Origin of the sequence: Caulobacter sp. D5 (assembly GCF_003185805.1) — a bacterium.
In the GTDB taxonomy this organism is placed as follows: Bacteria; Pseudomonadota; Alphaproteobacteria; order Caulobacterales; family Caulobacteraceae; genus Caulobacter.
Map to the genome: position 1 here is coordinate 1 of NZ_QHJY01000033.1, position 57,671 is coordinate 57,671.

Here is a 57,671-nt window from a genome sequence, read left to right on the forward strand (position 1 = left end):
ACCGGCCAGGTCCGCAACATCGCCGACGTCGTCACCGCCGTGGCCCAGGGCAACCTCAAGCGCAAGCTGACCCTAGACGCCAAGGGCGAGATCGCCTCGCTGGCCGACACCATCAACGGCATGATCGAGACCCTGGCCACCTTCGCCGACCAGGTGACCAACGTGGCCCGCGAGGTGGGTTCGGAAGGCAAGCTGGGCGGCCAGGCCAAGGTGCCGGGCGCGGCCGGCCTGTGGCGCGACCTGACCGACAACGTCAACGAACTGGCCGCCAACCTGACTACCCAGGTGCGCGCCATCGCCGAGGTGTCGACCGCCGTGACCAAGGGCGACCTGACCCGCTCGATCACGGTCGAGGCCTCGGGCGAGGTAGCGGCGCTGAAGGACAACATCAACGAGATGATCCGGAACCTGAAGGATCAGACGTTGAAGAACACCGAGCAGGACTGGCTGAAGACCAACCTGGCCAGGTTCAGCCGCATGCTGCAGGGCGAGCGCGACCTGTCGACGGTGTCGAACCTGGTGCTGTCGGAACTGGCGGCCCTGATCAACGCCCAGCACGGGGTGTTCTATGTCTCGGACGCCGACGAGGCCGGCGACACGGTGCTGACCCTGGCGGCCAGCTACGCCGGCGCCCAGCGCCGCTCGCCCGCCACCCAGCTGCGGCTGCGCGAGGGCCTGGTCGGCCAGTGCGCGGCCGAGAAGAAGCGCATCCTGCTGACCGACCTGCCCACCGACTATGTCAAGATCAGCTCGGGCCTGGGCGAGGCTGCGCCGCGCAGCATCATCGTGCTGCCGGCCCTGTTCGAGGGCGAGCTGAAGGCGGTGATCGAGCTGGCCAGCTTCGGCGCCTTCAACGAGACCCAGCAGGCCTTCCTCGACCAACTGATGGAGTCGATCGGCATCGTGCTGTCGACCATCGCCGCCAACATGCGCACCGAGGGCCTGCTGGCCCAGTCGCAATTGCTGACCTCGGAACTCCAGGCCCAGCAGGGCGAGCTGAAGAAGACCAACGACCGCCTCGAACTGCAGGCCGCGTCGCTGCGTCAGTCCGAGGAGCTGCTCCGCTCCAAGCAGGAGGAACTGCAGCAGACCAACGCCGAGCTGGAAGACAAGGCCCTGCTGCTGTCGGCCCAGAACAAGCAGGTCGAAGCCAAGAACACCGAGGTCGAGCAGGCCAAGGCGGCGCTGGAGGAGAAGGCCGAGCAGCTGGCTCTGACCTCGAAGTACAAGTCCGAGTTCCTGGCCAATATGAGCCACGAGCTGCGCACGCCGCTCAACAGCCTGCTGATCCTGTCGAAGATGCTCAGCGAGAACGCCCAGGGCAACCTTTCCGGCAAGCAGGTGGAGTTCGCCAAGAACATCCACAGCGCCGGCGCCGACCTGCTGGGCCTGATCAACGACATCCTCGACCTGTCGAAGATCGAGAGCGGCACGGTCACCCTCGACATCGGTGAGATGTCGTTCGCCAGCCTGCGCGACCAGACCGAGCGCACCTTCGCCCAGATCGCCCAGGACAAGAAACTGGACTTCCTGATCGATCTGGACCCGGCCCTGCCGCGCGCCATGTACACCGACGACAAGCGCCTGCAGCAGGTGATCAAGAACCTGCTGTCCAACGCCTTCAAGTTCACCGAGGCCGGCTCGGTCAGCCTGTCGGTCAGCCGGGCCGAGCGCGGCTGGGCCGAGGGCAACGACCACCTCAACAAAGCCGGCCAGGTGCTGGCCTTCTCGGTCGAGGACACCGGCATCGGCATCCCCGAGGAAAAGCAGCGGATCATCTTCGAGGCCTTCCAGCAGGCCGACGGCACCACCAGCCGCAAGTACGGCGGCACGGGGCTGGGGCTGTCGATCAGCCGCGAGATCACACGCCTGCTGGGCGGCGAACTGAGGGTGGTCTCCACCCCCGGCCAGGGCAGCACCTTCACCCTTTACCTGCCGCTGAACTTCAGCCCGACGGCGGCCTCGCCCCTGTCCGGCCCGACGCCGCGTCCGGCCGGCGCGCCGCCGGCGACCTTCGTCATCTCCACGGCCGACGCTCCCGCCTACGAGCCGGTCGAGACCGTGCAGGACGACCGCGACGGCATCGAGCCCGGGGATTCCGTGGTGCTGATCGTCGAGGACGATCCGCGCTTCGCCTCGATCCTGCTGACGCTGGCGCGCGACGCCGGCTATCGCGGGGTGGTCACCGGCGAAGGCTCGGCCGTGCCGTCCCTGGCGCGCCGGTTCTCGCCCGAGGCCATACTGCTCGACGTCGGCCTGCCCGACATGGACGGCCTGGCCCTGCTCGATCTCCTCAAGCGCACCGCCGACACCCGCCACATCCCGGTGCAGGTGATCTCGGCCGACGATCGCGGCGGCCTGGCCCCGTCGATGGGGGCGCTGGGCTTCACCAGCAAGCCGGTCGAGCAGGAAGCGGTGATCTCGACCCTCGACCGCGTGCGCCGCCTGGCCCACGGCGGCGCGCGGGCGCCGACCCTGGTCGGGGGCGGCAGCGATACGATCCGCCTGCTGCGCGAGGCCTTCGGCGAAGCGCATGTGGCGCGGGACCTGTCCGCCCTCCCCGCCTTGACCTTCTCTGGCGACGGCGGCGGGCTGGTGATCGAGGTCGAGCCGGGCGCGGCCGGATCGGTTCTCGACGCCCTGAAGGCCCGCAACCCGGCTCCGGGCGCGGTGGTGCTGTACGCCCCCGGCGAACGCGACGCCGAGGAGGCCCGGCGCCTGCGGCTGGCGGTGTTCACGGGTCTCGCCCGCATCGCGCGCACCCCGGAACAGCTGATCGACCAGGCGGCCCTTCTGCTGCACGAACGGGTGGACGGCCTGCCCGAGGCCGCCCGCGCCATGCTGGCCCAGAACCGCCACGCCGACGCCGTGCTGGCCGGCCGCACCGCCGTCGTCATCGACGACGACATCCGCAACATCTTCTCCCTGGCCAGCGCCCTGGAGGAATACGGCATCGCGCTGCGCTACGCCGAAAGCGGCCGCGCGGGCCTGGAGCTGATGGACGGTCTGGATCAGGTCGACCTGGTGCTGGTCGACATCATGATGCCCGACATGGACGGCTACGAGACCATGCGCGAGATCCGGTCGCGCCGGCGCTTCGCCGACCTGCCGGTGATCGCCGTCACCGCCAAGGCCATGAAGGGCGACCGCCAGAAGTGCATCCAGGCCGGAGCGTCCGACTATGTCTCCAAGCCGGTGGACCTGGACCAGCTGATCTCGGTGCTGAGGGTCTCGGTGCAGCGGGCCGACGCGGCGCGGGCGGCCGGCGACAACGTGGTGGTGCTGGCGACGGCGGCGTCCTGATCATGGTCCCCGCCGTCCAGTTCCCGCCGGTCGAGCCCGAGCCGCAGCCGGTCACCAAGATCCTCATCGTCGACGACGACGAGCGCAACGCCTTCGCCGCCGTCCAGGCGCTGGAGAGCCTGGGCCAGGAACTGGTCATCGCCCGCTCCGGCGAGGAGGCCCTGCGGCGACTGCTGACCGACGACTTCGCCGTGATCCTGCTCGACCTGCACATGCCGGGCATGGACGGCTACGAGACCGCCGCCCTGATCCGCCAGCGCCGGCGCACGCGCAGCGTGCCGATCGTCTTCCTGACCGCCGTGTTCCGCGACGAGACCCACATCTTCAAGGCCTATTCGGCCGGGGCCGTGGACGTGGTGTTCAAGCCGGTCGATCCGTTCATCCTGCGCTCCAAGGTGCAGGTGCTGGTCGACCTGCACGTCAAGACGCTGGAGCTGGCCCGCCAGGCCGAACACCAGAAGGCCTTGCTGGAGGAATACGCCCGCGTTCAGGTCGAGAAGGCCGCGGCCGAGCGCTCGCTGCGCAGCAACGAGGAGCGCCAGCAGGCGATCCTTAGGGTGCTGCCGATCGTCTTCCATTCCCGCCTGGCCGAACCGCCCTACACCCCGCTGTCGCTGAGCGACAACGCCGAGCGCCTGACGGGCTTTCCGGCCGAACAGCTGCTGGGCGAGGTCGCGCTGGGCATCGACCGGGTGCATCCCGAGGACCGCGCCGTGGTGGCCCGGGCCCAGGCCGAGGCCATGCGGATGGGCTCCTACACCTGCGAGTACCGCTGGCTGCGGGCCGACGGCGAATATCGCTCGTTCATCGACCAGGGCGTCCTGGCCTTCGACGACGACACCGGCCGCGCCCTGGTCTTCGGCGCCCTGTTCGACAACACCGACCGCCGCGGCCTGGAAGAGGCCCTGTCCCACGCCCGCAAGATGGAGGCCGTCGGCCAGCTGACCGGCGGCGTGGCCCACGACTTCAACAACCTGCTGACCGTGGTGCTGGGCAACATCGACCTCGTCCAGCGGCGCTGCGGCGACGCCTTTCCCTACGTCCGGCAGATCACGGCGGCCCGCCAGGCGGCCGAGCGCGGCGCGGCCCTAACCCGCCAGCTCCTGGCCTTCTCGCGCCGGCAACGGCTGGACCCGGCGACGGTCGAGCTGAACGACCTTGTCCGCGAGTTCTCGTCCCTTCTGCGCCAGGCGGTGGGCGACGCCGTGACCGTCGAGGTCGAGCATTCGACCGAACAGGGCTGGGTGCATGTCGACGTCGCCCAACTGGAGAGCGTGCTGCTGAACCTGGCGGTCAACGCCCGCGACGCCATGGACGGCGCGGGCCTGCTGAAGATCCTCGTCCGCACCGGCGCGGCCGGCCACCAACTGGTGGTCAGCGACAGCGGCCCCGGCATGTCGCCCGAGGTGGCCTCGCGCATCTTCGAGCCGTTCTTCACCACCAAGGAGGTGGGCAAGGGCTCGGGCCTGGGTCTCTCGCAGGTCTATGGCTTCGTGCGGCAGTCGGGCGGCGAGATCGAGGTGACGACCAGCCCCGGCGCCGGCGCATCCTTCCGCATCGACTTGCCGGCCTGCGCGCCGTCGAACGTGGAAATCCCGGTCGAGGGCCCCGCCGCCAGCGTGCCGGTCGGCACCGAGCGGATCCTGGTGGTCGAGGACGATCCGGCCGTGCTGGCCCTGGCGGTCGATACGCTGCGGCCGCTGGGCTACCACGTCGCCGCGGCGCGCAACGCCGCCAGCGCCCTGCGCCGCTTGCGAAACGGCGACGGCTTCGACCTGCTGTTCTCCGACGTGGTCATGCCCGGCGGGATCACGGGCCTGGACCTGGCCCGCAAGGCCCGCGTCAAGCGGCCCAGCCTGAAGGTGCTGCTGACCTCGGGTTTCATCGGCCAGGAGGCCGAGGACTGGGCCAACGAATACCCGATGATCGACAAGCCCTATGCGCCCTCGGCCCTGGCCGCGCGGGTGCGGGCGATCCTCGACGCGGTGAGTTGAAGGGCGGCTAGCCCATCCGGGCGCTGATCAGGAACCGGCTGCGGCTTTCGGCCGACTTGCGTTCAAGCGCCTGGCGCTCCTGCTGCTCGGTGGCGTCGAGCATGGCTTCCAGCAGGCGCGAGAAGTGCAGGCGCATGGCCTGGCGGGCCGCCTTGGCGTCGCGGCGGCGCAGGGCCTCGACCACGGCGGCGTGCTCGTTCTGGCGGGCGTCGCCGTCGTGATGGCAGATCGACTCGTGGGTGCGGCGCACCTCCGGATCTTCCATGCGGAACTTCCAGAGGGTCTTGATCGTGTGGATGATGACGCGATTGCCCGAGGCCGAGGCGATGGTCATGTGGAACTCGCGATCCACCGCGGTCGACCGGGCGTCGTCGTCGCCGGCCTCGACCATCTCGATCAGCAGGGCGTCGAGCTTGGCGAGATCCGCGTCCGAGATGATCGGCGCGGCCAGGGCGGCGGCCTCGGACTCGAACAGCGAGCGCGCCTCGGTCAGTTCGAAGGCGCTGACCGTCGGCAGGTTGTCGCCGCCGGCGCTGTCGGGTGCGACCGGACCGCAGACATAGACCCCCGAGCCGGCGCGGATGCGCAAGGTGCCCCGAGCCTGGAGCGCGATCTCGGCCTCGCGCACGGTCACCCGGCTGACGCCCAGCCGTTCGGACATCTCCCGCTCGCCCGGCAGCCTGGAGCCGGGCGGAAACTCTCCCGCCCGGACCATGCCGGCGATCTTGTCGGCGATTTCCTCGAACAGCCGGCGGTCGGCCATGGCGCCCCTCTAAGACGTTGTTGCGTCGCCAGATTTGCCCCAATCGGATTAAAATTGGAATAGCAAATTGGTTTGCACCACGGCCGCCAATCGGCCCTAGAAGCGCGCGCGTATCGAAGCGAAGAACTGCGGCCCGAAGTACTGGTAGTTGCGGGTGCTGCCCTGGATCGGCATCGAGTCGACCTTGACCTCGTTGAACAGGTTGAGGCCCTGCAGGCGGATGTCGACCTTCTTGTTCAGCTTGTACTGGGCGGTGAAGTCGAAGGCGTCGCCGCCCGAGATGTAGCGCAGCTGAGCGTTGCCGCCGACGAAGTCCTGATAGTAGCGCGAGCGGTAGCGATAGATGCCCTGCAGGGTCAGCGGGCCAGCCTCGTAATAGAGCTGGGCCGACAGCACGTGCTTGGAATAGCCGTTCAGGCCCGCGGCCGGGATCATGCCCTCGGTCACCACGCCGGTGTCGGGGTCGATGACGTCGCCCAGCCGGATGTCGTGGTTCTTGAAGTTGGTGATCGCGTAGTTGTAGCTCAGCTTGCCCCCGAAGCCGTCCAGAGGCTTGGGCAACCAGCTGAACTTGTTCGAGAGCGTGAACTCAGCGCCGTAGACGTGGCTCTTGTCGTCGCTGTTCTGGGTCTGGGTGACCGGCACCGTGACGTTCTGGCCGTCGATGACGAACTCTTCGTCGATGGTCACCGGGATGAAGCCGCCGGTGAACTGCTTGTAGTACAGCGTCGTCGCCAGGATGGTGTCGCGGTTGTAGTAGTATTCCAGCGCCACGTCGGCGTTCCACGACATGATCGGCTTCAGGCGCGGGCTGCCGCTGGCGACGATTTCGCCGATGGCCTCCTGGATCGAGGTGAAGTCCGTGCCGTCCTGCAGGGTGATGGTCCGCCCCGCCGCCAGACTGCTGGGGGCCGGCCGCGACATGGCGCGGTAGAGCGCGATGCGGCCGATCGTCTTGGGGTTCAAGTCGAAATTGGCGTTGACGCTGGGCAGCACGCGGAAGCTGGAGGCCTTGATCCGGGTCGGGTCGAACTCGCCGGTCTCGACCAGGCGGATCGAGCCGTCGCTGTTGTTGACCACTTCCAGGCCGGCCCGCAGCCCCTTGGAAACGACGCTGGTGTCGACGACGCGGACGCCGAAGTTGCCGCGCACCGGCATGCCCGCCGCCTCACCCTTGTAGGAGGCCATGACATAGCCTGACCACACCGTCTCGGTGACGTCGGCGTTGGCCACCGAGCGGGTGTCGCCCGTGCCGCCGGGATCTTCCGTGCCCAGATAGTTGCGGAACTGGCAGAGGGTGTCGAAGGTCGCCCAGCTGTGGATCGTGTTGTTGGGCGCGTCGGCCAGGTAGTCCGACTGCGGGAAATTGGTGCGGCAGGCCAGGTTCACCGCCCGGTCCACGGCCAGGCTGGCCTGGTCGATGGTCACCAGGTCGTCATAGGTGGTGTAGCGGCGGCGCGAATAGCGCAGGCCCGCGTCGACCTTGTTGATGAAGCCGTCGAGCGCGTAGCTGGCGTCGAAGCGGGTCGCGAAGATGCGGTCCTTCTTCTCCTCCTCCTCGCGGGTCAGGCGGGCGTCGTCGCTGAACAGCGACCAGTCGTCGAGGTTGAAGCGCGGGTCGATGGTGATGGTAGGCGCAAAGCCGTTGCGGGCGTCGTAGACGTAGGGCACGCGCTGATTGTTGATCGCCGTGCGCACGCCGTAGATGTCGAGCGGATCCGAGCGCAGGCGAACCGAGCGGGTAAGGTCGGTGCGGGTGGTCTGGCTGTAGGAGATGTCGGCCTTCAGGGTCAGGCGATCGGTGGCCTCGAACTCGAAATTGCCGCCGCCGCCGATATATTCCTCTTCCCGCTGGAACAGGGTCGAGACCGACTGCAGCGTGCTCGAGCCCTCGGCGTAGAGCAGCCGGCCGTCATCGTCGTACTGCACGTTGTGCAGGTTGTAGCGGGTCTCGGCCAGGCCCAGGTCGTGGCGGTCTTCCTGGTAGTTCCGCTTGGAATATTCGACGTCGAAATTGGCGTCGAAGCGGTCGTTGGGCTGCCATTGCAGAGCGCCGAAGAAGGCGTCGCGCTTTTCCTTGGCGGTCAGTTGGCGATAGGTCATCGAGTTGGGCGTCAGGTAGAACGGCGTGCCGGCGGCGGCCTGGGCGCGGCTCACCTCGGTGCAGTTGCCGGTGCTGACGATGCTCGGGTTGCAGGCCACCCAGGTGTTCGACGCCACATAGGACTCGGCCGGGTCGTCGACCTGGTTGCGCTGGATCCCCAGTGAAATGCCGACATCGCCCAGCTTGCCCAGCTCGTACTGGTCGACATAGCTGGCCGTGCCGCGCCAGCCCCAGGGGTCGGAGCCGGTGATCCGCTTCTGGTAGGGATTGTAGTTGCCCTTGAGCTCCACCTGGGCCAGCCGCTTGCCGTAGTCGAGCGGCTTCTTGGTCTCCATCTCGATCGTGCCGGCGACGCCGCCCTCGATCAGGTCGGCCTGCTGCGACTTGTAGATCTTGATGCCGTTGAACAGTTCGGACGGGAACTGGCCGAAGTTGACGGCGCGGTCGCCGCTGCCGTTCGAGGCCTCGCGGCCGTTGAAGGTGGTGGCCGACAGGAACGAGCCCAGGCCCCGCAGCGAGACTTCCGTCGGGCCGTAGTTGCCGCGGTCGGCGGTGGCGCCGGTGATGGTCATGATCGCTTCGCCGATCGACTGGCCCGGCAGGTCGCCGATCTCGTTGGCCGACAGGGCGTCGACGATGGCCGTCGTGTCGCGCTTCACCGCGATCGAATTCTGCATGGTCTGACGGACGGCGCTGACCACCACCTCGTCGACCGAATTGTCGGTGATCGGCTGATCGGCGGGCGCGGTGGCGACCGCTTCCTGAGCCGAAGCGCTGGCGGCCAGCGCGATGGCCGAGGCGGCGACGCCGCAGCTCAGAACCGACCGCAGGACCGCGAACCGCGCCTGGATGCCCAGAGTAGACTGGACGCGCGGAGTATTGGCGACGTGCATGTTTGCTCCCTCCCCTTCTTTTCTTATGCCGGAACCGTGCGACCTGACCGCAGGCGCGTCAAGGCGGATTCTCAGACCAATTTTGGAAATATTTAGGCCAATTTGAACCGGCCGATATGCATACCAATTTTCAACAGGCAGGCGCGCGGAAGCGACCCCGGCCAGGGCCGTGGCGCGAGGCCGCTCCCGCGTCCTCCTCGCTTAAGGAACCAGTTGGCTGCGCAGCGCCGGCACGGCGGCGGCCAGGTCGTTGGCGACGAGCCGGGCGAACACCCGCGCGCCGGTCTCGCCGACGTGGGTGTAGTCGAACTTGCGCACCAGCTGGCCGCGCGGCCCGGTCTCGGTCGTCGGCACGTCGGGCTGGCGCGCTTCCTCCGCCGCGCGCGGCGGCAGGGTCGTGCCGGCCTTGGCGGCGGCCACCTCGTTCTCGAGCGGCTCGGCCTGGGCCAGCTTCATGGAGTCGACGGCGCCCAGCTTGCGCACGACGGCGGCGCTGGACTTGTTGAGATCCACCAGCGGCGCCTTGGTCTCGGCGGCGACCTTGCGCACCTCCTCCGACCAGGGCTCCAGCGTGTTCTTCAACTGGCCGCTGGCGAACTCGCGGCGGGTCAGGGGCGTCAGCAGCACCGGCTCGGCGCCGGCCGCCCTCACCTCCTCGACGAACCGCTTCAGGTTGGCCGGGAACTCTGTGGTCATGTCGGTCCAGCGCTCGCCCTTGGACGACTGGTCGTTGTGGGCGAACTGGATCAGCACGTAGGTGGCGGCGTAGCCCTTCACCCGCGCCTCGTTCAGCGCGATGTCCCACGAGCCCTCGGCGCGATAGCTGCGGGTCGAGCGCCCGCCCCGGCCGAGGTTCAGGCAGTTCAGCGACGACTTGACGTGATAGTCGCAGAAGGCAGAGGCCCAGCCGCTGCCCGGAGCCATGGTGGAGTCGCCGACCAGGATGATCTTGTAGGGCTTGATCGGGGCGGCGTCGGTGCGCGGCTCGCGGTCCTTCTGCGGGCCGGGCGGCTGGGCCAGGACGGCGGCCGGAGCCGCCGCCAGGACCAAGGCCGCGAGCATCGCGGTTCTGATTTTCATTGGATCCTCCCTCTCTTGTCGTTGTGCTCGCGGCCGGCCTTACGAGAAGGCCAGCCCGCCGTTGATGTCGAGATTGACCCCAGCCAGGAACGAGGCGTCCTGCGAGGCCAGAAAGGCCACCGCGGCGGCCACCTCTTCAGGCGCGCCCTCGCGGCGCAGCGGGGTGTTGCCGGCGACGGCGGCGCGGCCTTCGGGCTTGGAGAAGATGTCGTGGAAGCTGGTGCCGATCAGGCCCGGGCACAGGGCGTTGACGCGGATCCCCCGCGGTCCCAGCTCCTTGGCCCAGCCGCGGGTCAGGGTCATCAGCGCGCCCTTGGAGGCGGCGTAGACGCTGGCCCCGGGGCCGCCGCCGTCGCGGCCGGCCAGCGAGGCGATATTGATGATCGCCGCCCCGTCCGGAATGTGCGGCAGGGCCGCCTTGGTCACCAGGAAGGCTGACTTCAGGTTCAGGGTCATGACCTGGTCGAAGAAGGCCTCGTCCATCTCGGCGAGGCTCTTGCGGGCGACCATGCCGCCGGCGAGGTTGACGAGAATGTCGATCTTGCCGGTGACGCCCGCCGCGGCGGCAACAAGGGCGGCGACCTCGGCCGCATCGGTGACGTCGGCGCGGTGCAGCACCGCCTTGCCGCCGGCCGCCTCGATGCGGGCCGCCGTCTGCTGGGCCGAGGCTTCGTCGCCGCGATAGTTCACCACCACGGTCGCGCCCTCGGCGGCCAGTCGCAGCGAGACCTCGCGGCCGATGTCGCGGCCGCCGCCGGTGACCAGCGCGACCTTGTCCTTGAACCTCATGGGGTCCCCTCTTTTACTGAATGTCGGAAGCCGGCGCGGAGACGGGGCTTTCGCGCCCGCCCAGCAGCCAGAGAGCGATGACGCCCAGCGGCACGATGGCCGCCGCCAGGACGAAGATCGGGGCGTAGCCGTGCCGGGTCATGACCGGCACCAGCCAGGTGGTGACCAGGGTGCCGGCCACCGCGGCGGTGCCGCCGACGCCGGCGATCGTGCCCACGGCCCCGCCGCCGTAATAGTCGCTGGGCAGGGTCTGGATGTTGTTGATGGCCACCTGGAAGCCGAACAGGATCACGGCGATCAGCAGCACCGCGCTCAGCGGATCGGCCGCCCGGGCCGTCAGCAGCAGGGCCGGCAGCATGATCACGCCGCCCAGGGTCACCGCGAAGCGCCGGGCGCTCAGGGTCTTCCAGCCGCGCCGGATCAGCGCCCCGGACAGCCAGCCGCCGCCGAGGCTGCCCAGCATGGCGCCGACGAACGGCACCCAGGCGAACAGGCCGATCTTGCGCACGTCGAAGCCGAAGCTTTCCGCCAGGTAGATCGGCAGCCAGGAGACGAACAGCCACCAGACGGGGTCGAGGAAGAAGCGCGAGACGATGATCGCCCAGCTTTGCTTCTGGCGCAGGAGTTGACGCAGGGTCGGCGACCAGCCGGCCTTCGCACTGGCCTCGCCGCGATCGGCGATGTGGGCGCGCTCGGCTTCGCTGAGCCACGGGTGAGCGCCCGGGTCGGCGCGGTAGATGAACAGCCAGGGCAGCAGCCACAGGAAGCCCAGAACCCCGACCACCAGGAAGGTCGCCCGCCAGCCCAGGAGCTCGAACAGCAGGGCCACCAGCGGCGCGGAGATGATCGCCCCGATCGCCGCCCCGGAATTGAAGATGCCTTGGGCCAGGGCGCGTTCGCGCGGCGGGAACCACAGGGCGTTGGCCTTGACCGCGCCGGGCCAGTTGCCGGCCTCGCTGATCCCCAGGGTCACGCGCAGCAGGGCCAGCAGGCCGAACGACCGCACGAGGCTGTGGGCGGCGATCGACAGCGACCAGACCAGGATCGAGACGGCGAAGCCCATGCGGGTGCCGATGACGTCGAACACCTTACCGAACAGCGACTGGCCGAAGGCGTAGGCGACCATGAAGATGGTCACCAGCAGGGCGTAGTCAGCCTTGTCGGCGCCGATGTCCTTCGACACCGCCGGCCACATCACGGCCAGGGCGTTGCGGTCGATGTAGTTGATGACGGTCGCCAGCCCGACGAGGCTGACGATCAGCCAGCGAAGCCCGCTCCTCATTGGCCGATGTCCTCGCCGTCGAAGCGGCCGAAGTGGCCCTTCCAGCTGAAGGGCGCGCCATCGACGTCGGCCTTGTGGGCGGCGCCAGGCTCGGCGCTGTCGGCGATCGCCAGGACGATCGTGCGGCCGCCGGCCAGGACGATGGTGACGACGTCGGCGTCGGCCGTCCGCACGTGGCGCAGGGCCTCGATGCGGCTGGTGCTGCCTTCGGTGGTCTCGGCCGACGGGTCGTAGGCGCCGTGCGGCTCGAGCACGCCGACGAAGGTCGTGTCGGTCGCCTCCTTCACCCGCTGGATCAGCACCGGCTCGCGGCGCAGGTTGAACTTCGGATCATTGGCGCCGCTCTCGCCCAGGATCACCTCGGCCCCGGCCGGCGGCAGCATGCGCCAGGTGTAGAAGCGCTCGCCGTTGATCCAAGTCAGGCGGGCGTTGGAGGCGTCGGGCGCGCCAGTCGCGTCGACCCACAGGTGCTGGTAGCCGTCGTCCTTGCCCAGCACCGGCCGCTCGGCGAGGTTCTGCTTCAGCGGGAAGCCGGCGTCGATGATATGGCCGGAAAAGTGCAGCGGCAGGTCGTATTGGGCCGGCTTGTCGCCGTGCACCTTCAAGAGGTCGAGCACCAGCGGCGGGCCCTTGCCGCCAACGTCGATCTGCACGATCGACCGGCGGAAGGTCACGCCCGGCCAGGCGCCGGCCATCTCGGCCGTGCTGACCTTCGCCTTGCCTTCGGCGGAGAAGAAGATCTGCCTGGGCGCCAGAGTGTTGGCGACCTTGACCTTGCCGTCGAACTGGCTGGTCTCGTTCACCACCAGGGTGTTGTGGGCCACGGTCTGCTTGGCCCAGGTCTCGTTTTCCTTGAGGTAGCGACCGCCGTCCTTGGCCTCGATGTTGAGGAAGCGGGCCGCGCCGTAGTCGGTGACGATCGCGCGGCCGGCGTCGTAGAGGATCCAGTTCAGCTTGTCGTAGTGGCCGTGCCCCATGCCCTGGGCCGAGTTCTTGACCGCCACGACCTCGTCGTCATCGCCCGGACCGGCGCGCATCACGGCGATCGCGCCCTGGTCGCCGTCGGGACCGTCGCGGAACAGCATCGAAGCGTAGGGGAACGGCTTTTCCTTGCCGGCCGCCAGGTCGCGGGCCACGGCCAGGCCGTCCGGCGTCAGGGTGGTGCGGCCCTGCCAGCGGGCGATCGACAGCAGCGACGGATCCCTGGTCGCGCCATAGGCGATGGCCACCGACTGGTAGAGCTCGTCGGTCTTGAGGCTCTTTTCCAGCAGGGCGTCGTTGAACGGGAAGAAGTAGCCGTCATAGGTCAGTTGCACCGCCGCCTGGACCGCCTTGGTCAGCACGCCGCCGCGATATTCGAAGATCTTCCGCTGCGGCTCGTTCTCGTCGATGGCGTGGGCGAACAGCACGAAGGGCTGCAGGGCGTAGCGCTGGTAGTATGGCCCCTCGGCGTAGTAGCCGTCCGGCGAGAACAGCTGGTCGATCTGCTTGAGGAAGCCGACCTTGCCCGAGCGGTCCGTGCCCTTCAGGGCCTTTTCCACCATCACCTGGTCGCGCAGCACGTAGCCGGTCATGCCGACGGCGGCGCAGGCCCAGGTGGCGTGGTTGTGGATGATGTCGAAGACCTGCGGCTGGTCGTCGGCGATGAACTTGGCCATCGGCCGGAAGACGCCTTCGTCGATGGTCTTGCGGTCGGCGTCGCTGAGGGTGTCGCGGATCGCGTCGTAGCCCTGGATCGAATAGACCACCCAGACCGCGTCGTTCAGGCTCTGCCAGAACAGCTTGCCGGCGGAATTGTTCTTGGCGGCCGGGTGCAGGCCCAGGGTCGGATAGAGCTTGGCGTATTCCAGCAGCATCCGCCGGGCGTAGTCGGCATAGGCCTTGTCGCCCGTGGCGCGGTACAGCATGCCCGCGCCGTAGATGGCCATGTAGTTGCGCTTGTGCTGCTCGTGGGTGCGGCCGCCGCCCGGATCCTTCGGCACGGGCACGTCGATGCCGGCCTTCATGGCCGCGTCGACCTCCTTGCGCACGCGCTTCAGTTCGGCGGCGAACATCGGATAGCGCTCGCCTTCGCTGCGCATGGCCGCCAGATCCGCGCCCCCGACCAGAACAGGCCCCTGCCCGCTCGGTTGAGCCATGACGCCGACGGGCAGAGCCGCCGAGACCAGCAGGGCCAGAACCAGGCCGCCCGCGCGTCGCCGAATGTGTCGCACTCGTCTTACTCCCTCGATGCCGCCAGCTCTGTGGCTGGTCCGCAGGTTCGAGAAAACGGCATACGGTAGAGCGGACCATTTGTCCTAACAAATTTTCAGATCTCAGCCCATTTTTGGTCCGCGATATTGCCTATACCAATTTAGACCAATTTGGTTTGACGCTCGTTCGACGGCTTACGGCCATGGCGCAGCGAGCCCGGCGCCCCTGCGGGCGTCGGGATCGGGATGAGCATCAGGGATGAGAACGGCGCGAAGCCGTCAGTTGATCCGGCGCTTTTCCAGCTTCCGGGCCAGGGTGCGGCGGTGCATGCCCAGGCGCCGGGCGGTCTCGGAGATGTTGAAGTCGGTCTCGACCAGGGTCTGGTGGATCCGCTCCCATTCCAGATTCTTCAGCGAAGTGGCCCGCTCGCCGATGGCCGCGCCGGCGTCGCCTTCGCGCTTGTCGAAGGCAGCCTCGATGTCGTCGGTGTTGGAGGGCTTGGCCAGGTAGTGGCAAGCGCCCAGCTTGATGGCCTCGACCGCCGTGGCGATGCTGGCGAAGCCGGTCAGGACCACGATCAGCATGTCCGGATCACGGGCGATCAGCGCCTGGACGCAGGACAGGCCCGACTCCCCGGCCAGCTTCAGATCCACGACGGCGTAGCGCGGCTCGAAGGTCTCCAGCGCCGCCAGGGCCTCGTCCAGGCCATGGACATGCACCACCTCGTAGCCCCGGCGCTCGAAAGAGCGCTTGAGGGTGGCGGCGAACTTCTCGTCGTCCTCGACGATGATCAGCTTGCGCTCAGCGGGCATGACGCCTCCGGATCTGCAGCGAGGCCAGCGGCAGGGTCAGAACGACGCTGGCGCCGCCCTCGGGGCGGTTCTCGGCGCCGACCGCGCCGCCCAGCTTGCGCAGGACGTTGACCACCAGAAACAGGCCAAGGCCGCCCCCTGCCCGTCCCTTGGTCGAGTTGTAGGGCTTGCCGAAGTTCTCCAGGGTCTCGGGCGCGAAGCCCGGACCGTCGTCGTCCACCTCGATGACGATCAGCCCGCCGCTCACGCTCGCATGCAGCCGCACCGCCTCGGGCGAGGCGTCCAGCGCGTTGTCGAGCACGTTGTGGATCACCTGCTTGAGGGTCGATTCCGCGACGATGGAGGTCGGCGCGACCAGATCCGTCTCGTAGGCCAGGACGTCGCTGTTGCGGGTGGCGCGCCACTCGGCCACCACCTCGTCCATGAAGGCCCGCAGGGTGCTGACCCGGACCTCGCCGCTGCGCGCCTCGCCGGCCGACAGCAGGACGCCGGTGACGATCTGCTTGCAGCGCTGGACCTCGCCGCGCATGTCCTCCAGCTCCTGAGCCAGCTCGGGGTGCTTGGCGAACACCTTCATCCGCCGCCAGTCGCTCAGGATGACGTCCAGCGTCGCCAGCGGCGTGCCCAGTTCATGCGCGGCGCCGGAGGCCAGCAGGCCCATGCGGACGATGTGGGTCTCTTCCGCCGCCCGCTGGCGCAGCTCGGCCAGGTGGGCGTCGTGGCGGCGAAGATTGGTGTTGATGCGCGAGACGAAGGTCACCAGCAGCACCGCGTCCAGCACCACCCCCATCAGCATGCCCATGATGAACAGGCCGAAGAACGCCTGGTCGCTGAGGCCCGTGGCGATGACCGGACGGTTGAAGGCCACCAGCATCAGGAAGCAGAAGCTGGGCAGGAAGACGATCGCCCAGGTGGCCCAGACCTCGAGCAGGACGACGCCCAGGATCACGTGCATCAGGTAGAGGGTCGTGAAGGGGTTGGTCGCCCCGCCGCTGAAATAGAGCTGGGCGGTCAGGGCCAGGGCGTCCAGCGCCAGGGCCGAGAAGAGGTCGTAGGGGCCGAGCGGCTTGGCGCTCTTCAGGCGCAGCAGGCTGGCCAGGTTCAGCACCACCAGGGCCGCCAGCACAAGCATCATCGCCGCCAGGGGCAGCTGGAAGCCGAGGCTGAAATGCACCGCCAGTATGGTGACGACCTGACCGACCACGGCGATCCAGCGCAGGTGGATCAGCTGCAGCATGTTCTGCCGGGCGATGGCGTCGGCGGGGTTCGCCGCGTTGTCCGCGGCCCGCGCCCCTGAAAGCCAGCCCGACATGCCGGCGATCAGGATGCGGGCGGTCGGCGTCATGGGGCCTCTTTAACCCGGTTCCGGCGCGCGTCGAACAGAACATAGGCGGCCGCCCCGCCGGTCAGCAGCGCAAGGCCGAACCAGGTCAGGGCGTAGACCAGGTGGCTGTTGGGAAAATTGACGACGGTCAAGCCGCCGATCGGCCAGCCGCCCGGATTGGCCGTCGCATCGGCGTCGACGAAATACGGCGCCGTGGGGCCAAGCCCCTTGGCCTTGGCGATGGCCTGGACGTCGCGGGAGTACCAGCGGCCGCCCGCCGGATCGTTCTTGCGCAGGAAGCCGCCGTGCGGCTCGGTCAGGCGCAGCAGGCCCACGACGCTGACCGGACCGGCGGTCTGGGCGGCCAGGCGCGTTCCGGACGCGCGGTGATCGGCGGAAACGAAGCCGCGATTGACGAGGACGTCGAAGCCCTGGTCGGTGGAAAGCGGGGTCATGACCCAGAAGCCGGGCCCTTCGCGGGTCACGGCCTGAACCAGGGTCTCGCGGTCGTGCAGGAAGCGACCGGTCAGGCGCACCCGACGATAGCCGTCGGAGGCCTGGCTGATCCCCGCCCATCGGTCGGGACCGGGGGGCGGGGTCGGCTCTGCGTGGATGCGCTGCTCGACCCGGGCGATCAGGTCGAGCTTCCAGGCCCTGCGCTGGACCTGCCAGCCGCAGAGCGCCAGGAAGATCGCGGTGAAAGCCAGGCAGAGCCCGGCCAGGGCGATCGTCCGGGCGCCGCCGCGGCGGGCCGTCATCAGGGGACTTCCCGCATGTCGTGGGGCATCGGGGCCATCATGTGGGTGTCGAGGTTGTGCATGACCCACAGCGAACCCGACAGCGTGATCACCACCACGACGAGGGTGAACACCAGGGCCAGCATGGTCCAGCCGCCTTCCGAACGCGAGTTCATGTGCAGGAAGTAGATCATGTGGACCAGCACCTGGATGATCGCCAGGCCCATGACGGCGATGGCGGTCATCTGGTTGGTCGGCAGGACGTGGCCCATCACCAGCCAGAACGGGATGGCGGTGAGGATCACCGCCAGCACGAAGCCGATGACGTAGTCCTTCAGCGAGCCATGGGCGCCGCCGTCGTGGTCGTGCCCATGGTCATGAGCGTCATGCGCGTGGTGCGCATCGTGGCTGGCCGCGCTCATTTCAGGACTCCGAGCAGATAGACGAACGAGAAGACGCCGATCCAGATGACGTCGAGGAAGTGCCAGAACATCGACAGGCACATCAGGCGACGCTTCATCTCGACGCCGAGGCCGCGCTTGGCGACCTGGGTCATCAGGGTGACGAGCCAGATGATGCCGAAGGTCACGTGCAGGCCGTGGGTGCCGACGAGCACGAAGAACGACGACAGGAAGGCGCTGCGCTGCGGGCCGGCGCCCTCGTGGATCAGGTGATGGAACTCATAGAGTTCAAGCGACAGGAAGCCGAGGCCGAAGAGGCCCGTGATCGCCAGCCAGATCAGCGTCGCCGGAACCTTCTTGGCCTGGGCCGAGAGCATGGCGAAGCCATAGGTGATCGACGAGAACAGCAGCAGCGCGGTGTTCACCGCCACGATGGGCAGGTCGAACAGATCCGCCCCCGAGGGGCCGGCCGCATAGTTGCGGCCGAGCACGGCGTAGCACGCGAAGAGGACCGCGAAGATCAGGCAGTCGCTCATCAGGTAGATCCAGAACCCCAGCAGGGTTCCGTTCTCCGGATGGTGGTCCTCGGTCAGGTGGAAGCGGGTTTCGCCCGCTTCGGTCAGGGTCTGGGCGTGGGCCATGGTTACGCGAGGCTCCGCAGGGCTTCGGTGCGGGCGTCCTCAACGCGGACGACCTCCTCGGCCGGAATGTAGTAGTCACGCTTGAAGTTGAAGGTGTGGGCGATGGCCCCGCCGACCAGGGCGACGAACGACGCCACGGCCAGCCACCAGATGTGCCAGATCATCGCGAAGCCGACGACGATGCTGATGCCGGCCAGGATGATCCCCGCGCCGGTGTTCTTCGGCATGTGGATCGGGATGAACCCGGTGGTCGGACGCACGTAGCCGCGCTGCTTCATGTCATGCCAGGCGTCGACCTCGTGGATCACCGGCGTGAAGGCGAAGTTGTAGGCCGGCGGCGGCGACGAGGTCGACCACTCCAGCGTACGGCCGCCCCAGGGGTCGCCGGTCGGATCAGCCAGTTGCTCGCGCTTCAGATAGCCGACGACCATCTGCAGAACGAAGGCGATGATGCCGATCAGGATCAGAACCGCGCCGAAGGCCGAGATCACGAACCAGATCTGCAGGCTGTGGTCCTCGAAGTGGCTCATGCGGCGGGTCACGCCCATCAGGCCGAGCACATAGAGCGGCATGAAGGCGAAGAAGAAGCCGATCTGCCAGAACCAGAACGAGACCTTGCCCCAGAACGGGTCGAGCTTGAAGCCGAAGGCTTTGGGGAACCAGTAGACGATGCCGGCGAACATGCCGAACACCACGCCGCCGATGATCACGTTGTGGAAGTGGGCGATCAGGAACAGCGAGTTGTGCAGCACGAAGTCGGCAGGCGGGACGGCCAGCAGAACGCCGGTCATGCCGCCGATGACGAAGGTGACCATGAAGCCCACGGTCCACAGCATCGGCACCTCGAAGCGGATGCGGCCGCGGTACATCGTGAACAGCCAGTTGAAGATCTTCGCCCCTGTCGGGATCGAGATGATCATGGTCGTGATCCCGAAGAACGAGTTCACGCTGGCGCCCGAGCCCATGGTGAAGAAGTGGTGCAGCCACACGATGTAGGACAGGATCGTGATGACGACCGTGGCGTAGACCATCGAGCTGTAGCCGAACAGGCGCTTGCCGCAGAAGGTCGAGACGACTTCGGAGAACACGCCGAAGGCCGGCAGCACCAGGATGTAGACTTCTGGGTGACCCCAGATCCAGATCAGGTTCACGTACATCATCGGGTTGCCGCCGAAGTCGTTCGTGAAGAAGTTGGTGTGCAGGTAGCGGTCGGCGGTCAGCAGGGCCAGGACGGCCGTGAGGATCGGGAAGCTGGCGACGATCAGGACGTTGCTGCACAGCGAGGTCCAGGTGAACACCGGCATCTTCATCAGGCTCATGCCCGGCGCGCGCATCTTCACGATGGTCACGATCAGGTTGATGCCCGACAGGGTGGTGCCGACGCCGGCGATCTGCAGCGACCAGATGTAGTAGTCTACCCCGACATCTGGACTGTACGCCAAATTGGAGAGCGGCGGATAGGCCAGCCAGCCGGTGCGGGCGAACTCGCCGACGAACAGCGACAGCATCACCGTCACCGCGCCGCCGACCGTCATCCAGAAGCTGAAGTTGTTCAGGAACGGGAAGGCCACGTCGCGGGCGCCGATCTGCAGCGGCACGACGAGGTTCATCAGACCGGTGATCAGCGGCATCGCCACGAAGAAGATCATGATCACGCCGTGGGCGGTGAAGACCTGGTCGTAGTGGTGCGGCGGCAGGTAGCCGGCGGCGTCGCCGAAAGCGATAGCCTGTTGCGCGCGCATCATCAGGGCGTCGGCGAAGCCGCGCAGCAGCATGATGATGGCCAGGATGATGTACATCACCCCGATCTTCTTGTGGTCGACGCTGGTCAGCCACTCACGCCACAGATAGCCCCAGACCTTGAAATAGGTCAGGGCGGCCAGGACGGTGATACCGCCCAGCGCGACCATGGCGAACGTGCCGAGCAGGATCGGCTCGTGGAAGGGAATGGCGTCCCATGTGAGACGGCCGAAGATCGTTTTTACGAGGTCCGGGGACATGATGATCTCTAGGCTTTGATCAGCGCGCTTCGGCGGGCGCGGACTTGGGGGCGCAGAGCGCGGCGACGAACGAGCGGATGCCGCCCTCCCCGCGCCGAACCCGCTTGTCGTATTCGAGGGTAGTGACGTTGGTGGTCCCGGCCATGCCGAGGCCGCCGGCCTTGTCGATGGCCATCATGTCGTGCTGGCACATCTTGCCCGGCTCGACGCAGCGGTTGACCGCCTTGTCGAACAGGCCGGCCTCGACCGAGGCGAAGCGTTGCGGCGGCACCTTCTCGCTCGGCTTTTCCAGCACGAGGTAGCGCGTGCCGTCGAGGCGACCGTCGCTCTTGCGGACGTCGGCGGCCCACTTGTCGAAGTCGGCGCGGCTCATGCCGTGGAACTTGAAGCGCATGTGCGAGAAGCCCTCGCCGCTGTAGTTGGCCGAGAAGCCGTCGAACACGCCCGGCTTGTTGATCACGGCGTGCAGCTTCGTGCGCATGCCAGGCATAGCGTAGATCTGGCCGGCCAGGGCCGGCACGTAGAACGAGTTCATCACCGACGAGGCCGTCAGGTCGAAGTCGATCGGGGTGTCGACCGGAGCCGCCAGTTCGTTGACCGTGGCGACGCCCAGTTCGGGATAGATGAACAGCCACTTCCAATCGAGGGCGACGACCTGGACCTTCAGCGGCTTGACGCCTTCGGCGGTGCGGCCCGGCGCCAGGCGGTCGAGCGGACGGTAAGGGTCGAGCAGGTGGGTGCTGGTCCAGGTGACGGCGCCCAGGATCATGATGATCACCAGCGGCGCGGCCCAGATCACGATCTCGAGCTTGGTCGAGTGGTGCCAGTCGGGGTCGTACTTGGCGGTCTGGTTCGACTGCCGATACTTCCACGCGAAGAACAGGGTCAGGAAGATGACCGGCACGATGATGACCAGCATCAGCACGGTCGACAGGATGATCAGGTCGCGCTGCTGAACGGCGATATCGCCCGACGGGTTCATCACGACCCAGTCGCAGCCGCTCAGGGCGAGCAGCAGGGGCAGCAGGGCGAGCTTCTTCAATGGACTCGGAATCATGGGGAACCTGGACTTCGGACGCATTGGCCGGCGCGATAGTCTAACGCAGGAGGGGGCGACATTGGACCATTTGTCCTAGGGCGCCGCAGTGCAGCACGAAAATGAGGAGCCGAAGGCGCATCAAGGCGTTTGCCAGAACGGGGCAGTTGGTCTCATGCTCTCGTTCAGACCGTCGGAAAGGCGGCTGAAAAGAGTTTGGGACGGAACAACAGGAACAAGGCGCGTAGCTGCATGAATCAGGATTTCGCACTGCCGACGTCATCGGGCCTCGAGCGCGACGCGCGGCGATTGCACGCCGACCACAAGGGCGTCCGGCCTGGCGAGATCGCCATCGGCGTGATCATCGGGCGAACCTCGGAGTTCTTTGACTTCTTCGTCTACGCCATCGCTTCGGTGCTGGTATTCCCTCACCTCTTCTTTCCGTTCGTGGACCGGCTGACGGGCGTCCTGTGCTCGTTCGCGATCTTCTCGCTGGCCTTCGTGGCCCGCCCGATCGGCTCTGCGATCTTCGGCGTCATCGACCGCAACTATGGCCGCGGCGTGAAGCTGACCATCGCCCTCTTCCTGCTGGGCGGCTCGACGGCCGCGATGAGCTTCCTGCCGGGCTACGCCACGGCCGGCGCCGCGGCGATCTGGGCCCTGGCGGCCTTCCGCATCGGCCAGGGTCTGGCCCTTGCGGGCGCCTGGGACGGCATGGCCTCGCTGCTGGCGCTGAACGCCCCTGAGAAGAAGCGCGGCTGGTACGCGATGATCCCGCAGCTGGGCGCGCCGTTCGGCTTCATGCTGGCCAGCGGCCTGTTCGCCTATTTCGTCGCCAGCCTGGGCTCGGCCGACTTCCTCGACTGGGGCTGGCGCTATCCGTTCTTCGCGGCCTTCGCGATCAACGTCGTGGCCCTGTTCGCCCGCCTGCGCATCGTCGCCACCGAGGAGTTCGGCCAGCTGTTCGAAAAGGGCCAGCTGAGCCCCGTTCCGCTGACCAGCCTGATGAAGGCGCAAGGATCCAACGTGATCATCGGCGCCTTCGCCCCGCTGGCCACCTTCGCCATGTTCCACCTGGTGACGGTGTTCCCGCTGTCGTGGGTCAGCCTGCACGACGACGGCGGCGAGGCGCTGAACTTCCTGCGCATCGAACTGGCCGGCGCCCTGGTCGGCGTGGTCGGGATCATGGCCTCCGGCTGGATCGCCGACCGCATCAGCCGCCAGAACCAGCTGGCGCTGTCGGCCGTGCTGATCGGCATCTTCAGCCTGGCGGCCCCGTGGCTGCTGGACGCCGGCAGCCTGGGCCAGACCGTCTATGTGGTGGTGGGCTTCGCGATCCTGGGCCTGTCGTTCGGTCAGGCCTCGGGCGCGGTCAGCTCGGGTTTCCTGCGCAAGTTCCGCTACAGCGGCGCGGCCCTGACCTCGGACCTTTCGTGGCTGATCGGCGCGGGCTTCGCGCCCCTGGCCGCCCTGGCCCTGGCCAGCTTCTGGGGCCTGCCGGCCATCGGGCTTTATCTGGCCTCCGGCGCGGTGGCGACCCTGATCGCCCTGACCATCGACCGTCGCCGCCGACTGCGCAAGGCCGCCCCCAAGGCCTAACCGCGGACGACAGCCTGAACCAAAGAGGACGCCGCGGGCCAGGCCCGCGGCGTTTTCTACATCAGAAGTCGGCCGACAGCGTGACCTGGAAGGTCCGGTGCGAGCCCGGCCGGAAGGTCGCGGCCGTGTTCACCGTGGTGCTGATCGTGCCCAGGTAGTCCTCGTCGAAGATGTTATCGACGTTGATGCGGGCCTTGACCTGCTTCAGCGGCCCGACGCCGAAGCCGTCGCCGAGATCCACATAGGCGTTCCAGATGGTGTAGCCGTCGGTCTTTTCGGTATTGGTCATGTTGGTGTAGCGGTCGCTGAGATGGCGAGCCGAGACGTTGACCACGGCCCAGTCGACCGGCTCCCAGGTCACCCCGCCCTGGAACAGCCAGGTCGGGAAGTCGGGCAGCGTGTTGCCCGCGATGGCGTTGGTGCCGAAGTTGTTCTCGAACTCGGCGCGATTGTACGACAGGTTGGTGTTGAAATAGATCTTGCCGCCCAGAAGCTCCGGCTTCCACTGGCCGCTGAACTCGGCCCCGTGCGCCTCCACGGCCCCGACGTTCTGGTAGAAGGTCTCGGTGGTCGTGCTGCCCGGCACCACCGAGGCGTAGGACTGCAGCCGGTTGTCGAAGGCGGTGTAGTAGACCACGACCGAGGCGTTGAACGTCGCGCGGTTGGCGCGGTAGCCCAGTTCCAGGTTCTGCGAGGTCTCCGGCTCGGGTCCGGGCACGCTCGGGCTGGCCGCGGAGAAGATGTCGTCGGCGCCGCGCGGCAGGGCCAGGTTCTCCGAATAGGAGGCGAATACCTGGTCGCGGCTGTTGATCGAGTAGACCAGACCCACCTGCGGCAGGAAGCCGTCCTTCCAGTTGTCGGTGATCGTCGGCTTGCGCTGGGCGATGTAGTCGGCCGGGTTGCGATAGCCGCTGATCTTGTAGTCGATGTCGGTCGACTTGAAGCCGACCTCGACCTTAAGGCGGTCGTCGAGCAGCTTGATGGTGTCCTTGAGGAAGAACTGGGTGGTCTCGCGGGTCGAGACGTAGTTGCGCTGCAGGTGCACCGGCTCGTTCAGCAGCGGCGTGCCGTCCGGATCGCCGTTGACGGTGTTATAGCGCGCCTGGGTCCGGTGGTAGTCGTCCTTCTCCAGCCAGACGCCCGCCTGCACGGTGTGAACGCCCGTCCGCCAGGTCCCGCCGACCGTGACACCCTTGCGGATGCCGTCGACGCCCGACAGGCCGTATTGCAGGCCCTTGGGCGCGGTCAGGCCCGAGACATAGTTCTTCTCGGCGTTGTAGCTGGCCAGCGAGGTGGCGTAGGCCTCCGGCGAGACGCCGTAGCCGCCCTTGTCCTCGTAATAGGCGGTCGAGCGGATCTCGAAATTCTCGCCGATCGGCTTGTTCAGCGACAGGCCGTAGAGGTGATCCTGCCGGGCGTTGACCGCGAACTTGTAGTACTGGTTGTAGAGCGAATTCGAATACTTAACCCCGGTCGTGGTCTCCGGCAGGCTAGGCACGAAGCCGAGATAGGCGAAGTCGCGACCCGAACGGCCGAAGGCGTCGCCCGCCGTGCCCAGGTACTGGGCCTTGGTGATCGACGGGGAGTCATAGTCGTAATAGTCGTTGTGCACGGTCTGGAACGTCAGGTTCCCGCCGCTCTCGAAGGCGTAGTCGACCTTGCCCTCGTAGTGCTCGCGCTTGATCGTGCCGGGCCCGCGCCACAGGTCGCCCTTCACCCACGAGCCGGCCACATAGCCCGAGAAGTTGCCCACCTTGCCGCTCTCCAGGCGCAGGAAGCTGCGACGCAGGTTGTCTTCGCCCCAGGTCTGGCTGGCCGAGCCGCCGGCTTCGGCGTCAGGCGTCTTGGTGAAGTAGTCGACGATCGGACCCAGCGAGGCGTAGCTGGGCAGGGCGACGTCGCCGGCGCCGGCCGAGGCCTGCACGCGGGCCAGGTTCTCGTTGTCGACATAGCGATAGATCGGGCTGCCGCCGAACTGGTCGCTACGGCCCATCGGGATGCCGTCGAGCAGGAAGCCGATCTGCTGGAAGTTGAAGGCCCGCACCGACACCGAGTTGCCGAACTCGTACATGCCCAGGGCGTCGTTGGCCTGGACGTTGAAGCCCGGCAGGCTCTCCAGCATCTTCAGGCCGGTGACGCCGGCCGGGGCCGACAGCAGCGCCTCGCGGGTGATCGAGACCGTGGCCGTGGCCTGGTCGGTGCCGATGGCGACGCTGGCCTCCGACACGCGACGACCGGTGACCACGACGGCGTCGACCTCTTCGGGCGCGCTCTCCTGAGCCAGGGCCGGCGATGCGCCGCAGAGCACGCTGGCGGCCATCAGGGCCAGCTTCCAGCGCGGCGCGACGTCGGGTTTCGAGTGGGCTTTGGTCATGGCTATCCCCTGCTGTTGACCCGGCGAGCCTGACTCCCGACCCCAGGTCAAAAAACAGAAATCGCCATTTACTCAGCCCACTTTTCTCCGTGTTCCCGAGCCACACAAACGAGATGATTTAATATGCAACCTGACCAGTTCTTGACTGATCGCGCACCACGACTTCGCCAACCGGCTTCTTTCTGAAAAGCCAGACGCGGTTGGAGATCGAAATCTGCGATGACGCACCACTCGCCTTGGGCGCGACGAGGCTAGTCCATCGCCCCACGCTCCGCAGGTCAAGGACGAGAAAAGGCGACACGCCACTTGGCCGCCGAACGCTCACGCGAGGGGCGCCCGGCGGGCGACAACGATCAAGCGATCCGCAACCGGACGATCCGTCCGGACCGGCTCAGCCGAATAGCGGCCCGTGATCCAGGCGCGGCAGCACGTGCCTGGCGAAGAGATCGGCTTCGGCGATGTGCGGGTAGCCCGACAGGATGAAGGCCTCGAGCCCGATCTCGCGATAGGCGTTGATCTTGGCCAGCACCTGGTCGGGATCGCCGACGATGGCCGCGCCGCAGCCCGACCGCGCCCGGCCGATGCCGGTCCACAGATTGTCCTCGACATAGCCGTCGCCGGCCGAGGCCTCGCGCAGCTCGGCCTGGCGGCGCACCCCGAACGAGGCCGCGTCCAGCGACCTGGCGCGGATGGCCTCGCCTTCCTTGGCGTCCAGCTTGGACAGCAGCCGGTCGGCGGCCGCCCTCGCCTCTTCCTCCGTCTCGCGCACCACCACGTGCACCCGGTAGCCGAAGCGAAGGGTGCGGCCATGGGCGGCGGCGCGGGCGCGCAGGTCCTCGATGGTCTCCTTCACCACCTCCATGCGGTCGGGCCACATCAGGTAGACGTCGGCGCCCTTGGCCGCGACCTCGCGGGCCTCGTGCGACAGGCCGCCGAAATAGAACGGCGGACACTTGCCCGAGACCGTGCGCAGGCGCGGCGGATCGAGCTTCAGCTGGTAGAACTCGCCCTGGAAATCGATGCTCTCGCCGTTCAGCAAGCTGCGCAGGATCGTCATGGCCTCCAGCGTGCGGGCGTAGCGCGGCCCGGACGCCAGGGTCTCGCCCGGCAGGTCGCTGGAGATGATGTTGAGGGTCAGGCGGCCCTCCAGCATCTGGTCCAGGGTGGCGATCTGGCGGGCCAGCTGCGGCGGCCACATCTCGCCGCAGCGAATGGCCAGCAGCAGCTTCAAGCGGCGTAGGATCGGCGCCAGGCCGCCGGCGAAAGCCACGCCCTCGATGCCGAGGTTGTAGCCCGACGGCAGCAGCAGGTTGTCGAACCCGCCGCTCTCGGCCGCCAGCGCGATGTCGCGGCAGTGGGCGTAGGACGCCTTCAGCGCCGGATCGGGAACGCCGAGGAACTCGTAGTCGTCGTCGCACAGCGCCGAAAACCACGAGACTTCGCAGGGAGGCAGGGTGCTCACGGCAGGGGAACTCCGCGGCTGGCGGTGAGGATCGCGTACCACTGGGTGCGGCTCAGCTTCACCCGCAGGGCGTCGGCCGAGGCCTTGATGCGTTCGGGCGTCTGGGAGCCGACGATCGGGATCGGCCGCGACGGGTGGGCCATGATCCAGGCCAGGGCGACGGCGGCGCGGTCGACGAGCTGCTCGCGGGCGATGACGTCGAGGGCCTCGATCACGGCGCGGCCGCGATCGTCGGTCCCCTGCCCCACCAGACGACCACCGCCCAGCGGCGACCAGGCCAGCACGGCCAGGTCACGTTCAAGCGCCTGGTCGAGCACGCCGTCCGACAGCGGCTCGATGGCCAGGGGCGAGAACTCCGGCTGGATGCTGGCCAGGGCGAACGGCAGGTGGGCCTGCAGGGCCGCCACCTGGCTGGGCAGATAGTTCGACACGCCGACGGCGTCGATCTTGCCCTGCTCGCGCAGCTTGGTCAGGGCCGCGGCGATCTCGGCAGGATGGGCCAGAACGTCGGGTCGGTGGATCTGGTAGAGGTCGATCTTCTCGACGCCCAGCCGCTGCAGCGAGGCCTCACAGGCGGCGACCAGATAGTCGGCGCTGGAGTCGTAGGGCACGCCCAGGATGATGCCGCCCTTGGAGGCCAGCACGAACTTCTCGCGCAGGTGCGGGGCGTCGCGCAGCACCTTGCCGAGCAGGACTTCCGACGAGCCGAAGCCATAGGGCGTGTCGGCGCCGTAGACGTCGGCGGTGTCCAGAAGGGTGATCCCGCTTTCCAGCGCGGTCTCGACCAGCAGGCGGGCGTCGGCGACCGATTCACCCTTGAAGCGCCACATTCCCCAGGCCAGCGGAGAAACGGAAATCCCGCTCTTGCCGAGCGGACGGGGTTCGTGTGACTGGCGGCTCTCACTCATGGGTACGTGCTTTCAGTTCGGGGGATTTGAAGATGGTTGAGAAGCTCAAGGTCGGTCTGATCGGGGTCGGCATGATGGGCAACGAGCATCTGCGCAACCTCGAACTGATGCCGGACGCCCACGTGGCGGCCATCGCCGATCCGACGCCGGGCTCGCTGGACTGGGCGCGGGCGACGCTGGGCGACAAGGCCGACGGCGTCGAGACCTTCGCCGGCGGCGCCGAGATGCTGGCCAAGGTCGAACTCGACGCGGTGATCATCGTCTCGCCCAACTTTACCCACCGCACGGTGCTGGAGGCGGCGCTGGCGACCAACGTGGCGATCCTCTGCGAGAAGCCGCTGTGCAGCGACCTGGCCGACGCCCGCTGGGCGGCCGAGACGGCCGAAGCCCGCACGGCCAAGACCGGCGCCCTCTTCTGGACGGCCATGGAGTACCGCTTCATGCCGCCGGCCGCCGAGTTCATCCGGCGCGTGCACGCCGGCGACGTCGGCAAGCTGGCCATGCTGTCGATCCGCGAGCACCGCTTTCCGTTCCTGGTCAAGGTGGGCGACTGGAACCGGTTCGCCGCCAACACGGGCGGCACCATGGTCGAGAAGTGCTGCCACTTCTTCGACCTGATGCGCCTGATCACGCGGGCCGAGCCGGTCTCGGTGTTCTGTTCGGGGGCCATGGACGTCAACCACCTGGACGAACGCTATGACGGCAGGACGCCGGACATCATCGACAACAGCTACACCGTCGTCGAATTCGACAACGGCGTGCGGGCCATGCTCGACCTCTGCATGTTCGCCGAAGGCGTCGAGGAGCAGGAGACCCTGACCGCCACGGGCTCGGAAGCCCGTCTGGAAGCCCTGATCCCGCCCGGCGACCTGGTTTTCGCCCCGCGCGTGCCGCTGGGATCGCCCAAGAAGATGGTCCGCGAGCACGTGCCGGTCGACGAGGCGGCGATGAAGGCGGGCACCCACCATGGTTCGACCTTCTACCAGCTGCGGGCCTTCCTCGACGCGGTCCGCGACGGCGGAGCGCCCGCCGTCACCGCCCGCGACGGCCTGATGGCCGTGGCCATCGGAACCGCCGCCGAGATCAGCGCCCGCGAGAAGCGGGTGGTGACGCTGGCTGAACTGGGGTTCTGAAACATCCTTCCGGTCGTCATCCCGGCCGTAGCGTAGCGAAGAGCCGGGACCCAGGGGCGGCCGCAGTGCAGCGGCCCCTGGGTCCCGGATAGCTTCTACGAGGCTTCCGGGATGACAAAAGAGGAACTGATCAGAACTCCTTGCGCACCGACAGGCCCCAATAGCGGGCGTTGTCGCGCGGCACGTAGCGGACCACGCCGGCCAGGCCGCCGTAGACCAGGTACGGCGAGTACGACTTGTCGGCGATGTTCTTGACCACCGCGCGCACCTGCCAGCCGTTCTCGACACCGACCAGGCCGACGCCGGCGTTCCAGATGCCATAGGCCTTCTGGATGGTGTCGGGCGTCTCGGCCAGCGAGTACTGGGTGTCGTCCTTCCAGCTGTAGTCGGTCGACAGCACCACGTCGAAGGCGCTGTTCAGGCGAGTGCGGTACTCGACGTCAGTATAGGTCTTCCACTTCGGGGCGAAGGGCAGCGGCTGGCCGTCGATGTTGCAGCTGCTGGCTGCGCCGGTCGGGCAGTTGAAGTGCTCGACCGTGGCGTCGGTATAGGCGAACGAGAAGCCCAGCTTCAGGCCCTGGGCCGGACGCAGGGTGAAGTCGCCTTCGACGCCCTGGCTCGACACCGAACCGGCATTGATCAGACGACTGACGATCGCCGCCGGCGTGCCGGCGACGTCGGTGAAGTTGGCCTGGTAGTTCTCGTAGTCGGTCTTGAAGATCGCCAGGGCGCCGACGAACCGGCCGCCCAGGGCCGTGCCCTTGATGCCGGCTTCGTAGCTGTCGGAGGTCTCGGGCTTCAGCGAGATCTCGTCGATCGCCTGCATGTTGAAATAGGTGTTGTAGGCGGGACCCTTGTAGCCGCGCGAGTAGGTCGCATAGACGTTGACCGTCTGCGCCACGTCGTATTGCAGGCCCGCGCGGCCGCTCCAGCCGTCCTTCTCCAGTGAACCCGAGCTCGTGTGGTTCGGACGGATGCCGGTCAGGGCCACGGTCGTGGTGGCCTGGCGGTCGTGGTAGTAGCTCAGCTCGTCGCGGATCGCGCGGGCGCCGAGGATGGCGCGGAACTTCGGCGTGAAGTTGATGTTGCCCTCGCCGAAGATCGCGTAGTTCGTGCCGCTCGTGCCGTAGCGGGCGATACCGTAGTCGCTGACCGCGCTGCCCGAGACGATGCGGGTCAGGTCGCGGCGATAGACCTCGTCGGTGTCGGCCTTCAGGTAGTAGAGCCCGGCCACGTAGTCGATCAGCCCGCCCTTGGGCGAGGTGATGCGCAGTTCCTGCGACAACTGGCTGAAGTCCACACGGCCGTCATCGAAGGCGGTCGGGATGGCCGCGGTGGCCACGGCCAGTTGGTCGAAGTCCTGGCGCTGGTGGTTCTTCCACTCGCGATAGCCGGTGATCGAGGTCACGGTGAATTCGCCGAGCTTCCAATCGACATGGGCCGAGACGCCGCCGTTGCGGTCCTCGACGAAGCTGCGGACGTCGGCGTTGGTCTTGGTGTTGTTGGCGCCCGCGGTGATGCCCGAGGCGGCCAGGGCCGCGACCAGGGTCGGGTTCGCCGTCACGACGTTGGTCGGATAGGCCACGCGGTCGCTCGAGGCGAAGACGCCGGTCGGCGGATCCTCGTCCGAGCGGCTGAAGTCGGCGCTGAAGGTCAGGGTCAGGTCGTCGCTCGGCGTGGCGACGATCTTGGCGCGGCCGCCGAAGCGGTCGTAGCCGTTCACCGTCTGGCCGGTGGTGACGTTCTTGACGTTGCCGTCCCAGCCGCTCTTGAGGATCGACAGGCTGGCGCCCAGCTTGCCGTCGATCAGCGGGCCCGAGACGCCGGCTTTCAGGCGGTACTCGTCGCCCTCGTACCAGGCGGCTTCGGCGAAGGCGTGGGCGTCGGGACCCGGATTCTTGCTGACGATGTTGACCACGCCGGCCGAGGCGTTCTTGCCGAACAGCGTGCCCTGCGGACCGCGCAGCACCTCGATGCGCTCCAGCTCGACCAGATCGAGCGTCGTCTGGCCCGGACGCGACAGCACGACGCCGTCGATCACGGTCGAGACCGAGGGCTCGACGCCCGGCGAGGTGGTGATCGTGCCGACGCCGCGGATGAAGACGGTGCGGTCCTTGTTCGAGGCCCCGGTGCGGAAGTCGACCGTCGGGATCGTCGAGGCGATGTCCTGCAGGTTGTTGAGGTTCTTGGCGGCGGCCGCGTCGCCGGACACGACGCTGATGGCCACCGGCACCTTGGTCACCGACTCCTCGCGATAGCGGGCGGTGACCTTGACCTCTTCGACGGTGTTGGAGTCGGCGCTGGCGTCGGCGGCGAGCGCGGCCGAACCGGTGGCGAGAACGGCGGCGCCGGCCAGCAGGGCCAGTCGCAGGGTGTGGGCGCGGCCCCGGCGGGCGGCGGTACGAACAGTCATGGCATATCCCCAAGGGCCGGCGTTCGGCGTCGGCTTCCAGGGGGAGGTTCGTATTCCTACTAATCCGATGGGAGTAGAAAGATATTCTTGGCCGATCCTCGGATTTCCTAAGGGCGGCAAGGCTTCCCTAGCGTCACACCAACCGCCTGACTTCGCCTACTCCCGCGCCTTCAGCAGCACCGTCGGGAAGTCGGCCGGAACCGCCCCGTCGGCGTCACGCAGCAGGTGGCGGCCGCCCACCGGTAGGGGCAACGGTATCGACAGGCCGTCCTGCTCCTCCAGCCGCTGGAACAATCGCTCCGTCAGGCGCGCGACCACCGTCTCGTGGCCGGGACTATGGATCAGGTTCACCGTCTCGTTCGGATCGGCCTGCAGGTCGTAGAGTTCGTCGATGTCCCAGACGCCGTGATAGTGGATGTACTTGTAGCGGTCCTGGCGGATGGCGTGAACCGTCGGCGTCTGCGGAAAGTTGCGCTCCCAGTAGTATTCGTAGAGCAGTTCGGTGCGCCACGGCGGGTTCTCGCCGCGCGTCAGGGGCAGCATGTCCTCGCCTTGCAGGCCCTCGGGGGCCTCCAGGCCGGCGACCGCCAGCAGGGTCGGCGCGATGTCGAGATTGGCCACCACCTGCTCGACCACCGTCCCGCCCGGGAACAGCTCGGGGCAGCGGGCCAGCATCGGGATGCGCATCGACTCCTCGTAGGCCGTGCGCTTGTCGATCAGCCCGTGCTCGCCGAACGCGAAGCCGTTGTCGCCCATGTAGAGCACCAGCGTGCTGTCGAGATCGCCCCTGGCCTCCAGGTGGTCGAGGACGCGGCCGATGCCCTCGTCGACCGACAGCATCGTCTCGGCGTAGCGCTTGTAGTAGTGCGCAAGGTCCAGGTTGGTGTGGTACGGGAAATCGGCCCCGTGCCAGCTGTTGCGCTGGTTCTTGACCCAGACGGGCTGGCCTTGCGCCTGCTCGGGGGGCAGGTTCAGGCTCTCCGGATAGCGGAACTCGGCGTCGTCGTAGCGGCCCAGGTGGCGCGGCGCGGGAATGAACTCGGCGTGCACCGCCTTGTGGGCCAGGAACAGCAGCCAGGGCTTGTCGCCCTCGCGGCTCTCCAGCCAGTCCATGGCGTAGTCGGTCAGCTCATCGGTCAGGTAGCCCTTCTGGGGCACACGCTCGCCGTTGACGTTCAGACCGTCGCCGTTGGGCCAGTAGTCGCCCTGGCCCTTGAAGCTGATCCAGTGGTCGAAGCCGCGCTGCGGGTCGTCGCCCTCCACGCCCATGTGCCACTTGCCGATGAAGGCGGTCTCGTAGCCGGCCGCTTGCAGGTACTCCGGGAAGAAGGTCACGTCCGGCCGGATCGGGTGGTTGTTGTCCACCACCCGGTGTTGGTGCGCGTAGAGGCCGGTGAAGATGGTCGCCCGCGACGGCGAGCACAGGGCCGTGGTCACGAAGGCGTTCTTGAAATGCGCGCCCTCGGCGGCCAGCCGGTCGAGCACCGGGGTCTCGACGAAGGGCTGGGCGCCGGTGAAGCCCATGGCGTCGAACCGATGGTCGTCGGTCAGCACCACGACGATGTTGCGCGGCTTGACGCCGGGCTTGGCCTTCAGGACGAGGTCCTTGGGCCGCGGCGACGCGTCCTCTTCGCTCGACGCGTCCCAGGAGACGGCATGGAACGGCTTGTCCAGGCCCTGGGCGGCCAGCAGCACGCCGCGGGTGGTGGTGTCTTGCGTCATCGGCTTGCTCCCGCTCAGGCCTGGGCCGTCTCGAGACGCGGCACGAAGACCTGCAGCCAGGCCACGGCGATCAGGTAGGAGACGGCGGCGATGGCCAGCAGCGGCAGGTAGCCGGCGCCGCGCTGGAGCAGTTCCCCCGCCAGCAGCACGATGCCCATGCCGGCGAGGTTGCCGCAGAAGGCGCCGAAGCTGGTCACCGAGCCGACCCGGTCCTTGGGCGTGATGTCGGCGATGGTGGCGAACATGTTGGTCGAGAAGCCCTGATGCGCGGCGAGCGTCAGGCCCAGCAGCAGCACCGCCAGCCAGTAGTTGTCGACCAGCACCGCCAGCGGCACGGGCGTCACCAGCAGGGCGCAGACCAGCATCGAGCCCTTGCGGACGGTGTTGATCGAAAGGCCCCGGGCCAGCAGCCGCGAGGCGATCCAGCCGGAGAACACCGAGCCGACGGCCGCGAAGCCGTAGACCACGGCCAGGGGCTTGCCGATGTCGTGCATGCCGACGTGGAAGACCCGATGGAAGAAGTCCGGGGCCCAGAACAGCAGCAGCCACCAGACCTGGTCCGACAGCGCCTTGGCGCCGGCCACGCCCCAGGTGCGGCGGTCCGACAGCAGCACCTTCAGGCCGATCTTGCCCGTCGGCCGCCCTGCGACCTCGACCGGCTTGTCGGGCGCGAGCTGCAAGCCGCGCGTCGAGACGAACCACAGGGCCACCCACAGGAAGCCCAGCGCGCCGACCACCACGAACGAGGCCCGCCAACCAACGACCGCCGACAGCAGCGGCAGCAGCAGCGGCGTGACGATGGCTCCGACGTTGGAGGCGCCGTTGGAGATGCCGAACGCCACCGACCGCATCCGCGCCGAGAACAGCGCCCCGATGGTCTTCACATAGGACGGCGTGCCCATCGACTCCGTCGCGCCCAGGGCCACGCGGGCGGCCGAGAACTGCAGCATGGTGTTGGCGCCGCCATGGGCCATGGCCGCCAGGCTCCAGGTCGCCACCCCCACGGGCGCGGCCCATTTGACGCCGAGCTTGTCGACGATGCCGCCGGTGAACAGGAAGGCGATCGCCGCCGAGAACTGGAAGAGCGAGGCGAGGCGCCCGTAGTCGGCGTCGCTCCAGCCCATGTCCTGCTCGATGATCGGCTTGAGCACGGCGATCACCTGCCGGTCCACGTAGTTGAGGATGCCGGCGAAGATGATCAGGCCCAGCAGCAGCCAGCGACGGCGCTCGGCCGCGGTCTGGGCGGGCGTCTGACCCGCGGTCTGGGACACGGCTGCGGCATCGGTCATCGAACGGTCTCCAAAGCAAAGCCAAACCCGATGGCGACGCTAGGAATTACGCCTTAGACGAGGCCGCGCCGGGCAGGTTGGCAGAATTTCTGGACGCCCTGCCAGCACCGCCGCCGCGCCCAGCTTTACCGGCGGCAATATCCGACATGAGAACACCGCATTGGTCGCCGCCGCAAAGCCCGGTCTAGCGTCGCAGAAGGCCGCGCCCCCTCGGGGTCTCTGGCCGCTCCCCTCCCCCGATCGCAAACCAGAGCCGACCACAGAAAGCTCGACGTCATGTTCCGTCCCCTCCTCCTCGCCACCGTGGGCCTGCTGGCCCTGGCGACCGCCGGCGCAACCCGCGCCGCCGATCTCGACGCCAAGGCCGTCCATGCCCGCGTCCTGGTGCTCGACAGCCACGTGGACGTGCCCCAGGACCTGGGCGTCGGCGCGCACGAGGCGGCCGTTGACGGCGACGGCCAGGTCGACCTGCCCAAACTCGAGCACGGCGGCGTCGATGCAGCGGTGCTGGCGGTCTTCGTCTCGCAAGGCCCGCGTACGCCGGAGGGCTACGCCAAGGCCCGCAAGGACGCCGACGCCAAGCTGGCCGCCATTCGGGGGATCGCCGAGCGCCATCCCGACCGCGCCGTACTGGCCCTGAAGGCCGCCGACGTCGAGGCCGCCGCCAAGGCCGGCAAGCGGGCGATCATCGTCGGCTTCCTCAACGCCTACCCGTTCGGCGAAGACCTGGCGCCGATCGACGCATATTACACCTTGGGCGTGCGCAGCTTCGGCTTCGTCCACGCCGGCAACAACGCCTTCGCCGACTCCTCGCGTCCCAGCGGCGGGACCAAGGTCGAGTGGGGCGGGCTGTCGCCGCTGGGCAAGCAGGCGGTGGCCAGGCTCAACGACCTGGGCGTGATCATCGACGTCTCGCAGCTGACGCCGGACGGTGTGAAGCAGGTTCTGGCGCTCAGCCGCGCGCCGGTCGTGGCCAGCCACTCGGGCGTGCAGGGCGTGGTCGACAGCCCGCGCAACCTGTCAGACGCCGAACTCGACGCCATCGCCGCCAAGAGCGGGGTCGTGCAGATCGTCGCCTTCGGCCCCTACCTCGTGCGGCCCGGCGTCGATTTCCCGCCCAAGGTCGCTGCCCTGCGCGCGCAATACGCCCTGCCGGTCGCCTATGTCCGCCCTGCCGACGGGACCGAGGCGCTGACGCCCGAGAAGCGGCTGGACTACAGCCACGCCGTCAACGCCCTGCTGCCCAAGGCGACGGTGAAGGACCTGGCCGACTCCGTCGACTACGCCGTCAAGCGCGTCGGGATCGACCATGTGGGCCTGTCGTCCGACTTCAACCACGGCGGCGGCGTCGTCGGCTGGAGCAACGAGGGCGAAGCCGCCAACGTCACCGCCGAGCTGGTGCGGCGCGGCTATTCCGAGGCCGATATCGGCAAGCTGTGGGGCGGCAACTACCTGCGCGTCTTCCGCGCCGTCGAGAAGGCCGCCAAGCACTAGACGTCGAACGCCGCCGGTTCAGTTGCCGCGATCCGCAACCAACTTTTCCGGCGGCGTCATTTCTCGAAGCGTCGCGTGCTGGTCTTGGTGATCTCAAGAGACACCAGGGAATCCAGCCTTGACCTACACCCCCGACAACGCCCGGCCGATGATCGTCGGTCAGCCCGTCCTCGTCGTCATCGACGTCCAGAAGGGCTCGTTCATGGACTGGGCGCCGTCGGAGCGCCTGCCCCTGCTGCCCGACCGGGTGGAGCGCATGCACCGCGTGCGCACCCTGGTCGACGCCGCCCGCGCGGCCGACATCCCCGTGGTGTTCTTCAAGGAAGTGCACCGCCCCAACATGATCGACTTCGGCCGCGAGCTGGACGGCCGCGAGGACGTGCACTGCATAGAGACCTCGCCGGGCACCGAGTTCGCCATCGAGGAGCTGGGCATCGTCGAGGGCGACTACCTGCTCGCCAAGCGCCGCTACTCCTGCTTCTACGGCACCGAGCTGGAGATCCTGCTCAAGGGCCTGAAGGCCGAAACGCTGATCCTCTGCGGCGGCTTCACCGACGTTTGCGTGCACTACACCTTCGTCGACGGCCACCAGGGCGACTACTACTGCCGCGTGGTCGAGGACTGCGTGACGGCCTCGTCGACGCCGGCCCACGACGCGGCGCTGAACGCCATGGAGTACATGCAGACCGGCGCCCGCCGGATGTCGGACGAGATCATCGACGGCTTCGAGGCCTTCGCCGCCAAGAAGGAGAGCGCCGCGTGAGCACGGCCGATCCCTACGGCGCCCAGGCCCATGCCCGCGCCCAGGGCGGCGCGGTGGTCGAGGCCATGCCCACCCTGCCCGCCTCGGCCGCGGCTGATCTGCCCGAAGGCGTCTCGCCGGACGACATGGTCTGGGCCGAGACGATCGCGGCCGGCGGCTACGCCTCAAAGCAGATCGCCCGCGGGACCCGCCTGCGCCTGACCGACCTGGCCGGCGACGGTTGCGTCTCAATGCTGCTGTTCAACGCCGAGCGACCGGTCGAGCGGCTGAACGTGGCCGACACCCTGAAGATCCAGTGGAACGGCTATCTCGGCGCCGGGCGCTTCCTGCTGTCGGACATGGGCCGGGCGCTGATGAGCATCCTGGAAGACGACGCCGGCACGCACGACGCCTTCTGCGGTCCGTCCACGCCCTGTAGCATCGCCGCCAAGTACGGCCAGGCCGGAAACTACGGCCCGCATCCGTCGAGCCGCGAGCGGTTCGGCCTAGCGGTCGGCAAGTACGGCCTTGGCCGCAAGGACATCCATCCCTGCGTCACCTGGTTCAAGGGCGCCAAGGTCGAGGCCGACGGGGCGATCACGCCCCAGGTCGGCCCGTTCGCGCCTGGGCGCAGCCTGCTGTTGCGGGCCGAGATGGACCTGATCGTGGTGCTGGCCAACACCCCGCACGTGATGGACCCGCGCCCGGATTACACGGTCACGCCCGTGCGGGCCCAGGCCTGGCGCGGCCCGGCGGCGCCGGCCGACGATCCGATCCGCACCAGCACGCCGGAAGGCCTGCGCGCCTTCCTGAACGTCGAAGACTACTACGCCCGCTAGGAGGGTCCGATGCGCGAAGACCTCAACACGACGGTGCTGCACGACGAGGTGGTGCCCGCGCGCGCCCCGTGGATGCACGACCTCAAGGCCGGCGAGACGCTGGAGATCATCGACCTGGAGGGCAATCAGGCGGTCGACTTCCTGATGTACGCCACCGCCGACGACGCCGAACGCTACAGCGCCCAGGACACCATCGCCGCTCAGGGCAACCTCTTCCTGCGCGACGGGGCGGTGCTGCTGTCGAACGAGGGCCGGCCGATGATGCGGATCGTGGCCACCAACGTCGCCTATCACGACACCATCGGCGGGGCCTGCTCATGCGAGAGCAACACCCTGCGCTACGGCCATCACACCAAGAACCAGCACGCCTGCGTCGACAACTTCCTCGACGCCAACGGCCGGGCCGGCCGCAACAAGCGCGACATGGTCAGCAACATCAACTGGTTCATGAACGTGCCCGTCGAGGCCGACGGCGCGCTGGGCATCGTCGACGGCATCTCGGCCCCGGGCCTGTCGGTGACCCTGCTGGCCGAGATGGACGTCACGGTGGTGGTCTCCAACTGCCCGCAGATCAACAACCCCTGCAACGGCTTCAACCCGACGCCGGTGCGGATGGTGGTGCGGGCGTGACCGCGCGGGCCATCGCGGCCGCCGTCGCCGCCGGCGTGACGAGCGCGCTGGAGGCGGCCGACGCCGCCCTGGCCCGCATCGCCGCCTATGACGCCGTCCAGCCCCAGGTCTGGATCGAGCGGCTGGATCCCGAGGTCGTCCACGCCTACGCCCGCGCCGTCGACGCCCGGATCGCCGCGGGTGAAGTCCTGCCGCTGGCCGGCGCGACCTTCGCCATCAAGGACAACATCGACTTGGCCGGCCTGCCCACGACGGCCGGCTGTCCGGATTTCGCCTATGCGCCGGAGGCCTCGGCCGTTGTAGTCCAGCGGTTGATCGCGGCCGGAGCGATCCCGGTCGGCAAGACCAATCTCGACCAGTTCGCCACCGGCCTGAACGGCACGCGCAGCCCGCACGGCGCGCCGCACTGCGTGTTCAACCGCGCCTTCGTCAGCGGCGGATCGAGCTCGGGCTCGGCCGTCGCCGTGGGCGCGGGCTTGGTCGACTTCGCCCTGGGCACCGACACCGCCGGCTCGGGCCGAGTGCCGGCCGCCTTCAACAACCTCGTCGGCTTCAAGCCCACCAAGGGCCGCTGGAGCACCAGCGGCCTCATGCCGGCCTGCCGGTCGCTGGACTGCATCAGCGTCTTCACCCACGACCTCGACGACGCCGAACTCGTGGACGCCGTCGCCGCCGGCTTCGACGCCGCCGATCCGTTCTCGCGTCCGCTGGAAGACCGCCCGCGCGGCGCCAAGCGGCTGGGCGTTCCCCTGCCCCAGCAGCGCAACTTCCTCGGCGATGCAACCGCCGCCTATCTCTACGAGCAGGCGCTGGAGCGCTTCGCCGCCGACGGTGCGGAGATCGTGCCGATCGACATCGACTTCCTCAGCGAGGCCGCCCAGCTGCTGTACGGCGGCCCGTGGGTGGCCGAGCGGACGACGGCGCTGAAAACGATGCTGGCGGAGAAACCGGACGCCATCGATCCCACCGTGCGCACCATCGTCGAGGCCGGCCTGGGCGTCACCGCCGTCGAGCTGTTCGAGGGCGAATACCGGCTGAAGGCCCTGGCCCGCCGAGCCGAAGCTATGTGGGACGAGATCGACCTGCTGGTCCTGCCCACCGCGCCGACCGCCTTCCGCATCGCCGAGATGAAGGCCGAGCCGATCCGGCTGAACGCGGCGCTGGGCCTCTACACCAATTTCGTCAACCTGCTCGACATGAGCGCCCTGGCCGTGCCGGCGGGCTTCCGCGGCGGCGATGTCGGCTTCGGCGTCACCCTGATCGGCCCGGCCCACGCCGACCGCGCCCTGATCGCCGCCGCTCGCCCCTATCTGGCGCGGCCAGATGCGCCTGCTCCCGTCCTCGACCTTGGAGACAAGATGGAAACCGTCACCCTCGCCGTCGTCGGCGCCCACCTGGAAGGCATGCCGCTGCACTGGCAGCTGACCTCGCGCAACGCCCGCTTCCTGGGCGCGGCGAAGACCGCCGACAGCTACCGCCTCTACGCCATCGCCAACTCGACCCCGCCGAAGCCGGCGCTGGTGTTTTCGGAAGGGGGCGCGCCGATCGCCGTCGAGCTCTACGAGCTGGACCTGGCCGCCTTCGGCAGCTTCACCGCCGAGGTGCCCGCCCCTCTGGCCATCGGCTCGGTGACGCTGGACGACGGCCGCACGGTGAAGGGCTTCGTGGCCGAACCCCGCGCACTGGATGGCGCAACCGAGATCACCGGCTTCGGCGGGTGGCGGGCCTATATCGCCAGTCTTTGAGCCGCCACTTCACCCGTAAAATCCCCGCGAAAGCGGGGACCCAGGCGTTTTATCCTCGGGCGCCATGCGCTTCAGAAAGGCCTAGGCCCCCGCTTTCGCGGGGATTTTACGGGTTTGGGGGAACGCCTCAGCCCTCAGGATCCTGCAACGGCCCCGGCGGAACCAGGCTGGAGCACAGGTTCGCCACCGGCTTGTCGTGCAGCACCTTCTCGACGAAGGCCGGCGAGTCCGCGCGCGAGCGCATCACCGCGCTGCCGTGGGTGGCGTGCGGATAGTAGCGCCATTCGACGGTGTTCCCCGCCGCGCACATGGCCGAGACGAAGTTGTACTGGCTGACGGTCTGGGCGTCGGAGTCGGCCAGGCCCGTGCCGACGAAGACCGGGGTCGGGATCTTCACATCCGGAAAGTCGCTCAGGGCGTCGGCCCGCGCCTCGAGTGCGTCGATCGGCCGGCTGTAGAGCTTGGAGACCGGCAGCGCGATCTCGCGGGCGAAGGTGCGCAGGCCGCCCATGCAGGTGGTCTGGGCCTTCTCCAGCAGGGGTTGACCGGCCTGCGCGATATAGTCCTCGGCGCGGATGCCCTGCGGGTCGATCGAGCGCACCGTGCCCAGGAAGTAGAGGATCTCGTAGGCCGCGTTCCCGCCGGCGTCACGGTCGGTATAGAGGCTGGGGACCTCCTCCTGCGGCGCGCCGCGGGTGTTGTTGGTGTGGGCCACTACGCCCGTGGCCACCGTGCCCTTGATCTTCAGGTCCGGGGCGTAGGCCGGCGCCCAATAGGCGGCGGCCAGGGCCGCGCCCGAGCCCTGGGACTGGCCCATGGTCACCACCTTGTTGGCCAGCTGACCCGGATAGGCCTTCAGCACCGCCCGCACGCTGTCGAGCACGGCGAGACCCTCGGACCGCGACTGCAGGTACGGATGCGGGCCGGGCGTGCCGAGACCCGCATAGTCGGTGGCGACGATGGCGTAGCCGGCCTCCAGCCAGGCCGACAGGTACTGCTGGTCGCGTTCGGAGCGCGGCACGAACGACGGGGCGCAGACGTCGGCGACGCCGGTGGTGCCATGGGCCCAGGCGATCACCGGCCAGCCACCGGCCGGCGGCGCGCCCTTGGGGAAGAACACCGCGCCGGACACCGTGACCATCTTCTTGGCGTCCAGCCAGTCGGTGGAGCTGTAGAGGATGCGCTCGGCCCGGCCGGCGCCGGCCAGCGCGTCCTCGGCCGGCAGGGTCTCCCGCCTCAGCATCATGCCCGGCAGGGCGGGCGCGGCGCCGGTCCAGCGATAGAAAGGCGTGACGCCGCCGTCGCCGGCCCAGGGATCAGCCGGCTGAGCCAGAGCGGGTCCGGCGACCATGGCCGCGGCCGCGAGAAGGCAGGAAAGACGGGTTCGAAGCATCGGCGGCGGATCCTGGCAGGCGCGAAGGCGCGGTTTCGACGCCCAGTCCGGCCGATCGCCTTAGTTGCCGAAAGCGGAAAGATCGCCTTTCCCGGCTCGCCGCCCGCTCGTCGCGTGACGGTCGCCGAACGACGAGTTTTCGCCAGCGACGCATCCCGCGCAAAATTCAGGCGCCGGCCATCAGCTTTTCAGCAAACCCCAGGGATTTCCGGTTTCTAGCCGCCGGCGATCTTAGCCCCCTCCCGCCCGGTGCTATTGCGGACAGGCGTCGACCGTGGATCGCGAGCATCAGATTGCGTCGCTTCCCCGGCCTTCGGGAATGCCCGCATGGGCAATCATTGTTGTCGGACGAGCCAAGTATGGAACTGGGTCTGAAGCGTTTCACCGGCCGGGTCAGCGACAAGGACCTGCGCCTGCTGCGCACCTTCGCCACGGTGGTCAAGCACGGCGGTTTCGTCGCCGCCGAGTCCGAGTTGCAGATCGGCCTGCCGTCGATCAGCCGCTACATCAAGGACCTGGAGATCCGCCTGGGCGCGCGGCTGTGCGAGCGCGGGCGGCGCGGCTTCACCCTCACCGCCGAGGGCGCGCGGGTGCACGAGGCCTGCGAAAAGCTGTTCGACGAGCTCGACCTGTTCGAGGCCCGGGTGCGCGACATTCATGCGAGCCCCGCGGGCGCCATCCGCATCGGCATGGTCGACGCCCTGGTCGGCGATCCCAACTTCCGCCTGCCGGAGGTGTTCGACGGCTACAAGGCGGCCTATCCGAACGTGCACTTCAACATCTCGACCACGACCTCCAACCTGATCGAGCAGGCGGTGATCGAGAACAATCTCGACGTCGGCGTGGTGTTCGAGCGCCGGCCGATGGAGCAGCTGCGCTACCACTTCCTCTACGAGGAGGTCAGCTGGCTCTACTGCACCGAGGATCACCCGGCCTGGCGCCTGCGCGCCCACGACGACCGCGTCGATCTGGAGGACATCGCCTCCTACGACTTCGTCGGCTACCCGTTCGAACACGAGATGGAGCGCCTGGGGGTCAGCGGCCTGCTCAAGCGCACGGCGACGGTCACCCACATGGAGTCGATCGCCATGATGATCGCCTCGGGCCGCTACCTCGGCTTCCTGACCGAGCATCAGGTCGCGGGCATGGGCGGCGGCAAGCGCTTCCACAAGGTTGCGCCGGAGACCTTCTCCTACGCCAGCAAGATCTCGGTGATCACCCGCCAGGGCCATCCGCCGCCGCTGGTCGCGGCCTTCATCCAGCAGGTCGAGGCGGCCCGCGCCCGGGTGAACTGAAAACCGGGGTGAACGAAAAAGGGGCGCTCCGCGAGGAGCGCCCCTTTCTGTTTCGACGGTGCTTGGTCCTCGTCCTTCGACAAGCTCAGGATGAGGACCATTTAGACGCAGCAGATCAGTAGGAAACCTCACCCTGAGCCTGTCGAAGGACGAGGTTTCCTTCCATCAGAACTTCGCCTTCACGTTCAGGCCCACGGTGCGCGGACGCAGCGCCAGGCCCTGGGTGACGAACAGAACCGAGGGCTTCTGGATGATGGTGTCCTCGTTCAGCAGGTTCTTGGCGAATAGCGACAGCTGGATGTCGGCGACGTCCACGCCGATGCTGGCGTCGACCAGGTCGTAGGACGGACGACGGTAGTCCTTGCTGGTCGTCGAGTAGGAGCCGTAGCTCTCGCCCGTATGCGACCAGTTCACGCTGGCGAAGCCGTCGATGCGGTCGGTGATCGCATGGTCGTAGTCGAAGCCCACCGAGAAGGTGTTCTCCGGCGTGCCCAGCAGCTTGGAGCCGTCGACCGCGCCGGTGCCCTTGGCGGCCTGCGTGATCTTGGCGTCGGTGACCGCGCCCGACAGGTTGAGGGTCAGGTTGTCGGTCAGGGCCGCGCGCAGTTCGAACTCGCCGCCCTGGCTGCGGGCGTCGCCGGCGTTGCCAGTGATCACCGAGCCGCAGGTCGATAGGCGCACCGACTGCTGGACGTTCTTCCAGTCGATGTAGAAGGCCGAGGCGTTGAAGCTCACCCGGCCATCGAACAGGCGGGTCTTGGCGCCGCCCTCGTAGCTCCACAGGCTGTCGGGACGATAGCTCTTGGCGTCCGAGAGGCCGAGGCTGCGCACGTCGGCCGCGCAGAACGACGTCAGGGCGTTGTTCTGGCCGCCCAGGCGGAAGCCCTTGGCGGCGTTGGCGTACAGCGACACCGACTTGGACGCCTCGTAGGTCACCGCGAACTTCGGCGTCAGCGGCGCCGAGCGGGTGCTCGCGTCGTCATGAGCCGGCGCGCCGTCGGCCAGCCAGCCGCCCTCTTCCAGCGCATACTGGCTGGACGCCTTGACCTGCCGCAGGCCCAGGGTGGCCTTGAGCTTGTCGGTGACCTTGAACGAGCCCTCGGCGAAGACGGCCATCTGGTTGTTGCGGCGCACCGAGTTGAAGTAGCCGATCAGGCCGCCCGGCGTGGCGTAGCCCAGGGCGTCCTGCGTCGTCGTGCCCAGTTCGGAGGCGACGGCGGCGTCCAGGCCCAGCACGTATTCGTGGTCGAGGCTGGTGATCTTCTGCTTGGCGAAATAGGCGCCGACCTGCCACTCGTAGCGCTTGCCGCTCTCGGCCAGCGACGGCGAGGCCAGGCGGAATTCCTGGCTGTAGGTCGCCACGGCGTCCTTGTTGCGCATGATCCCCGGCAGGGCCGCGATGGTCTCGTAGGTGTCGCCATAGCTGTCGTCGAGCACGCTGGCGACGTATTCGCTGTCATAGATCGAGCCGTCGAACTGGCGGTCGAAGCTGCGATAGGCGTAGCCGCTGATCGAGGTGAAGGTCAGGTCGCCGAAGCGTTTTTCGACCGTCACGCTGGGCGCGAACAGGGTGTCCTGGCTGGGCTCGCGCACCGGCCGGTTCTCCTGGAACTTGCCCAGCGACAGCTTGGTGATGCCGGTGTCGTCGGCGTCGGTCTGCTGCCACTGCACCGTCGAGCTGACCTTCAGGTCGTCGGTCGGCTCCCACAGGAAGCTGGCGCGCACGGCGGTCGTGCGCTCGGCGTCGACGTTCTTGTTGTCGACGACGCCGGCCGAATTGACGTGGTCGACGAAGCCGCTCTGGTACTCGCGCTGCACGGCCAGGCGGAACGCCGCGTTCTCGCCGACCGGGGCGTTGATCATGCCGCCGAACAGGTAGTTCACGCCGCCTTCGTCGGTGTGCGAGACCTCGCCCTCGGCGCTGCTCTCATAGCCGCCCAGCTTCGGCGTCTTGGTGATGAAGCGCAGGGTGCCGCCCAGCGAGCTGTCGCCGTAGAGCGTGCCCTGCGGCCCGCGCAGCACTTCGACGTGGTCGAGGTCGAACAGCCGCGGCAGGGTCACGCCGGTGAAGAACTGGTTCGGGATCGTCAGCGACACGTCGTTCAGATAGACGCCGACGGTCGCCGAGCCCTGCGACGAGCTGATGCCGCGCAGGCTGATGCGCGACAGGCCGCTGTTGCCGGTGTTGCTGAACGACAGGCCCGGGGTGCTGCGGGCCAGGTCGGCGTAGTTGGCCACGTGCTGCTTGGCCAGCTGGTCGCCGGTCAGGACGCTGATGCTCAGCGGCACGTCGCGCACGTTCTCAGAACGCTTCTGGGCGGTGACGACCAGTTCGGGCACGACGTTGTCGTCGGCCGACGCCGTCGCGGTCTGCGCCCAGGCCAGGGTCGGCGACACGGCCGCCAGCATCCCAGCGACCATCAGCGTCGCCTTCAGGCCGCGCTTGCGTCGGCGAGCCGTCACGAAATCCGAATACATCACGATTATCCCCTTGAGCTTGAAAGCCTTCGGACGGGCCTGGCCTCTTGATCGAGGGTGCTGCGGGCGCGGGTTCCTGGCGCTTTCCTCCTCCCGGAAAGGCCGCCCGCGTCTCGCTCAAGCCGGTCTCCATGCGAGGATTTGGCAGGAGCCCGCCAGCGAGAATGTCGCGTTGCACAATGATGGTTGCGCGAATTTGGAAGTGAACGGCGACGCTTCCCAAGCGGGCCAGCGGTTCGTTATCCGGCCCGTCAAGCATGGTTGCTAAGAACGACATCTACCCACGACACGCGCCGTGGTTCGTCGGAGGGGTCAGAGACTCCCACGGAACCAACATGGCCGACGCCGCTATCGCCGACGCAACGCCCGCACCGGCCCCTTCGAAGGTTTCGAGCCGAGCCTGGATCGTCCTGGCCATGCTGACCCTGGTCTACACCTTCAGCTGGATCGACCGCTTCCTGCTGATCATCCTGGTCGACCCGATCAGCCGCGACCTGAAGGTCTCCAACACCGAGATCGGCCTGCTGACGGGCTTTGGCTCTTCCCTGCTCTATTCGCTGGCGGGCTTTCCGATCGCGCGCCTGGCCGACAAGGGCTCGCGCCGGGCGATCATCGCCGCCGCCATCGGGACCTGGAGCACGCTGACCGTCATCAGCGGCTTCGTGGGCAATTTCATGGGGCTGGCCCTGGCGCGGTTCGGCATCGCGGTGTCGTCGGCCGGCTGCTCGCCGGCCGCCTACTCCCTGATCTCCGACTACTTCCCGCAGGCCCGGCGCGGGGCGGCCATCGCCGTCTACAGCCTGGGCATCTCGATCGGCATGTGGGCGGGCCTGACCTTCGGCGGCGTGCTGGAGGACCATTTCGGCTGGCGCAGCGCCTTCCTGATCGTCGGCTTCCCGGGGATGATCGTGGCGGCGCTGTTCTTCCTGATCGTGCGCGAGCCGCCCCGCGGAACCTTCGACGCCGCCACCGAAGAGAACGCCCGCCAGTATTCGCTGAAGGAGGCGGCCGGCCACATCGTCAGTCACCCCTGTTTCCTGCCGATCGCCCTGGGTTTCGCCCTGATCTCGGCCTCGGCCAGCGCCTTCGAGAACTGGGTGCCGACCTACATGATCCGCGTGCAGCACATGAGCTCGACCGAGGTCGGCTCGCTGAGCGGGCTGCTGCAGGGCGTCACCGGCTTCGTCGGCACCCTGATCTTCGGTTTCGCCGCCGACCGTCTGGGCGGCCGCGACGCCCGCTGGTACCTGTGGCTGCCGATGATCGGCATCGGCGTGATGGGCCCGGCGATCCTGCTGTTCTTCCAGACCAGCGGCCCGACCGCCTATCTCTGCTACTTCATCGCCGAACTGGCCGGCTCGGCCTTCTCGGCCCCGCTGTTCGCCGCCGGCCAGATGCTGTTGCCGCCGCGCCTGCGCGCCGTCGGCATGGCCAGCATGCTGTTCGTGCTCAACGTCATCGGCATGGGCGTGGGCCCGTTCCTGACCGGCTGGCTCAGCGACCTGTTCGTCGCCCGCGGCGCGACCGACGGCCTGGCCTCGTCGATTTCGCTGATGCAGCTCAGCGCGGTCGCCGGCGGCGCCTGCCTGGTGTTCGCCGCCGCTCGGCTGAAGCGCTCGATCCCGGCCTGACAGACGGTCCAAAGGGGTTGCGCCGACGCCTCGCAGGGCGTCTAAACCGCTCCGTGACCCTACGTTATCGCCGCCCCTCGCCCCCTGCCGCGACCTCCGAACACGAGGTCCGTGCGTGACGAGGCTGAGACGGCGAGGCCTGGCGTCGATCAATTCCGAGGTCCGCGACGGCATCCTTCCCGCCGCCGACGGCGTCACCCGCGCGCCCGACGCGCCGGCGGTCGATGACCGCAAGCGACCGCCCTACCGCCTGGTGGCGGTCATCATCGCCTGCGCCCTCTTCATGGAGCAGATGGACGCCACGGTGCTGGCCACCGCCCTGCCGACCATGGCCCGCGACTTCGGCGTGCCGGCCCCCAGCCTGAGCTCCGCCCTCACCGCCTATCTGCTGGCCCTGGCGATCTTCATCCCGGCCAGCGGACGCCTGGCCGACCGCTTCGGCTCCAAGACCGTGTTCCGCCTCGCAATCGCCGTTTTCGTCGGCGGTTCGGTGCTGTGCGGCCAGGCGACCAGCCTGCCGATGCTGATCCTCGCCCGCTTCCTGCAGGGGATCGGCGGGGCGATGATGATCCCGATCGGCCGGCTGGTGCTGCTGCGGTCGGTGGCCAAGCAGGACATGGTCTCGGCGATGTCGTGGCTGATCATCCCGGCCCTGATCGGCCCGATCCTGGGCCCGCCGATCGGCGGCTTCATCGTCACCTATCTGGACTGGCGCTGGATCTTCTACCTGAACATCCCGATCGGCGTTCTGGGCATCGTCCTGGTCACCCTGTTCATCGACGAGGTACGCGGCGAGACGCCGGTGCGGGCCGATCCGGCCGGGTTCCTGCTGTCGGGCGCCTCGCTGGGCTGCCTGCTGTTCGGTTTCGAGATGACCAGTCGCAGCGGCGAGCTGCCCCAGGCCCTGGCCCTGATCGCCATCGGCCTGGTCGCGGGCGGGCTCTATCTGCGTCACGCCCGCCGGCGCGCCGACCCGATCCTCGATCTGTCGCTGATGGCCGTGCCGTCGTTCCGGCTGTCGGTGATCGGCGGCTCGCTGACCCGCATCACCCAGGGCGCCCAGCCGTTTCTGCTGCCGCTGATGCTGCAGCTGGGCTTTGGCATGACCGCCGCCGCCAGCGGCTCGATCACCATCGCCGGAGCCATCGGCTCGCTGGCGATGAAGAGCCTGGCGCCGCGCATCCTGCGTCGCTTCGGCTTCCGCAACAGCATGATCGTCGGCGGCCTGGCGGCCAGCGCGGGCTACGCGGTCTGCGGTCTCTTCCGCCCCGAATGGCCGATCTGGCTGATCTTCCTGACCCTGATGGTCAGCGGCTTCTGCATGTCGTTCCAGTTCACCGCCTACAACACCATCGCCTATGACGAGATCCCGCCCGAGCGGATGAGCGCGGCGACCAGCTTCTACGCCACCTTCCAGCAGCTGATGCTTTCGCTGGGCGTTTGCGCCGGCGCTCTGGCCCTGCACGTCGGCATGCTGGCGGGCGATCACGCCTCGCCGCGGCTGGCGGACTTCACCCTGGCCTTCCTGATCGTCACGGCGATCTCGGCCTCGGCCACGATCTGGAACCGCCGCTTCGCCCCGGACGCCGGCGCCGACCTCAGCGGACGCCCTCAGCGCGGCTGATTTTCCGCCCGCGACCGAAACGTCTTTCGCACCCGAAAACGTCGTTCCCGACGCGCGGACCTGCTCGGTCGTTCATGCCGACAGACGCTTCAGCCCCGCAACAAGGCGCCCCACGCCACATCCCAGGCCACCAAATGCGCGTCCTTCAGGCCGATCAATTCCGTCTGGATATATCGTATAATTTATTTTGACCTTGTCTGAGTTATATGCGTTCCTCCCTGTCACGAATTTGTCAGGGGAGAGGACAAATGCAGGTCCGAGGGAAGAATTGGTTGCTGGTCGCTACGAGCGCGGCGGCAATTATGGTTGGAAATCAAGCGTTAGCGCAGGACGCCAAGGCGGACGCCGCAAGCGCTTCTGAAAAGTCAGACAAGAAAGCCGCGGACGACGCCAATGTCGTCGATACGGTTATCGTCAAGGGCATCCGCGGAAGCCTGAACGCGGCCGCGGAGCGCAAGCGCAAATCCGCTCAGATCGTGGAGTCGATCGAGTCCGAAGACGTCGGCAAGCTGCCCGACAACAACGTGCCCGAGGCCCTGTCGCGCATCACCGGCGTGCAGATCGAGCGCGTCCACGGCGAAGGCTCGAACGTCACCATCCGCGGCATGTCGGGCGTGGCGACCACGCTGAACGGCAACAGCAACACTGTCGGCGAAGGCCGCTCCACGAACTTGGCCGATATCCCGGCCGAACTGCTGAAATCGGTCCAAGTCTACAAGACCCGCACGGCCGACCAAGTCGAAGGCGGCATCGCCGGCACCGTCAACGTCGAGCTGCGCCGGCCGCTGGATCTGCGCAACGGCTACACGATCGCCGGCAGCATCAAGAACGTCTACGGCAGCACCGGCGACACCAAGAGCCCCTACGCCAGCCTGCTGATCGGCAACCGCTTCGACACCGCCATCGGCGAGATGGGCTTCCTGATCAACGGCTCCTACACCCGCAACAACTACGAGGAAGACTTCGTCGAGAGCGAGTCGCCCGACGAATTCTTCGAAGGGTCGGTCTCACTGAACTCGCTGCCGGCGAGCCAGAAGAACATCATCGCTCCCTACGCCGTGAACTACGGCGTCGAGCAGGGCAAGATCACCCGTCCGTCGATCAACCTGGTCGGCCAGTGGCGCTATAACGAACACCTCGATTTCGTGCTCGAGGGCTCCTATTTCGGAAGCGAGGAAAAGCGCGCGCGCGATCGCCTGCACGTCACCACGCGCGACTGGAACAGCAGCGTTTCGGACGTAGTGCTGGCCGACGACGGCAAGACCGTTCAGTCGTTGACGCTTAGCCGCGCGGCTGGCGTCGACGCCAGCGCCCAGTCCTATTACGAGGAAGTCGACTCCGACAACTACACCACCAACGCCGAGGTCCACTGGCGTGGCGATCGCCTACAGATCGACGGCGCCGCCCAGTACAATTGGAGCTCGACGAACTACTACGGCATCCTGACCCTGGCGCACTTCCTGGACGCTTCAGGCAATCCGATCAGCTCGGTCAATGTCGACTTCAACTCCAGCAATGTTCCGGGCCGTGGCCCCTATATCAACTTCACGGGCACGGATCTGAGCCAGGTCGGCAACTATCAGATCTTCCAGGTCCACGACGAGCAGACCTACGCCAAGAGCCGCGAGTTCGTGCTCAAGGCCGACGGGACCTATCGCGTGAGCGACGACAAGCTCCTGCGCAGCATCGGCTTCGGGGCGCGCTATACGGATCGCCACCTGACCCGCGACTACGGCTATCGCGACGCCTTCCCGGTCACCAGCCTGACCGGCTTCGCGCCGGGCATCGGCGTCACCACCAGCAAACTGGCCGTCAGCGGCTTCTCGCCGACTTGGTATCACCTGTCGGGCCCCGACCTGATGGCCAACACCGCGGCCCTGCGCGCGGTCGCCGGCTGGACGACCGTGAAGCCGTCCAACGACGTGGGCCAGAGCTATGTCGAGGACGAGCGGAGCTTGGCGGGCTACGTCAATCTGAACTACGCCGTGAAGAGCCGCTTCCCAATCGACGGCGTCGCCGGCGTTCGGGTCGTCGGAACCAAGGGCACGAACGTCAGCACCAAGATCAATCTCGACGAGGACTGGAACCCCGTCTACACGCCGACCGAGGGTAGCGGCGACTATGTCGATGTTCTGCCCAGCCTTAACGCGGTGATCCACTTCACGCCCAAGATCCAGCTGCGGATGGCCTATACCTACAACATCCAACGCCCGAACTTCCTGGACATGTCGGCCTGGCGGACGATCCAGGCCAACAACCAGATCATCTATGCGGGTAATCCGGACCTAAAGCCCAACCGCTCGGAAAACTATGACGCGTCCCTGGAGTATTATTTCGGGCGCGGCGGCATCGTGTCCCTCGGCGCTTTCCTGAAGAAGCCGGACGGCTATATCTATTACAGCAACGACGGCACCGAGGACATCAACGGCGTCACCTACACGGTCTACACGAACCGCAACGCCGGACCGGGCGAATTCCAGGGTTACGAGTTCAACAGCTCGGGCTTCTTCGACTTCCTGCCGGGCAAGTGGCGTAACTTCGGCGCCAGCGCCAACTTCACCTACATGGCGAAGTACAACATCAACTACCCCTTCAAGGGCGAACAACGGTTGATACCGGGCGTCTTCGACGCCGACAGCACCTCGAAATACACCTACAACCTGGCGCTCTACTACGACACGCCGCAGTTCAGCGCTCGCGTGGCCTACAACTATCGCGCTCGCTACAAGGTCACCGTCTATCAGGACAACCCCGAATACTCGCCGTACAACGACGCGACCTCGCGTCTGGATGCGGCTGTCAACTGGACCCCGGTCAAGCAGCTGACTCTGAGCTTCGAGGGCACCAACCTGCTGAAGGAAAACAACAACGTCTATTGGGGGCAGGACCGCATGCTGCCCCTGGGTGTCCGCGTGCAGGCCCGCACCCTGCAGGTCAGCGCCCGCTTCCGCTACTGACCGACACCAACCGGCGTCCGGCCCCAACCGGACGCCGTCAACGAGCGGCTCTAGTCCCCCAGCCGCTCCCAGGGGAGGCGGCGATCATCGCCCCTCCCCTTCTTCTTGTCCGCTTGGCGGAGCCGGGCCGGTTATCACAGTGCGTCGTGACGCAAGCCCCTGGGGCTTCAGATCGTCACCCATGAAAAAGGGGCGCGGCCCGATCGGCCCGCGCCCCTCGCCTTTACGGCCTGAAAGGAAGCCTCAGCTCCCTTTCACCTTCACCATCACCACGCCGCGCGCCGGCACATCGAAGGCCTGCTCGCCGGCCGGCAGGTCGACGCCGCGCCAGAGGTCGCGCACGGCCGTCAGGCCAGGAACGCCGGCGTCGGCCGCCTTCAGCTCCATCCGGACCGGCTTGTCGCCGCGATTGAACAGCGCCACGGCCACCTGGCCGTCGGCCAGCGGCTTGCTCCAGACCTCGGTCGTTCCGTCCTTGCGCACCGCCTTGCCCTGCACGCCGCGGACGTCCTGGTCGATGGCGATCACTTCGCGGTTCTCGAGGATCTTCAGAACCTCGATGCCGGTTTCGCGCAGGTCGTGGCCCATCATCAGCGGCGCCGCCGACATGGCCCACAGGCTCATGTGGGTCAGGTACTCGTCCTTGGTCATGCCGCCGTTGCCGACCTCCAGCATGTCCGGATCGTTCCAGCCGCCGGGGCCGGCGAACTCGGGCTTGCCGTTCTTGTCGAAGCCGATCTTGGCCATGGTCGGATAGTCGTCGGTGATGTCGCCGGTGGTGCGCCACAGGTGACCGCCGACCTGGCGCCCCCAGGCCCCCACGTCGAAGCGGCCGTACTGGCACAGCGAATAGATCATCGGCCGGCCGGTGGCCCGCAGCGCCGCGCCCATCTCGTAGTAGGTTCGCTTGACGGTGTCGGCGTCGGCATAGAACCACTCGCCCGAGCACAGGTCGTACTTCAGATAGTCGACGCCCCATTCGGCGAAGGTCTTGGCGTCCTGGGCCACGTGGCCGTAGCTGCCGGCGTAGCCGGCGCAGGTCTTGGGCCCGGGCGAGCTGTAGATACCCAGCTTCAGCCCCTTCGAATGGACGTAGTCGGCCAGGGCCTTCATGTCCGGAAACTTGTCGTTGGGCCGCAGCACGCCGTCGGCGCCGCGCTCGCCCTGCCAGCCATCATCGATGTTGACGTAGACATAGCCGGCGTCGCGCAGGCCGAAGGCGACCATGGCGTCGGCCATGGCCCGCACGGTCTTGTCGTCGATCGCCGCGCCGAACTTGTTCCAGCTGCTCCAGCCCATCGGCGGCTTGGCGGCCAGGCCGTCGGCGGCGAGTTCGCCCATCGGCGGCAGGCTGGTGGTGGTGAAGGCGCGGGCCTTGGCGTCGGCGGCCGTGCCCCGGCGGCCGTCCTGCTCGACATGGGCATACCAGATGTCGCCGGCCAGCGAGACCCCGGTGCCCTTCAGGGTCGCGGTCCACTGGCGGGTCGGCTTGTCCTTGTCGTTGAGATTGCGCAGCTCGAAGGTCGCCACCCCGTCCTTCACGACGAGGTTCTGCATGTCCATCGACCCGTACCAGGCCGTCGTGACGGTCCCGGTCGGCTTGCCGGCCTTCTGCTCGATCTTCATCAGGGTGACGCCCGGATAGGACGGCGCGTTATCGAAGGTCCAGACGCCCTCCAGCCCGGCCTTGGCGGCGGGCGCGGCCATGGCGGCGTGCGAGGCGACGAGCCCCATGGCGAGCGGGATTAGCAGGCGACGCATGCGATCTCCTTTTGTGTGGATCAGGCTGCGAGCGAGGCGCAGCAAAGCTCAGGCCCGGCGCGACGCCAGGGCCTCGATAAATCGGTGAAGACGATTCGCGCGCCCGGCCCGGCGCGCGGATCGTCCATAGTCGGCTCAGCGCGCGGCCTCGCAGGGCGGCGCGTGGCCCGAGCCGGGCTTGGGAGAGGCTGCGCTGGGAGCCAGCACCTCCCATTCCTGGACGGCAACGGCGGCGTAGGTTCCGCCGGCCGAGGAGGCGTCGAAGACCGCCCGCAGGCAGCGGGTCGTCACGGGCGCGAAGCTGGCGTCCTGGAAGGCGCCGACGTCCGTGCCGAAGCCCTTGGGAGCAGCGACCGGCTTCCAGCCTCCGTCCCAGTACTCAATCCGCCAGGCCTTGGGCGGGGCTACGCCGATACCGGAACCTGCTGGTTGATCGCCCCAGAACCAGATGCGGGCGCCGTCAACGGTCACCGGCGCGTCGAAGCGGTACTCGACCCACTGGCGCGGCGGATTGTTGGGCGACCAGGTGCCCCAGGTGTCGGGCGGCAAGGGCGAGGCGTTGGTGATCCCGTCGTTCAGGGCCTTGATCCAGTATTGGACAGGGATCGGCTCGTTGGAGGCCGCGGCGGTCGCCTGGCCGGCGATGTTGCGGGTCGAGGCCGGCGGGGCTTGCGGACGGCGGGTCGGGATCAGCTTGCGGATGGCCGGCGGGCTGATGCTGTCGTCCCACTCGATCGGATCCAGGGCGACGCTGCGCCGGAAGTGGCCGCCGCCCGCCGCGTCGGCGGTGTGATAGGCCATGTACCAGCGGCCCTTGAACTCCACCGCGCCCGAGTGCGACGTCGTCGACGACACCGGACCCAGCATCACGCCGCGATAGGTCCAAGGCCCCAGCGGCGAGGTCGCCGTGCCGTAGGCGATGCAGGCGTGATAGACGGCCGGCGTGCAGTCCGACTTGGGCCCGGCGCGATTGCCGGCGTAGAGCATGTAGTAGACGCCCTTGCGCTTCATCAGCCACGGGGCCTCGAAGAAGCCGGTCAGCCCCTCGACCTTCACCTCGGCCCCCTTGGGCGTGACCATGTCGACGGCCAGCTCCATGCCGCGCAGCTGCCCGAAGGTGCCCCAGTAGATGTAGACCCGGCCGTCGTCGTCGATCAGCACGGTGGGATCGATGTTCTGGATGTCGTTGGCGACCGGCGTGGTCTGCGAGATGATCGGGCCGGACGGATGGGCGTCCACCCACGGTCCCGTCGTGCTGTCGGAGACAGCCACGCCGATGGCGAAGCGGTCCCTGGCGTTTCCGCCGGCCTGCAACACCGGCGCGTAGAGATAGAACTTCCCGTCCCGCCCTTTTACGATCTGACCGGCATAGGCGCGGCCTTCCTCGGCCCACTTGAACACGGCCTGCGGCTTGGCGATGGCCGGATAGTGCAGCCAGTCGCCGGACGCCGGGTCCTTGGTGGCCAGCAGCTGCCACTCGTTCATGATGAAGTCGTTGACGTCGGCCGGCGCCTCGTCGCGACCGGCCAGGATCCACAGCGTATCGCCGTCGACCACCGGGGCCGGATCGGTCGAGTAGTAGCGGCCGTCGGCCAGGATGGGATTGCCAGGCGCGTGAACCTTCTCCGGCCCCGCCGCACAGGCGGCGACCGGCGACAGCAGCAGGGCCGCGCCCGCGACCAGGGCGCGCTTCAACTCATTCCTCATCGGGATAGGGCCCCTTGCCGCCATCGGCGATCAGCTGGTCGATGCGGGCCTGGATCACTGGGATCGGCGCCGAGCCGATCTCGAGCACGGCGTCGTGGAAGGCCCGGATGTTGAACTTCGGCCCCAGGGCCTTCTCGGCGCGGGCGCGGCCCTCCACGAAGGCCAGCATGCCCATGTAGTAGGACAGCGCCTGGCCTGGCCAGGCGATGTAGCGATCGACCTCGGTCTCGATCTCGTGGTCGCCCATGGCGGTGTTGTCGTGCAGGTACTTCTGGGCCTGCTCGCGGGTCCAGCCCTTGGCGTGGAGCCCGGTGTCGACCACAAGCCGCGCGGCGCGCCACATCTGGTAGCTCAGCATGCCGAAGCGATCGTAGGGCGTCTCGTACATGCCCATGTCCTCGCCCAGCGCCTCGCAATAGAGCGCCCAGCCCTCGCCGTAGACCGACAGGTAGGTGTCGCGACGGAAGGCCGGCAGGTTCTTGTTCTCGGCCGCCAGCGGCATCTGGAAGGCGTGACCCGGGGCGCTCTCGTGCAAGGTCAGGGCGACCTGCGAATAGAGCGGGCGCGACGGCAGGTCGTAGGTGTTGACCAGGTAGATCCCCGGCCCGCCGCGGCCGCCGGTGTAGAACGGCGCGATCTCGTCGGGCACCGGCTTGATGGCGAAGCGGCTGCGCGGCAGGCGGCCGAACCACTGGCTGGCCTTGCCGTCGAAGGTCTTGGCGATCCAGGCGGCGCGGTTGAGCAGCTCCTGCGGGGTCTTGGCGTAGAACTTCGGATCGGTGCGCAGATAGGTCAGGAAGGCTGGCAGGTCGCCCTGAAAGCCGACCTCCTTGATCACGTCCAGCATCCGGCCGCGGATCTTGGCGACTTCCGCAAGACCGATGGCGTGGATCTCGTCGGGCGTGTGGTCGGTGGTGGTGAACTCGACGATCTTGGACTGGTAGTAGGCCTTGCCGTCCGGCAGGTCGTAGGCCGCCAGCGAGGTCCGCGCGCCGGGGATGTACTCGTTGCGCAGGAAGGCCAGCAGGCTGGCATGGGCGGGCGTCACGTCCCTGGTGATCGCCTCGGCCGCTTGGCTGCGAAGCTGCGCCTGCACCGCGGCGGGGATCACCGACGGCATGGTCTTGAACGGCGCGTAGAACGGCGAGTCCTGCGGGGTCTTGGCCTCGGCCGCCAGCACCACGCCGGCGTCGCGGCCTTGCAGGGTGATCTTGGCCGCCGTGAAGCCGCGCTTCACGCCGCTGCGCATGTTGATGATCTGCTGGCCGTAGTAGCGCGGGATCTCGCGCAGCATGGCCACGTAGTTGCGGTAGTCCTCCTCGGTGCGGAACGACCCGCGCGACCACTCGGCCACGTCGCCCCAGAAGCTGGTGTCGGCGCTGAGCGGCTTTTCGTACTCGCGGTACTTCTGCTCGGCCAGCAGGGCGTCGATCTGGCCCTTGTAGACGGCGAAGTTGATCTTGTTCTCGACCGACAGCTGGGCGACCGGCAGGGCGGCGAGCTGGCTCGACACCTCGGTCCAGCGCTTCAGGCGCGCGGCCTGCACGGCGGGACCGACATCGGGCAGCCGCTTGGGGGCGTTGGGATTGTCCTCGTCCGGCGCGGCCTGGCTGACCCGCCAGTCGTACTCGGCGGTGTAGATCGCCTCGAACCGCTTGTCGGCCGAACCGGCGGCGGTGGCGGTGGCCGCCCAGGCCGGCGCGGCGGCAAGGCCCAGGACGGCCGCGCCGGAGAACATCAAACCGCGACGGTTCATGCCGTGGCTCCAGCCTTGGCGCTGAACACCCGCACGCCGAACACCGGGCCGGCGCTCGACCGCTCCTTCGGCACGAAGCGCACCTTCACGCTGGTCTTGCCCTTGGTCAGGGCCTCGGCCAGCGGGTACTCGACATCGAAGAACTTGCCCGGACGGTCGTTGTCGAGGACCTGGGTGGCCACCTTGGTCCCGTCGACCAGGATGTCGAAGGTCCGCGCACGCTCCCCACCCCAATAGGTCGCCTGCAGGATCAGCGCCCCGGCCCGCACCTTCATGTCGAACTCGAAGAAGCCGCCGGAGCGAGCGTCACGGCCGTTACGGCCGCGATAGCTGACCGGATAGGAGATGTCGGAGGTCAGGTTGTGGTCGCGCTCGGGCTGCATCTCGCCCAGGTGCATGACGTCGACCGATCGGGCGGCGATGTCGCGGGCCTTGGCCTGGTCGGCCAGGAATGCGGCCTCTTCGGTCTTCCACGAGGCTTCGGTGAAGCGCTTGAAATAGACGGCGCTGCGACGCTCGTACTGACTATAGAACGGCGCGAAGCTCAGAGCGCCCGGCCGTGACACGCCGTCGACGGTGTAGAGCGCCTTCTTCGGCTCGACCGGCTTGAAGCCGGCCAGCAGGTCGGCCCCGACCATGGCCGGATCGGCGCTGTTCCATTCGGCCTCGCCGGGACCAAGGTCGGCGGCCAGCACCATGGGGCCGCGCAGGAAGGCGATGGTGTTGGCGTCGCCGGGCGCCGCCTCCAGCCGCAGGTCGAGCGGCAGGGCGATCGAGACCACATCGCCGGCCTTCCACTTGCGCTCGACCAGGGCGTAGCCGCCCGACAGCACCGGCGTCACCGCCTCGTCGTTGACGCTGACCACGGCCTTGCCATTGGCCCAGCCCGGCACGCGCAGGGCGATGGTGAAGCGGCCCGGCTTGGCCAGCTTGCTCAGGGTCAGGCGGCTTTCCGGTTCGAACGGGTAGAGGGTTTCGAGCTTGAGGGCCGCGCCGCGCGCCTTCCACTGGGCGTCGGCCGGGATGTAGAGGTTGACCAGCAGGGTCCCCTCGCCTTCCCAGAAGATCGACTCGCCGTGCTTGGCGTGGCTCTCCATGCCGCTGCCGACGCAGCACCAGAAGGCGTCGTCGTCGGTGGTCGAGAAGCCCCGCGTCGATCCGGTCATCAGCGGCGTCATGTAGGTGAAGCCGCCGGTCTTGGGGTTCTGCGCCGCCATCACGTGGTTGAGGTGCGCCCGCTCGTAATAGTCGAACAGCGAGCCGTCCGGCTTCCAGCTGTAGAGCTGCCGGGTCAGCTTGAGCATGTTGTAGGTGTTGCAGTGCTCGCAGGTCTGCTCGGTGATGTGGTCGGCGATGCTGTCGGGCGA

General features: G+C 67.8%; 38 protein-coding genes (1 of these 38 running past the window's edge). 13 read left to right on the top strand and 25 right to left on the bottom strand.

The features are described 5' to 3' along the window. Positions 1 to 3,303, top strand: a 3,303-nt coding sequence (locus DMC18_RS02685; protein WP_146217952.1) for a response regulator, incomplete at its 5' end; no start/stop codon positions are given. 2 nt (positions 3,304 to 3,305) lie between these two features. Further along, positions 3,306 to 5,297: a response regulator gene (locus DMC18_RS02690; RefSeq protein WP_110120508.1), complete on the top strand. Its 1,992-nt coding sequence runs from the start codon at positions 3,306 to 3,308 to the stop codon at positions 5,295 to 5,297. A 7-nt stretch (positions 5,298 to 5,304) separates the two neighbouring features. On the opposite strand, the gene DMC18_RS02695 is transcribed toward DMC18_RS02690, so the two are convergent. The 13 genes from DMC18_RS02695 to cyoA form a co-directional block, all read right to left on the bottom strand. Then, positions 5,305 to 6,060: a FadR/GntR family transcriptional regulator gene (locus DMC18_RS02695; RefSeq protein ID WP_110120509.1), complete on the bottom strand. Its 756-nt coding sequence runs from the start codon at positions 6,058 to 6,060 to the stop codon at positions 5,305 to 5,307. A gap of 96 nt (positions 6,061 to 6,156) precedes the next feature. After that, entirely contained in the window at positions 6,157 to 9,057 is a 2,901-nt protein-coding gene (locus tag DMC18_RS02700) for a TonB-dependent receptor (RefSeq protein WP_110120510.1), read from the bottom strand. Positions 9,058 to 9,258: 201 nt separating this feature from the next. After that, positions 9,259 to 10,137 carry a rhamnogalacturonan acetylesterase gene (locus DMC18_RS02705; protein ID WP_110120511.1) on the bottom strand — a complete coding sequence of 293 codons (879 nt, stop codon included), beginning with the start codon at positions 10,135 to 10,137 and terminating at the stop codon, positions 9,259 to 9,261. 39 nt (positions 10,138 to 10,176) lie between these two features. Next, positions 10,177 to 10,926, bottom strand: a complete 750-nt coding sequence (locus DMC18_RS02710) for an SDR family NAD(P)-dependent oxidoreductase (protein ID WP_110120512.1) — start codon at positions 10,924 to 10,926, stop codon at positions 10,177 to 10,179. A 13-nt stretch (positions 10,927 to 10,939) separates the two neighbouring features. Next, positions 10,940 to 12,208 carry an MFS transporter gene (locus tag DMC18_RS02715; RefSeq protein WP_110120513.1) on the bottom strand — a complete coding sequence of 423 codons (1,269 nt, stop codon included), beginning with the start codon at positions 12,206 to 12,208 and terminating at the stop codon, positions 10,940 to 10,942. Continuing rightward, complete coding sequence (locus DMC18_RS02720) at positions 12,205 to 14,421, bottom strand: alginate lyase family protein (RefSeq protein ID WP_199228512.1); 2,217 nt, start codon at positions 14,419 to 14,421, stop codon at positions 12,205 to 12,207. The genes DMC18_RS02715 and DMC18_RS02720 overlap by 4 nt, the downstream gene beginning before the upstream one ends. Positions 14,422 to 14,679: 258 nt before the next feature. Next, entirely contained in the window at positions 14,680 to 15,213 is a 534-nt protein-coding gene (locus tag DMC18_RS02725; protein ID WP_110120514.1) for a response regulator transcription factor, read from the bottom strand. Next, the gene (locus tag DMC18_RS02730) at positions 15,203 to 16,558 is read right to left on the bottom strand and encodes an ATP-binding protein (protein WP_110132680.1); all 1,356 of its coding nucleotides are present in this window, start codon (positions 16,556 to 16,558) and stop codon (positions 15,203 to 15,205) included. The genes DMC18_RS02725 and DMC18_RS02730 overlap by 11 nt, the downstream gene beginning before the upstream one ends. After that, positions 16,555 to 17,295, bottom strand: a complete 741-nt coding sequence (locus tag DMC18_RS02735) for an SURF1 family protein (protein ID WP_110120516.1) — start codon at positions 17,293 to 17,295, stop codon at positions 16,555 to 16,557. The genes DMC18_RS02730 and DMC18_RS02735 overlap by 4 nt, the downstream gene beginning before the upstream one ends. Beyond that, positions 17,295 to 17,696 carry a cytochrome o ubiquinol oxidase subunit IV gene (cyoD, locus tag DMC18_RS02740; RefSeq protein WP_110120517.1) on the bottom strand — a complete coding sequence of 134 codons (402 nt, stop codon included), beginning with the start codon at positions 17,694 to 17,696 and terminating at the stop codon, positions 17,295 to 17,297. The genes DMC18_RS02735 and cyoD overlap by 1 nt, the downstream gene beginning before the upstream one ends. After that, positions 17,693 to 18,316 carry a cytochrome o ubiquinol oxidase subunit III gene (gene cyoC, locus DMC18_RS02745; RefSeq protein ID WP_110120518.1) on the bottom strand — a complete coding sequence of 208 codons (624 nt, stop codon included), beginning with the start codon at positions 18,314 to 18,316 and terminating at the stop codon, positions 17,693 to 17,695. Before cyoC ends, cyoD begins: the two co-directional genes overlap by 4 nt. 2 nt (positions 18,317 to 18,318) lie before the next feature. Next, positions 18,319 to 20,316 (bottom strand): cytochrome o ubiquinol oxidase subunit I, encoded by a 1,998-nt coding sequence (gene cyoB, locus DMC18_RS02750; protein ID WP_110120519.1) that lies wholly within the window; start codon positions 20,314 to 20,316, stop codon positions 18,319 to 18,321. A gap of 19 nt (positions 20,317 to 20,335) precedes the next feature. Next, positions 20,336 to 21,397 carry a ubiquinol oxidase subunit II gene (gene cyoA / locus DMC18_RS02755; RefSeq protein WP_110120520.1) on the bottom strand — a complete coding sequence of 354 codons (1,062 nt, stop codon included), beginning with the start codon at positions 21,395 to 21,397 and terminating at the stop codon, positions 20,336 to 20,338. A 207-nt stretch (positions 21,398 to 21,604) separates the two neighbouring features. Here cyoA and DMC18_RS02760 point away from each other — a divergent pair, with 207 nt between their 5' ends. Further along, on the top strand, positions 21,605 to 22,951 hold the full coding sequence (locus tag DMC18_RS02760; protein WP_110120521.1) for an MFS transporter: 1,347 nt from the start codon (positions 21,605 to 21,607) through the stop codon (positions 22,949 to 22,951). A 61-nt stretch (positions 22,952 to 23,012) separates the two neighbouring features. Here the strand turns inward: DMC18_RS02760 and DMC18_RS02765 are convergent, their stop codons facing one another. The 3 genes from DMC18_RS02765 to DMC18_RS02775 form a co-directional block, all read right to left on the bottom strand. Continuing rightward, positions 23,013 to 25,325: a TonB-dependent receptor gene (locus tag DMC18_RS02765; RefSeq protein WP_110120522.1), complete on the bottom strand. Its 2,313-nt coding sequence runs from the start codon at positions 25,323 to 25,325 to the stop codon at positions 23,013 to 23,015. Positions 25,326 to 25,716: 391 nt separating this feature from the next. Continuing rightward, complete coding sequence (locus tag DMC18_RS02770; protein ID WP_110120523.1) at positions 25,717 to 26,787, bottom strand: LLM class flavin-dependent oxidoreductase; 1,071 nt, start codon at positions 26,785 to 26,787, stop codon at positions 25,717 to 25,719. After that, positions 26,784 to 27,617 (bottom strand): aldo/keto reductase family oxidoreductase, encoded by an 834-nt coding sequence (locus DMC18_RS02775; RefSeq protein WP_199228513.1) that lies wholly within the window; start codon positions 27,615 to 27,617, stop codon positions 26,784 to 26,786. Before DMC18_RS02775 ends, DMC18_RS02770 begins: the two co-directional genes overlap by 4 nt. A 110-nt stretch (positions 27,618 to 27,727) precedes the next feature. On the opposite strand from DMC18_RS02775, the gene DMC18_RS02780 reads away from it, so the two are divergent. Next, positions 27,728 to 28,828, top strand: coding sequence for a Gfo/Idh/MocA family protein (locus tag DMC18_RS02780; RefSeq protein WP_110120525.1), 1,101 nt, complete (start codon positions 27,728 to 27,730; stop codon positions 28,826 to 28,828). 130 nt (positions 28,829 to 28,958) lie between these two features. Here DMC18_RS02780 and DMC18_RS02785 read toward each other — a convergent pair whose 3' ends face one another. From DMC18_RS02785 to DMC18_RS02795, 3 genes are all read right to left on the bottom strand, one after another. Next, positions 28,959 to 31,241 (bottom strand): TonB-dependent receptor, encoded by a 2,283-nt coding sequence (locus tag DMC18_RS02785; RefSeq protein ID WP_110120526.1) that lies wholly within the window; start codon positions 31,239 to 31,241, stop codon positions 28,959 to 28,961. 156 nt (positions 31,242 to 31,397) lie between these two features. Further along, positions 31,398 to 32,963 carry a sulfatase gene (locus tag DMC18_RS02790; protein ID WP_110120527.1) on the bottom strand — a complete coding sequence of 522 codons (1,566 nt, stop codon included), beginning with the start codon at positions 32,961 to 32,963 and terminating at the stop codon, positions 31,398 to 31,400. A 14-nt stretch (positions 32,964 to 32,977) separates the two neighbouring features. Further along, the gene (locus DMC18_RS02795) at positions 32,978 to 34,252 is read right to left on the bottom strand and encodes an MFS transporter (protein WP_110120528.1); all 1,275 of its coding nucleotides are present in this window, start codon (positions 34,250 to 34,252) and stop codon (positions 32,978 to 32,980) included. A gap of 276 nt (positions 34,253 to 34,528) precedes the next feature. On the opposite strand from DMC18_RS02795, the gene DMC18_RS02800 reads away from it, so the two are divergent. The 5 genes from DMC18_RS02800 (at position 34,529) to atzF (ending at position 39,702) form a co-directional block, all read left to right on the top strand. After that, positions 34,529 to 35,746: a dipeptidase gene (locus DMC18_RS02800; protein ID WP_110120529.1), complete on the top strand. Its 1,218-nt coding sequence runs from the start codon at positions 34,529 to 34,531 to the stop codon at positions 35,744 to 35,746. Between the two features lie 118 nt (positions 35,747 to 35,864). Next, the gene (locus DMC18_RS02805) at positions 35,865 to 36,509 is read left to right on the top strand and encodes a cysteine hydrolase family protein (RefSeq protein WP_199228514.1); all 645 of its coding nucleotides are present in this window, start codon (positions 35,865 to 35,867) and stop codon (positions 36,507 to 36,509) included. Then, positions 36,506 to 37,327 (top strand): urea amidolyase associated protein UAAP1, encoded by an 822-nt coding sequence (locus DMC18_RS02810; protein ID WP_233245283.1) that lies wholly within the window; start codon positions 36,506 to 36,508, stop codon positions 37,325 to 37,327. The genes DMC18_RS02805 and DMC18_RS02810 overlap by 4 nt, the downstream gene beginning before the upstream one ends. Before the next feature lie 9 nt (positions 37,328 to 37,336). Then, positions 37,337 to 37,957: an urea amidolyase associated protein UAAP2 gene (locus DMC18_RS26500; protein ID WP_110120530.1), complete on the top strand. Its 621-nt coding sequence runs from the start codon at positions 37,337 to 37,339 to the stop codon at positions 37,955 to 37,957. Next, positions 37,954 to 39,702 (top strand): allophanate hydrolase, encoded by a 1,749-nt coding sequence (gene atzF, locus DMC18_RS02815; protein WP_199232534.1) that lies wholly within the window; start codon positions 37,954 to 37,956, stop codon positions 39,700 to 39,702. Before DMC18_RS26500 ends, atzF begins: the two co-directional genes overlap by 4 nt. Positions 39,703 to 39,829: 127 nt before the next feature. Here atzF and DMC18_RS02820 read toward each other — a convergent pair whose 3' ends face one another. Further along, positions 39,830 to 41,095, bottom strand: coding sequence for a lipase family protein (locus DMC18_RS02820; protein WP_110122237.1), 1,266 nt, complete (start codon positions 41,093 to 41,095; stop codon positions 39,830 to 39,832). Between the two features lie 359 nt (positions 41,096 to 41,454). Here DMC18_RS02820 and DMC18_RS02825 point away from each other — a divergent pair, with 359 nt between their 5' ends. Beyond that, on the top strand, positions 41,455 to 42,390 hold the full coding sequence (locus tag DMC18_RS02825) for a LysR family transcriptional regulator (RefSeq protein WP_110122236.1): 936 nt from the start codon (positions 41,455 to 41,457) through the stop codon (positions 42,388 to 42,390). Between the two features lie 165 nt (positions 42,391 to 42,555). Here the strand turns inward: DMC18_RS02825 and DMC18_RS02830 are convergent, their stop codons facing one another. Further along, a complete protein-coding gene (locus DMC18_RS02830) occupies positions 42,556 to 44,868 on the bottom strand; it encodes a TonB-dependent receptor (protein ID WP_110122235.1) in 2,313 nt (770 codons plus the stop codon). 335 nt (positions 44,869 to 45,203) lie between these two features. On the opposite strand from DMC18_RS02830, the gene DMC18_RS02835 reads away from it, so the two are divergent. The 3 genes from DMC18_RS02835 to DMC18_RS02845 all read left to right on the top strand — a co-directional run bounded on the left by DMC18_RS02835 (position 45,204) and on the right by DMC18_RS02845 (position 51,080). Beyond that, positions 45,204 to 46,499: an MFS transporter gene (locus DMC18_RS02835; protein WP_158285844.1), complete on the top strand. Its 1,296-nt coding sequence runs from the start codon at positions 45,204 to 45,206 to the stop codon at positions 46,497 to 46,499. A 115-nt stretch (positions 46,500 to 46,614) separates the two neighbouring features. Beyond that, positions 46,615 to 48,123 (top strand): MFS transporter, encoded by a 1,509-nt coding sequence (locus tag DMC18_RS02840; protein ID WP_199228639.1) that lies wholly within the window; start codon positions 46,615 to 46,617, stop codon positions 48,121 to 48,123. A 302-nt stretch (positions 48,124 to 48,425) separates the two neighbouring features. Next, positions 48,426 to 51,080, top strand: coding sequence for a TonB-dependent receptor (locus DMC18_RS02845; protein ID WP_233245402.1), 2,655 nt, complete (start codon positions 48,426 to 48,428; stop codon positions 51,078 to 51,080). Positions 51,081 to 51,323: 243 nt separating this feature from the next. Here the strand turns inward: DMC18_RS02845 and DMC18_RS02850 are convergent, their stop codons facing one another. The 4 genes from DMC18_RS02850 to DMC18_RS02865 all read right to left on the bottom strand — a co-directional run. Continuing rightward, positions 51,324 to 52,841, bottom strand: coding sequence for a glycoside hydrolase family 27 protein (locus DMC18_RS02850; protein WP_110122232.1), 1,518 nt, complete (start codon positions 52,839 to 52,841; stop codon positions 51,324 to 51,326). A 135-nt stretch (positions 52,842 to 52,976) separates the two neighbouring features. Next, complete coding sequence (locus DMC18_RS02855; protein WP_233245401.1) at positions 52,977 to 54,536, bottom strand: family 43 glycosylhydrolase; 1,560 nt, start codon at positions 54,534 to 54,536, stop codon at positions 52,977 to 52,979. Position 54,537: 1 nt separating this feature from the next. Next, positions 54,538 to 56,304 (bottom strand): DUF885 family protein, encoded by a 1,767-nt coding sequence (locus tag DMC18_RS02860; protein ID WP_110122230.1) that lies wholly within the window; start codon positions 56,302 to 56,304, stop codon positions 54,538 to 54,540. Next, positions 56,301 to 57,671 carry the 3' portion of a glycoside hydrolase family 127 protein gene (locus DMC18_RS02865; protein ID WP_110122229.1) on the bottom strand. Its footprint extends 1,005 nt past the window's final position, so the window shows 1,371 of its 2,376 coding nt (coding positions 1,006–2,376); its start codon lies beyond the right edge, outside the window — the gene reads right to left on this strand; it ends in the stop codon at positions 56,301 to 56,303. Before DMC18_RS02865 ends, DMC18_RS02860 begins: the two co-directional genes overlap by 4 nt.

Excerpts from the sequence above, each read along its gene's own strand:
- DMC18_RS02690 (WP_110120508.1), top strand. The coding sequence starts at position 3,306 with ATGGTCCCCGCCGTCCAGTTCCCGCCGGTCGAGCCCGAGCCGCAGCCG.
- DMC18_RS02695 (WP_110120509.1), bottom strand. The coding sequence starts at position 6,060 with ATGGCCGACCGCCGGCTGTTCGAGGAAATCGCCGACAAGATCGCCGGC.
- DMC18_RS02700 (WP_110120510.1), bottom strand. The coding sequence starts at position 9,057 with ATGCACGTCGCCAATACTCCGCGCGTCCAGTCTACTCTGGGCATCCAG.
- DMC18_RS02705 (WP_110120511.1), bottom strand. The coding sequence starts at position 10,137 with ATGAAAATCAGAACCGCGATGCTCGCGGCCTTGGTCCTGGCGGCGGCT.
- DMC18_RS02710 (WP_110120512.1), bottom strand. The coding sequence starts at position 10,926 with ATGAGGTTCAAGGACAAGGTCGCGCTGGTCACCGGCGGCGGCCGCGAC.
- DMC18_RS02715 (WP_110120513.1), bottom strand. The coding sequence starts at position 12,208 with ATGAGGAGCGGGCTTCGCTGGCTGATCGTCAGCCTCGTCGGGCTGGCG.
- DMC18_RS02725 (WP_110120514.1), bottom strand. The coding sequence starts at position 15,213 with ATGCCCGCTGAGCGCAAGCTGATCATCGTCGAGGACGACGAGAAGTTC.
- DMC18_RS02730 (WP_110132680.1), bottom strand. The coding sequence starts at position 16,558 with ATGACGCCGACCGCCCGCATCCTGATCGCCGGCATGTCGGGCTGGCTT.
- DMC18_RS02735 (WP_110120516.1), bottom strand. The coding sequence starts at position 17,295 with ATGACGGCCCGCCGCGGCGGCGCCCGGACGATCGCCCTGGCCGGGCTC.
- cyoD (WP_110120517.1), bottom strand. The coding sequence starts at position 17,696 with ATGAGCGCGGCCAGCCACGATGCGCACCACGCGCATGACGCTCATGAC.
- cyoC (WP_110120518.1), bottom strand. The coding sequence starts at position 18,316 with ATGGCCCACGCCCAGACCCTGACCGAAGCGGGCGAAACCCGCTTCCAC.
- cyoB (WP_110120519.1), bottom strand. The coding sequence starts at position 20,316 with ATGTCCCCGGACCTCGTAAAAACGATCTTCGGCCGTCTCACATGGGAC.
- cyoA (WP_110120520.1), bottom strand. The coding sequence starts at position 21,397 with ATGCGTCCGAAGTCCAGGTTCCCCATGATTCCGAGTCCATTGAAGAAG.
- DMC18_RS02760 (WP_110120521.1), top strand. The coding sequence starts at position 21,605 with ATGAATCAGGATTTCGCACTGCCGACGTCATCGGGCCTCGAGCGCGAC.
- DMC18_RS02765 (WP_110120522.1), bottom strand. The coding sequence starts at position 25,325 with ATGACCAAAGCCCACTCGAAACCCGACGTCGCGCCGCGCTGGAAGCTG.
- DMC18_RS02775 (WP_199228513.1), bottom strand. The coding sequence starts at position 27,617 with ATGTGGCGCTTCAAGGGTGAATCGGTCGCCGACGCCCGCCTGCTGGTC.
- DMC18_RS02780 (WP_110120525.1), top strand. The coding sequence starts at position 27,728 with ATGGTTGAGAAGCTCAAGGTCGGTCTGATCGGGGTCGGCATGATGGGC.
- DMC18_RS02785 (WP_110120526.1), bottom strand. The coding sequence starts at position 31,241 with ATGACTGTTCGTACCGCCGCCCGCCGGGGCCGCGCCCACACCCTGCGA.
- DMC18_RS02790 (WP_110120527.1), bottom strand. The coding sequence starts at position 32,963 with ATGACGCAAGACACCACCACCCGCGGCGTGCTGCTGGCCGCCCAGGGC.
- DMC18_RS02795 (WP_110120528.1), bottom strand. The coding sequence starts at position 34,252 with ATGACCGATGCCGCAGCCGTGTCCCAGACCGCGGGTCAGACGCCCGCC.
- DMC18_RS02800 (WP_110120529.1), top strand. The coding sequence starts at position 34,529 with ATGTTCCGTCCCCTCCTCCTCGCCACCGTGGGCCTGCTGGCCCTGGCG.
- DMC18_RS26500 (WP_110120530.1), top strand. The coding sequence starts at position 37,337 with ATGCGCGAAGACCTCAACACGACGGTGCTGCACGACGAGGTGGTGCCC.
- DMC18_RS02820 (WP_110122237.1), bottom strand. The coding sequence starts at position 41,095 with ATGCTTCGAACCCGTCTTTCCTGCCTTCTCGCGGCCGCGGCCATGGTC.
- DMC18_RS02825 (WP_110122236.1), top strand. The coding sequence starts at position 41,455 with ATGGAACTGGGTCTGAAGCGTTTCACCGGCCGGGTCAGCGACAAGGAC.
- DMC18_RS02830 (WP_110122235.1), bottom strand. The coding sequence starts at position 44,868 with ATGTATTCGGATTTCGTGACGGCTCGCCGACGCAAGCGCGGCCTGAAG.
- DMC18_RS02835 (WP_158285844.1), top strand. The coding sequence starts at position 45,204 with ATGGCCGACGCCGCTATCGCCGACGCAACGCCCGCACCGGCCCCTTCG.
- DMC18_RS02845 (WP_233245402.1), top strand. The coding sequence starts at position 48,426 with ATGGTTGGAAATCAAGCGTTAGCGCAGGACGCCAAGGCGGACGCCGCA.
- DMC18_RS02850 (WP_110122232.1), bottom strand. The coding sequence starts at position 52,841 with ATGCGTCGCCTGCTAATCCCGCTCGCCATGGGGCTCGTCGCCTCGCAC.
- DMC18_RS02860 (WP_110122230.1), bottom strand. The coding sequence starts at position 56,304 with ATGAACCGTCGCGGTTTGATGTTCTCCGGCGCGGCCGTCCTGGGCCTT.